Raw genomic sequence first — 57,671 nt, forward strand, 5'->3', positions numbered from 1 at the left:
TGTGTGTGTGTTAACAATAATTCCCGAATCTCCAAATTTTCAGGCATAAAATTTTCGGATAATTTTAGATTTCCGTTAGTAAATAAACAAGGGGAGTTCCCTGTTATGCGGTAATCGCAATCGCTATTCATAAATTATTTGCCATTTAGCTGTTAATACGAGTGCGAAAGTAGTTAAATTTTAGCACTAAACAAACAATTTTAATAGAAAATAGAAGTCAATATTTTAAAATACATTAATTATCCGGTCGATGTTACCTTTGGTACGCTTTTCAAGGGATCCTTCGCTCCGTTCGTGAGGACACGAGCGAAGAGAAAAAAATTATTTTTCCCGACGTACGATTTTTATACCGACATCGGTAATATGAGACGTAATATCATCCCGCATTCCCTGTTGTATCATAATCGTTTGTTTTCCGCTTCCGGGAAACCTGACTCCAGACTGCAACGGAACCTCTTGCTGATACGACGCCCCCCACCCCGAGCCGTACCACTTGCCGAAACGATCGGCCAAACGGCAATCGAGCGTATCGGTACGCATTATCGTATCCTGAGGATAAGTCACAAACAACCAAAGATTATTATATGCATAATCATTATTATAACGCAACAATACCGATATATCGTAAGTTGCCAGCGTATCGGTAATCTCGGGAGTAAACCGTAAAATGTTACGTTTGTCCCAACCTCTGTCGGGAATATGATTATAGGAACTAAAAACCAACCCGGTTTCGGTACAAGAAACCAGTAAAAGAACCATTATGAAAATTACGACTCCGTACTTATTCGGCATTTTTCCCCGGTGTCGTTCTATCCTGTTGCTTTTCATTCCCATTTTTCCCTTGCTGATTGGGTTTATTTTGCGAAGATGAACGATTACCGGACTTTCCCGGTCGGTTCCCGTTCTGCTTTTGCCCGTTATTATCTTTACGAGGCTTAGATTGTTGCCCGTTTTCTCCCGCATTTTCCAGTTTCCCATTGCTATTCGCAATGCCAGTAACCTGCGGTTTTTTCTTTCTCTTATTATTCGACTTTTTCTTGGCTTTATCGAATCGGGTAAGACTATCCTGCCCTACGACGTCTTCAAATTCTTTACGAACAGGTTCTTTCTCGATTTCTTCTTCGAGCCTATCGGGCTTTATTCCCTTTTTATTCATCGCCATTACGTCGAATACCCTGTCGGCATCGAGCGTTACCAAATTGGCAGCAATCTCTTTGCTGGTAGAATAGGTCATCTGGCGTTTAAATATATCTGTCTTAAAATGATAATAAGTACTATCTTTGGTTTCGAGAGGAACCTCTTTAGAAGGCAGTCTTTTCTGTCCTTCGACATAAGCATCTACCTCGTAGTTAAGGCAGCATTTCAATTTAGCGCATTGCCCGGCCAGTTTCTGAGGATTCAATGATATATCCTGATAGCGTGCCGCACTCGTAGCTACCGAAACAAAATTAGTCATCCAGCTCGAACAGCATAACTGCCGGCCACAAGGGCCTATACCTCCGATACGACCGGCCTCCTGCCGGGCACCGATCTGTTTCATTTCGATACGCACCCTGAATGCTTCGGCCAATACCTTAATCAACTGACGAAAATCGACGCGGTCATCCGCTATATAATAAAAAATAGCTTTATTTCCGTCACCCTGATACTCGACATCACCGATTTTCATATTCAATTTCAGATCTTCGGCGATCTTACGGGCACGTAACATCGTACTGTGTTCTTTCGCTTTGGCTTCTTCGTATTTCTCGAGATCGTTCGGTTTCGCTTTCCGATATACTCTTTTCAGATCGGGATTATCGGGTTTTATCCCGTTTTTTTTCATTTGCAATAACACCAGCCGTCCGGTAAGGGTAACCTCACCGATATCATGACCGGGATTGCCTTCTACCGCTACGATATCACCTTTCTCCAGTTTTATATGGGTAGAGTTTTTATAATATCCCTTCCGGGTATTTTTAAACTGCACTTCAACCATTTCGGTATCGTTATGCGATTCGGGCAAATCAGCCAACCAATCGTAACAATGCAATTTATTAGGCTGCTTTTTACAACAGCATGTTTTCTTCGGGATATTATTATTGTTGTCAGACGTATTGTCCATATAATCGATTCTCCGTATTAAAATTGACAACCACGAACCGCACACAACAAATCATCGGGTGGAGTTCGTGGTCGAAATGTATTTATAATCTGTTCCCAGGGATACTACTTCTCCGTTTTATTTGGCGAAGCTCACCGCACGGGTTTCACGAATCACCGTAATTTTTACCTGTCCAGGATAAGTCATCTCATCCTGTATACGTTTGGCGATTTCGGTCGAAAGATTTTCGGTTTCGGCATCACCGATCTTATCGGCACCCACGATCACTCTCAATTCCCGGCCGGCCTGTATAGCATACGTTTTAAGCACACCGGGATAAGAAAGGGCCAACTGCTCGAGATCGTTCAACCGTTTGATATACGCTTCTACAATTTCGCGGCGGGCACCCGGACGAGCTCCTGAAATCGCATCGCAAACCTGAACGATAGGCGCCAACAGGCTGGTCATTTCGGTTTCATCGTGATGAGCTCCGATCGCATTGCAAATATCGGGTTTTTCCTTATATTTCTCTGCCAGTTTCATACCCAATAAAGCATGTGGCAATTCCGGTTCTTCATCGGGGACTTTTCCTATATCGTGTAAAAGCCCGGCCCGTTTCGCTTTTTTCGGATTCAATCCTAACTCACTCGCCATTATAGCGCATAAATTAGCCGTTTCCCGAGAGTGCTGCAAAAGATTCTGCCCGTAAGAAGAACGGTATTTCATTTTACCCACTAATCTTATAAGTTCGGGATGTAACCCGTGAATACCTAAATCTATCGCCGTACGCTTTCCGGTTTCGATAATCTCTTCTTCAATTTGTTTACGCACCTTAGTCACCACCTCTTCGATACGCGCCGGATGTATACGGCCATCGGTTACCAACTGATGTAATGCCAAACGCGCGATTTCACGACGTACCGGATCGAATGCCGATAATACGATGGCTTCGGGTGTATCATCTACAATAATCTCTACCCCGGTAGCGGCTTCGAGAGCACGTATATTACGGCCTTCACGTCCGATAATACGTCCTTTTATTTCATCCGAATCGATGTGGAACACTGTAACCGAATTCTCGATCGCTGTTTCGGTAGCGACCCGTTGAATACTCTGTATCACAATGCGCTTAGCTTCTTTGTTTGCAGTAAGCTTGGCATCGTCCATAATATCGTTTATATATGAAGCAGCTTGTGTTTTAGCTTCTTCTTTCAACGATTCGATGAGTTTTTCTTTAGCTTCCTCAGCCGAAAGGCCTGAAAGATGTTCAAGTTTTTCAACTTCGGTTTTATGCAATTTTTCAAGTTCCTGTTTTTTCTTATCCACAACTTCTATCTGAGCATCGAGATTTGCCCTTACAGCATCGGCTTCCGCTTTTTTACGCTGTAACTCTTGCTGTTGCTGATTTAACTGCAGCTCACGTTGTTTCGCTTTTGCCTCTGCCGACTGCAATTTAGCATTGCGTGCATTAGCCTGTTTTTCTAAATCAGCCTTGAGGTGTAGAAATTTCTCCTTCACCTCAAGCATTTTATTCTTCTTAATTACTTCGGCTTCTTTGCCGGCTTCTTCAATAATCGAGTTCACTCTTGCCTTCAGCAGGGTTTTATATATAAGGAGTACAATTCCCCCACCCAGCAACAAACAACCGATCCCAACTCCGATCAATAGTATGTAATCCATTTGTTCTTATTTAATAATTATAAAAAAGCACTACAAACAAGGTTATAATAACCCTTGTTGCAGTGCAGGAATCTGTTTCTCAAAAATATTTATGTTCTAAAATCTACTCTTCCTTCAAATAGCGTTCCAATTCCTCATCCAGTTCCCGAATCGTTTGGGACAACACATCCACATCGCGGGATTCTTTTATTTTCAGATAGGCATACGACAATTCCAATGCTGTCATACAAAGAAAATCCTGTAAGGTCTTCTTTTTATCAGCGCCCAAGCGCTCCGAGTAATTTGCCAGCTTTACATCTATCAGTTTCGCAGCCTTACGAATCAGCTCCTCATCACTCCGATTTATAATCAGCGGATAAGAACTCCCGGCTATTTTCAAATTAATTGTAAACTTATCGTTCATAGCATCTATTCATTTAATAAAGAGATGCATTTATCGATTTCCCGCACTATTTTGTTAAACCTGTTACGAGCCTCTTTTACATCGGGTGCGCCCAATGCGATGCCTTTTGCCGTTTTCAGATTCAGATATTTGATATTTATTTCTTCCTTATCTTTGTGAAGAGCGGCTTTTTCCTCCTCCAATTGCGCGATACGATCCTCCAGCGCTCTCATTTTCTCCTTCAGAACATTATTCCGCCTTATGAGTTCTTTTATCTTAGCGCTTAATGCTCCCAGCAGCAATTTCGGATTGTCAGCCATTTTATATCAAATTCTACACAAATATAGAGATTATGATCGAATATTAAAAGATATCGGTCAATATTTTAACGACTCTTTCAAAAAAAGATAGAAATACAACCGGCCGAACTTGTAACCGGCCGGTTGTATTTCTATCTTTTCAGAATAAGAGCGCTCGAATACGGAACTTCTACACTTCCTCCCTTTACGGTTCCCATACCTGCCTCATTTATAACACCGTCTTTAACGACTACCGTCCAATTGCCTTCGGGGATATTCACTTTACGAGATATACTGTCGCCATTGAATATAACCAGTATTTCACGCCAGGAATCTCCGTTAGCATGTTCTCCCAGCATATAGGCTATGACACCGGGTGACGTATCGAGAAAATGCAAATGCGAACGTATTCCCTCGCTTGTAGGAATTCGAAAAGCGGGATGGTTTTTTCGCAATGCGATAAGGCCCTGGTAATAATTAAACAAATCACGGTAACGGGTTTTGTTCTCCCAATCGATCGCATTAACAGAATCGGGTGACTGATAAGAATTATGTACCCCTTTTTTAGTCCGGAATATTTCCTCTCCATTAAATATAAACGGGACTCCCTGCGAAGTAAATACAATCGTCTGTGCAAGCTTATCGAGTCTGATAAGGTCTTGTTCGGCCATCTCGGGATTAGAAGCTTTTAATTTATCGACCAAACAAAGATCGTCATGACTCGACACATAATTGATCGATTGCGCAGGGGTAAGAGCATACGGCGCATCCGAATAATTTACATTGTGGTAATTTATCTCCGGATGATTTGTAGCTCCCACGATCCCGAATTTTACACTTTCTTCAAGCCCTTTTACCCCCGATACAAATCCCTGCGAAGCCCCATCGCTGTAATGTCCTTTTACTGCATCACGCAAATCATCGTTAAATACTGCGATACCGGGCATCTTCGGAGCATTGGCTTTTAGTGCCCTTTTCTCCGCAGGATATGGAGAATCGGCAGCAGCCCATCCTTCCCCGTACACAAAAATAGTAGGATCTATTTTATTCAGTTCTTTCCTGACTTGGTTCATCGTCTCGATATCGTGTATACCCATCAGGTCGAAGCGGAAACCGTCGACATGGTATTCGTTCACCCAATACTTTACCGATTCTACGATATACCGTCGCATCATTTCGCGTTCCGAAGCCGTTTCATTCCCACAAGCCGACGCATCGGAATATCCCCCCTCGGCATTATGACGATAATAATAACCCGGCGCCGTCAGATTGAAGTTAGAATTTTCAGTTGTATATGTATGGTTATAAACGACATCCATAATAACCCGAATTCCGTTATCATGAAGCGCCTTTATCATTTGCTTCATTTCTTTGATACGGGTTTCGGGGGTAAAAGGATCAGTTGAATACGAACCTTCAGGAACATTATAATTTTTCGGATCGTATCCCCAGTTATATTTATTCTCCGATAGACGAGTCTCATCGATCGAACCGAAATCATAGGAAGGCAATAAATGCACATGCGTTACCCCTAATTCTTTCAAATGATCGATACCGGTTTTCTGCCCCGACGGCGAACGCGTTCCCGTTTCAGTAAGCGATAAAAATTTACCGCGATTGTTTATCCCCGATGTCGAATCGACAGAAAAATCACGATAATGCATTTCGTACAGGATAATATCATTAAAGTTTTTCAACGGTGGACGAACATCGTTTTCCCAACCTTCAGGATTAGTCTTGTTCATATCTACGATAGCCGCCCGATCTCCGTTTACCCCAACAGCCTTAGCCCATATGCCGGGGGTCTCTGGTAGCCATTTACCATCGTGATGAATCCGAAAAGTATAGAATTTTCCATACAATTTCCCATTTTGAGAAGCCCTCCACGGTTCTACGGGCGATTTCCTCGACATAGCCAGCACCTGCACGGGTTTTCCGCCTTGCCCCTGATCATAAATCAACAACTCAGCCGCATCGGCAGAAGGAGCCCATAGGGCAAACCGGGTTTCATCTTCCATTATCGTCACACCCAAATCAGCTCCTTTATAAGCAGGATAATCATCATACGGAGTCGAACCGACCACCGTGCTTTTTTTTCGGCATCCCGAAAAAGATATAATAAATCCCAAAATCGACAAAAAAGACAATAAAATGTATCGTTTCATAAATCTCCTTTACAATAAATAAAAAATTAATTCATTCACATTTTTATACATAAACTACACATATACAGACAAATATAGAAAATATAAATTCACGTAGATTAATACAGTCCTTGTATATAACAAAATTTGAACGGTTTTAGTTACTATTTCGATTTTTGAAGAAATAAGATACATAAAACTTAAAAATTACGTATTCACATCTTTTTGCTTTGTATATTTGCAAATAAACGAAAGGACACAACTTCGACAATGAAAATTTTATGGATCGACCTGAACAGCTCTTATGCCCATGCGTCTCTTGCTTTACCCGCTTTACATGCGCAAGTAAAAAAACGCAACGACATAGAATGGCATATCATATCAGCCACAATTAACGATACCCCCGGAACCGTCACGGCAGAAGCCTCCCGATGCAGTCCCGATATCATTGCGTCAACAGCATGGATATTTAACCGTGAAATGTTATTACACATCATATCACGACTGAAAGTTCTTTTTCCGGAAAGCACTGTAATACTGGGTGGACCAGAATTTTTGGGAGATAACAGTCTCTTCCTGCGTTTTTCACCTTACGTCGATTGTGTTTTCAGAGGAGAAGGAGAAGAAGAATTCCCCCATTGGTTAAATTACTGGAACGACCGCTCGAATTGGAATTCAATAAAAGGTTTATGTTATATAAACGATAACGGAGAATATATCGATAACGGAATTGCTCGCGTAAATGAGTTCGAAAAATTGATTGTACCTGAAAAAAGTCCTTTTTTCAACTGGAATAAACCCTTCGTTCAGTTGGAAACCACCCGAGGCTGTTTCAATACTTGCACCTTTTGCGTAAGCGGCAGCGAAAAACCGGTACGCACCCTGGAGATATCCACATTACGCGAACGGATCGAAAACATCAGCCACCACGGTATACGCGACATCAGAATTCTCGACAGAACATTTAATTACAACACAACCAGGGCACAAGCTCTATTATCACTTTTTACAGAATTTGCAGGAAAAATGAGATTCCATCTCGAAATACATCCCGGTTTGTTGAACGATGGTTTAAAACAACAATTGGAAACTTTGCCCGATAATCTGTTACATCTCGAAGCGGGCATACAAAGTCTTCGCCAAGAAGTTCTCGATGCATGCCACAGAAAAGGTGACGTACAAAAATCTCTCGAAGGGTTGCGCTTTCTATGCAGCCTAACCAATATGGAAACCCATGCTGACCTTATCGCCGGATTACCGTTTTATCACATATATCAAATCTTCGAAGATATACATACGCTCGCACATTATAATGCCGGAGAAATTCAACTCGAACTATTGAAATTACTGCCGGGAACCGAAATGAGACGAAAAGCTGCCGAACTGGGAATATACTACTCACCTCTTCCTCCCTACGAAGTTCTTAAAACAAACGATATCACACCCGAAGAATTACAACAGGCTCGACGGTTATCCCGATTACTCGACGGTTACTATAACGGATCTCCTTGGAGAGAAATAACCAGACAGCTTATATTATCCGAGTCTGGCTTTCTGAAAGAATTTCTCGATTTTCTTACCGATACTGAAGTAATAGAAAAACCATTGAGCACCGAAAAACGAGGAATGCTGCTGTATGATTTTTGCAAAATAAAACTACCCCAACGTTTACACGAGATCTCCATTGCATGGATTTCGAACGGAATGTCGATAAAAAAAGAACCCGCATTCGGTATCAGAACCAAAGGAATTCGAGCTCCCCAAAAATGGATCATAAAAAAAGGGAGCTACCATACTTCGATGAAACTATACTTATTGCCCGGGAAAGATACAGATACTTGGTTCGGATATCTACCGGACAAAAAAATAGCTGTTCCCGACATGATAGCGTTAAGCATTTCGAAATAAAAAGTGTCTGATTTTTTCTCAAAAAAACAGAAAAATTGCATTTGAAACCATCCGGTGTCGCAAGGATTCATTACATTTGTTCAGAATATTAAGTATAAGTGAATGGACGAATTTGTAGATTTCTTACACTCTCAGTTGCATTTATTACCTTCTCAAATCGAGTTATTAAAAGAAAAAATAAAAACTCATTATTTTAAGAAGGGTGATCTGCTCGAAGGGCCTGCCGAACTCGATGATAGAATGTACTACATAAAAAAAGGAGGAGCCAGAAGCTTTTACCTTAAAGACGGAAAAGATATTACTTTTTCCTTTGCATTCGAAAACGACTTGCTCGTTTCCATGCGTTCGAACACAACCAAAAAAGAATTTCCCGAACTGGTAGAATTTCTCGACGAAACCGAAGCCTATTCGATATTGATAAAACCATTTTCAAAAATCCAAAAATTCAAAAGCCTCGCTGCAGCCGACTTCTCACAGGCTCTTTTATTAAAATATAATTGCTTTCTCGAAGAACGTATTATCAATCTACAATGTAAATCTGCCCGAGAACGATATGACTGGGTAGTTGGCAGATTCCCCGAATTATTACAAAAAGCAAACTTGGGTCAAATCGCATCTTTTATCGGTGTAACCCAAGAAACTCTCAGCCGTATACGATCGGAAAAGAAAAAACATAACCCCGCCGGTTAATATAATCGAATTGTTAAATTTATAATTATCAACGTTAAATACCCAAGAGTACTTTAACTATATTTATAAATAGAGGTATTAGTTTTTGATAAAAATCAAATGCAAATATTTACATTCAGAATACTTTTGCAGTCAATTCAATAGGTATATCAATAAGATAGAGTAAATTAAACTCAGAAAAATCATAAACAGGTACATAACAAAATGAAAAAATCTATGGTTATTCAATCTCAACGAGTAATTTTATGCGCGTTGTGTGTGTTTCTCTTCGCATGTGGGAAAAAGAGCCAAATGGGACCCACCGGCACTCCTGAATATGCTGTAACTACTATTCAGTACACACCGACAGAACTGAACAGTTCATATCCTGCCACCATCAGAGGTATGCAAGACGTGGAAATAAGGCCACAAGTTACCGGATTTATTACAAAATTATATGTAGATGAAGGGGCGACCGTACATAAAGGGCAACCTTTATTCCTTATCGATCCCGTACAATACGAAGCGGCCGTAAACGTTGCTGAAGCTGCGGTAAAAGTAGCAGATGCTTCAGTTTCCACTGCTCAACTGACGGCAGACAACAAAAAAGAACTTCAAAAGAAAAACATTATCAGCGAATACGATTTGCAAACGGCTATGAATCAGCTTGCCACGGCAAAAGCCAATCTGGCTCAAGCTCAAGCTCAACTGGTAAATGCAAAGAAAAATCTCTCGTTCACTACTGTCGTCAGCCCGTCCGACGGAATAATCGGCAATATTCCCTATCGTGTAGGAAGCTTAGTAAGCCCGTCGATACAACAACCGATGACAACCGTTTCTGATATTTCGAAAATGTATGTTTATTTTTCGATGAACGAAAAACAGATTCTCGACTTTACACGTGAAGGAGCTACTCAAGGGGTATTAGCCAAAATGCCCGAAGTGCAATTGAAACTTGCCGACGGCACAATTTATCCGGAAAAAGGCAAAATCGAAACTCTGAGCGGGGTAATCGATCCTTCTACGGGCGCCGCCAGTATCCGTGCGACATTCCCCAATGTACAACGCATTTTACGCAGTGGAGGTGCGGGAGTAGTCATGATCCCCGAAAAGAATGATACGGCTATCGTAATTCCTCAAAAAGCGACTTACGAAATACAAGATAAAAAATTTGTTTTTACCGTTAACGACAGTTCTGTAGTAAAATCTACCGAAATTTCTATCCTCCCGATTAATAACGGTCAGGATTACGTCGTAACTTCAGGCCTTAAAGTCGGCGATCGTGTAGTTGTAGAGGGTGTAGGTACTTCTATTAAAGACGGTATGACTATTAAACCCATTACCCCTGCCGAAGCCGAAGCCCGTCTCAAAGGAGCTATTCAGCAGGCTGCTGCTATGGGCGCTGCAAAAAAATAACAGGATTATATAAAAGCTGCAATCATCCGTTAATAAAGCGGACTCGGGGACAAAGCGACCGGTAAGTTACCGGAATGCATTTCCCTTTGCAACCATAGTATCAAAAATTAAAATATGCACGCATGAAATTAGATAGATTTATAAAACGCCCGGTGCTCTCTACCGTAATATCGATTTTTATCGTTATTCTCGGTATATTGGGATTAGTATCGTTGCCAGTAACCCAATACCCTGACATCGCTCCTCCTACGGTAAAAGTGAGTACCACCTATACCGGTGCCGACGCCCAGACGGTGCTGAACAGTGTGATCGCCCCTTTGGAAGAACAGATCAACGGGGTAGAGAATATGATGTACATGACATCTACCGCCACAAATACAGGTGATGCTGAGATCGATATTTACTTTAAACAGGGAACCGATCCCGATATGGCTGCCGTTAACGTACAGAACCGCGTGGCGAAAGCACAAGGCTTGTTGCCTTCGGAAGTTACCAAAGTCGGTGTGATCACCAGTAAAAGACAAACGAGTATGTTAATGGGTATCACTGTATATAGTTCGGACGACAAATACGATGAAACCTTCCTGCAAAACTATGTAAAGATCAACCTTATTCCTCAGATTCAACGTGTTCCCGGTGTGGGCGACGCCATGGTAATGGGCGCCGATTATTCTATGCGTATCTGGCTGAAACCGGATATCATGGCCCAATACAAACTGATGCCTACCGATATTACGGCAGCTTTGGCCGAACAGAATATAGAGGCTGCTCCCGGACAGTTCGGTGAAAGCGGTAATCAATCGTTCCAGTATATCATGAAATACAAAGGACGCTTGGAAACCACCGAAGAATTTGAAGATATCGTTATAAAAGCGACTGAAAACGGAGAGGTTCTCCGGTTGAAAGACGTTGCCCGTATCGAATTAGGCGGACTTACTTACGGATTCGGAACCCGCTCTAACGGGCATCCCGGTGTTACGGCCATGATTTTCCAGACTGCTGGATCGAACGCGACAGAAATCATCAACAACATCAGCGAAATATTGGAAACAGCCTCGAAAGATTTTCCTCCGGGCGTTAAATACGATGTTTTATTAAATGCCAACGACTTCTTGTTTGCTTCTATACATGAAGTATTGAAGACCCTGATCGAAGCGTTTATTCTGGTATTCCTCGTCGTATTTATTTTCCTGCAGGATTTCCGTTCTACGCTTATACCGGCAATCGCCATACCGGTGGCACTTATAGGAACATTTTTCGTACTGTATCTTATCGGATTCAGTGTAAACCTGCTTACTCTTTGCGCCATCGTATTAGCCATCGCGATAGTCGTCGACGATGCGATAGTCGTCGTCGAGGCGGTGCATGCCAAGCTCGACCAAGGCTATAAGTCACCGGTAAAAGCATCTATCGACGCCATGAACGAAATATCGGGCGCTATCGTATCTATCACACTCGTTATGATGGCCGTATTTATTCCTGTAAGTTTCATGACCGGAACCTCGGGTACATTCTACCGCCAGTTCGGGATTACGATGGCCGTAGCCATCGGTTTGTCGGCCGTAAACGCATTAACCTTGAGCCCCGCGCTTTGCGCCTTGTTCCTGAAACCCCATGAAAAACATGACGAAGAAAAAGGGAAACCCCGAAAACTCAGCTATATAAAACGATTCCATGCCGCTTTTAATGCCGCATATGACGTTACGCTGAAAAAATATAAGGGAGGCGTAGATTTCTTTATTAAACATAAAATCACGTCATTCGTACTGGTTGTCATAAGTGTTATCGCTCTTATCGGCTTAATGAAGATAACCCCTACCGGTATGGTTCCCAATGAAGATACGGGTACATTCTTTGTGGTGGTGGATATGCCTCCTGCTACGTCACTTGAAAAAACGCAGGCGACCCTGGCTCGCATCGACAGCCTTATCGCTGCCGACCCTGCCGTAAAAAGCCGTACCGAAATCGCTGGATACAGCCTTATTGCCGGACAAGGCAGTTCTTACGGAACCTTTATCTGTAAACTGCAACCCTGGGACGAACGTGACAATTCCCAAAATGTAAACAACATCATAGGAAAATTATACGTACAAGCAAAAATGCTTATAAAAGACGCCCGCGTTTTGGTATTTTCTCCTCCTATGATCCCGGGTTACAGCGTAACCAACGGTTTTGAGCTCAACCTTCAGGATAAAACCGGTGGTAACCTCGAAGACTTTTATAACGTAGCACAGAACTTCCTTGCAAAATTGAACCAACGACCTGAAATCGCCGCGGCACAGACTTCGTTCAATCCGAACTATCCGCAATATATGGTCGATATCGATGCTGCCAAATGTAAACAGGCAGGCATCAGTCCGAGTACTTTACTCACAGCTTTACAAGGATATTACGGCGGTTTGTACGCTTCTAACTTCAACCGCTTCGGTAAATTATACCGTGTTATGATACAAGCCGACGCACAGTTCCGGGTCAACCCCGAAACCTTAAATCAGATCATGGTACGTAACGGTAGTGAAATGGCTCCTATTACACAATTCATTACCTTACGGAAAATTTACGGACCGGATAATATCAAACGATTCAACATGTTTACTTCTATGAGCGTAAACGGTACTCCTGCCGACGGATACAGTTCGGGACAAGCCATTCAAGCCATCGAAGAAGTAGCCAAAGAAACATTACCTACCGGTTACGGGTTCGAATATTCGGGTATGACTCGCGAAGAGCAAAGTACCAGCAGCAGTACTACGGCCATTATATTCGTACTTTGTCTCGTATTCGTTTACCTGTTACTAAGTGCACAATATGAAAGTTACATCCTGCCGTTAGTCGTTATTTTGTCTATTCCGTTCGGACTGATGGGAAGTTTCATCTTCGCGCAATTTATGGGAGTAGAGAATAACATATATATGCAAATTGCCTTGATTATGCTTATCGGTCTTTTGGCGAAAAACGCGATCCTTATTGCGGAATTCGCACTCGAGCGACGCCGTACCGGCATGAGCATCGTTTCGGCAGCAGTCATGGGTGCCTCTGCGCGTTTGCGTCCTATCTTGATGACCTCCTTAGCAATGGTAATAGGGTTGTTACCGCTTATGTTCGCCCATGGAGTCGGTGCAAACGGTAACAGTACGCTGGGAACAGGAGCCATCGGTGGTATGTTAATCGGTATGATCTGCCAGATCTTTATCGTACCGGCACTCTTCGTCGTGTTCGAAACCATACAGGAAAAATTCAAACCGATACAATGGGATGACCTCGACAATACAGAGCTTGAAGCCGATTTAGAACAATATATCGATAAATAATCGGGTTAAACCGATTCATTATTAAAGATAAATAAAATGAAGAAACAAATTTTATATACCCTATGTCTGGCTGTAATGATGAGCAGCTGCCACATATACAAAAAGTACAACCGTCCCGAGAATATAAATGTCTCGGGGCTGTACCGTGACACGCAATCGGTCAGCGATACCCTCGTATCGGATACCGCCAATATGGGAAATCTGCCTTGGGATCAGGTATTTACCGATCCTTATTTACAGGAACTTATCAATAAAGGCCTCGAAAATAATTCTGATCTTAAAACAGCCGCTTTACAAGTAAAAGAGGCCGAAGCAATGTTATTATCGGCGCGACTGGCTTATGCTCCTTCGCTTAACCTCGCTCCACAAGGGACTATAAGCAGTTTCGATAAAAGCCCGATAACAAAAACATACCAATTGCCGGTAGTTGCCAGCTGGGAGATCGACTTTTTCGGGAAACTGCTAAATTCAAAGAGAGCGGCTCAGAATACGCTGATGAAAAGCGAAACTTACCGCCAAGTCGTACAAACACAACTTATCGCGGCGATAGCCAATACTTATTATACTTTACTGATGCTCGACGAGCAGCTGACCATTACAGAAGAAACTTCAGAAAAATGGAAAGAAACAGTAGAGACCATGAAAGCCATGAAACCGGCCGGAATGGTAAACGAAGCGGCTATCTCTCAAAGCGAGGCTAACAGTTATATGATCGCCGCAACCATTCCCGATTTGAAAATGCAGATACGGGAAACCGAAAACGCCTTATCTCTTTTGTTGGGACAAATACCACAGACAATAAAACGCGGCAACATCGTCGAACAGAATTTCCCGGAAGAAATGGATGCTGGGGTACCCGTACAATTATTGGCTAACCGGCCGGATGTAAAAGCCGCTGAGTTAACTTTAGCCGGATGTTATTATAATACTAACGAAGCCCGATCGGCCTTTTATCCGTCGATAAATATATCCGGAAACGGCATGTGGACCAATACCGCTACCGGGCTGGGAGTATTTAATCCGGGAAAACTTATTCTGTCGGCTGTAGGTTCCCTCACACAACCCCTCTTTAACCGAGGAGCCAATATAGCCCGGCTTAGAGTAGCCAAGGCACAACAGGAAGAAGCCCTTATCGCCTTCCAGCAATCGATATTGAACGCCGGCAGTGAAGTAAGCAACGCCCTTACTCAATACAAGACGGCAGAAGATAAAAGCGTTCAGCGAAGCATGCAGATAAATTCTCTCGAAAAATCGGTAGAATATACAAAAGAATTATTAATTTTAGGAACGTCTTCATCGACTTACCTCGAAGTACTTACCGCACAGCAATCATTGCTTAGCGCGCAGCTCTCTCAGGTATCCGACAGCTTCCAGCGTATGCAGGCGATCGTAAATCTCTATCATGCGTTAGGCGGCGGACGATAATTGTAAAACCTTAATTTCAAATAATATGATTAGTCCATTAGCCTATGTAAATCCGGGAGCCAAACTGGGGAATAATGTTACCGTACATCCCTTTGCTTACATCGATGAAGACGTCGAAATCGGAGACAACTGTACCATAATGCCATATGCGAGTGTTCTTTCAGGAACACGTATGGGTACCGGTAATATCGTTTACCAATCTGCTATTGTAGGAGCTGCTCCCCAAGATTTTCACTTTAAGGGAGACAAAACATACGCAAAAATAGGTAACGACAACATTATCCGTGAAAAAGCGATTATCAACCGCGCTACAAATGAAGGGGATTCTACCGTTATAGGTAACGGCAATTTTATACTCGAAGGAGTACATGTCGCTCATGATACCGTTATCGGAAATAATTGCATCCTCGGTAACGGAACTAAAACGGCGGGAAACTGTAAAATCGACGATAAAGCGATTATGGGCAGCGGCGTTATTTTGCGTCACGGGTGCCATGTAGGAGGCTGGACTCTCGTTCGTGACGGATGTCGCGCCAGCAAAGATATCCCTCCGTACATCGTAGCTGCACATAATCCTATAACCTATTACGGGATAAACGCGATTATTTTATCAAAACGCGGAAACATTTCTGAAGAAGTACTCGATAACATTGCAAAAGCATACCGCCAGATCTATCAGTGCGGTACGAGTCTCGAAAATGCCTTAAGAAATATCAGGCAACTTATACCCGATTCTCCCGAGATCCGGTATATTCTCGACTTTATCGAACAATCTGATAAAGGCATTATCGGAGGCGTACAATAATAATACGAGTCATAACTATATTAATGAAAAAGGCGTGATTTAATAAATCACGCCTTTTTCATTAATAAGAATATTTTTTAATCTTTTACATCCTCTTTTATTTTTTCACCGATAATACGTGCCGCTATCGCAACATATTCCGCACAAGGACGTTTTTTATAATATTGCTCTGTGCGTTCTGAAGGAACAGGATTATCCTTTTTACAACCGATCCCCAACAACTCACGGCACACAATAGAGCCATTTATCTCTCTGAACCGTGCGGCCAACTCTTGTACGACAGTATAATTGCGAATTTTAGCCGTACGATCGGCAGGATCATTTGCGGGAAATTGCAATCCGGCAATAAGAAACGACCCAGTGACAGCACCACATACTTCTCTGAGCCGCCCCATGCCTCCTCCAAGAGGTGCCGACAATGTAGCTGCCAGTTTATGATCTATACCATACAAGTCATTATATGCTAAAAACACCGACTGAGCACAATTATAACCATTAAGAAACAACGAACGCGCGCGCTCCACCCGCTCTTCAATATCGAAATCTTTCATCTGCTTATATTATAATATTACCATTGTACAGGCTCTTTTCCATGAGCAATCAAATACTCATTGGCTTTACTGAAATGCTTATTACCAAAAAAACCTCTATGAGCCGATAATGGCGAAGGATGCGGCGATTGCAATACAAGATGCTTATTACGATCGATAAAATCGCCTTTCCGCTGTGCATACGATCCCCATAGAATAAATACAAGGTTTTCCCTTTCCTCAGCCAAACGGTGTATTACAGCGTCTGTAAACTGTTCCCAGCCTCTATTTTGATGCGAACCGGCTTGATGCGCTCTCACTGTAAGTGTCGCATTGAGCAAAAGAACTCCCTGATCGGCCCAACGGGTAAGATTTCCACTACGAGGAACCGGTATTCCCAAATCATCGTGTATCTCTTTAAAAATATTCTGTAAAGACGGGGGAAAAGGAATTCCATCATTCACCGAAAAGCAGAGACCATGCGCTTGGCGAGGTTCATGATAGGGATCTTGTCCCAAAATTACGACTTTTACCCTGTCGAAGGGACAGGCGTCGAAGGCATTGAACATTTGGCTTCCAGGGGGATATACCGTTGTCTTAGCATACTCGGATCGTACAAAATCTGTAAGCCGCACAAAATAGTCTTTATCGAACTCATTTTGCAACCGCTGTTTCCAACTCGATTCTATTCGCACTTCCATAAAATTATTTTTTAAGGTAAAACTATTTGCAAAGCTACAAATATTTCTTACTTTTGCCATCCGAATGGCCCCGTAGTTTAGTGAATAGAACGTCAGATTCCGGTTCTGAAGGTCGTGGGTTTGAGTCCCGCCGGGGTCACTAGTAAGAGAGCTAAATATCATATTATTTTGATATTTAGCTCTCTTTTAATTTCTTTTGTCAAAATTTTTTCTCAATACGCAAAAAACAAACATTATAAACAAACGCTAAATCATCGTGTGACCTTTTTAATTATCCTACGTCAAAATTATAAAAGACGTCATTTCCGCATACTTTTAATCTTTTAATAATTATATTACTAAATTATACACCATGATAAAAATGCTATTTATACTCCTTATCGGAACCGCAACCGGCATTCGGGCACAAACAGGAAAAAGAGAACTTCCTGATTCTATCCGCTCGGTCAATTTGAAAGAAGTAGTTATACAAGGTCAAACTCAATATACCTTCCCTACGAAATCGATGATTATTCCTTCGGCTAAGCAGAAAAGCGCATCTCAGAATGCTGTCGACCTGCTTCGGCAAGTAAATATGCCGCAACTCAAAATAAATCCCGTTGACAACGCCATAACGACGCCTGTAGGCGCCGAAGTTACTCTATTTATCAACTATATTCCCGCCTCGGCAGAGGAAATGGAAGGCTTACGCACCGAGGACGTGAAACGCATCGAATACCTCGATTTTCCAACCGATCCGCGATTTATGAATAAAGAGCACGTGGTGAATATCGTGGTACAAACTTACGAATACGGCGGTTACACCAAAGCCACGGTAAATGAAAGTTTCCTTGTAGGGCTATCGAGCCAAGTATCTGCGTACTCTAAGTTCTCTTACAAAAAAATGACCTATGACCTTTACTTCAGCGCAAATAACGTGAATAACCATCACGAGGGAAATTCTACCCAAGGCACCTTTCGACTTCAAGATAACGAGGGGGTGCCTCTCACGATCATACGGGATGAAAAACTCGTGAGTGCTCATTATAAACAAAATTATTACCCTGTAACCTTCCGAGCGGCTTACAGCACCGATAAAATGCAAATTCTAAACACCGTGGGGTTTAAATTCACCGAAGAACCCGCCAATAACGCCTCGGGGTCTCTTACTTATACTCCCTCCCACGATACCGGTTATTCTTATAATAAAGATAATTCGTCGCGAAGCTACCTCGGATCCTGGCAAGGGAATTACTACTTTGTATTCCCCCGTAAATACTCCCTGAATATCGAACCTGAATTTAATTATACCCACAACAATTTTCACAGTAGCTTCTCCTCCTCTAACCCCGGTTCGAGCCCCATTTTGAATAAGGCGTCGGAAAACGCCTACGCCTTCAGCACAACCGGAACGGCTCAAAAGCAATTCGCCGACCATCATTCGGTAATTACAATGGTGCGTTTCGGCATTAATGTCAACAGAGTGCATTACCCCGGCCAGGCTTCTTCTACGGAAAATTTCCACCATGAATATGCCGGAGGATGCATCGGATATAATTTTACCAACGAAAAGATTAACGGTTTCATCTACGGCGGAGGCATTTGGGAGGGTAACGCAATAAATAATGTACGAATAAACAGGGTATTCCCTTTTACCTACCTACAAGCACGATACGCGCCTAATTCTAAAAATTCATTGAGTTGTTATTTTATGTATGATACCAATTCGCCGCGAGCGAGTGATAAAAACCCCAAAAAGCTGCAAGAAAACGAATTGATGTATTTTAGCGGAAATCCCCGCTTAAAAAACGCGCCGCATATGACCTTCAACCTGAGTTATACGTGGATGCCAACGAATGCCCTTTCTACGTTGCTTTACGCACAACATTTCGATATGTCCGATCGTTGGGTGACAGCCTATTTCCCCACTGAAAATAACCGAAAAATGTTACGTACCTATATTAACAGCGGAAACTTTTACCAAACACAGGTAGGGTTATCGCTGACATGTAAACTTTTTGATGATAATCTTCAACTCTCTGCCACACCCGCGCAAATGTTTTACCATAGCACCGGTTATTATAAATATACCCACAATCCCTTTATTTTCGATACCTCGGCCACTTATTATCTCAACAGTTTCTTTTTTCAGGCCTATTATGAAATGCAAAAGCGTTTTATATCCACGGATGATTCGGGAACTTTTCGCAAAGTACCCGACTTTTATCAATTAGTAGCCGGATGGCATAACTCCAACTGGAACGTTAAGCTGACTTTAGCCAATATGTTCCGTAACAATTGGAACGCCGGAAGTAATAAACTGAAGTCTCCTTCTTATGATCAACTGATAACCCTTTACGGACATAATTTTCACCAACGCATCAATCTCTCTGTCACCTATACCATTGGATACGGTAAGAAAATAAAACAGGGAAACGAAGTGGGCGCCCAAGAAGGCGTTGGATCGGCCATACTGAAATAAATATCGATCAAAAACAAAATTCACTTACATTCAAAGAATATAATATATCTATTCTCAATATAGCGATTATTTCACAAACAAGAACAACATAAAACAATTGCAATGCAATATTTCTTCCACCCGAAAACTTTACATATTTTTCTCCTTAAATTACGAATACGACTTTTCGCTGTATTTACCGGGATTCCCAGTTTTGTTGCAATTACTTTCATCTTTTCCCGTTTCATCATGAACCCGATCAATACCTTCTCCCCTTCGGAAAGTTTATTTATTACCCGATTTACTTCCTCGATATCGGGATAAGGTATGTTATCGGCACAGTCTTCCCTATCGGGAAACTCATCGGTATATATAAGAAACTGTTTACTTTCTTTTCTGAGATTATCTTTAAATTTATTATCCATAATACGGCAAGCCCAACCGAAAAAGTTTTTATCTTCCCGATACAACTTTCTATTCTTCCATATCTTAATATTGGCATCCGACAACAAATCCTCGGCTTTATGTTTGTTACCCGTACAAAAATAAGCATGTGTGAATAGACGCTCCTGAATTTTTATCAGTTTCCCTTCCAAATCCGAGTCTTTCATGTTTTTATGATATTTTGCCCTTAACTCCGTTTGTAGAAAAAAGTTTCAATTTGCACTTTAATATTTATTCTATTTTAACACTTTATTAAATCTATCTCTATTCTTACAGAATAATACCTCTTCCTCATCGCCATTTTAATACAAAGCCTCAAAATGCAGGGGAAAAAACGATAAGACATTTTTTATTTACCGAACCATTTACGCAGATAATACAATTTTGTTCTTACATAAAACGATCTGCTTTTAACGGTTCCTACCGGAATACTCATGAGTTGCGCCACCTCTTTATGTTTCACTTTCATCATCATAAAACCCAACATCTCACGATCACTTTCACTCAACATTCCGATTGCTTTCCTAATCGTTTCCATATCTACCTCATGACCGATATGGGCATCGAAGGAAATATCGGCCGTTTTGTCTAAAGGCTCGGTGGGTAAACGTTTTTCTTTTTCATACAAGTCATTATGAAGATTAAACATTACAGTACAGCACCATCCTGAGAAATTCTCATTTCTTATATAGCAATCCTCTTTCATCAGTATTTTCAGGTTTGTTTCCTGTCTGAGCTCTTTTGCTTTTTCGAGATTATGCGTAAGGAATAAGGCATAAGCCAATAAACGAGCTTGCAATTTGACAAGCTCGTCACGAAGATTGAAGTTTTCCATGTAATAAGATTAATGTGAGAAAACAGGTATTATCACAGTAAACTCCAGTATTCATGGAAAGTTTCAGTTAACAAACAACATTTTCAATTATTTTAACGTAAAATCCAGGGTGAGACGTTATAATTACTGGAATTCTGGGTAAGCACCTTTACTTCATATTTTATAAATAAATAAAATAAGTAAAGTTACCAAATAATAAAAAGTGCAAGTAAAATTTCATCTGAAATGGCGTATTTTTATTATTTTATATCTTTACTTCGCTCGTGAAGGTAGAAAAAATTATATGGAAGATTATAATAAGGTATTATTTTTATTCATTCCAACAAAAAAGAGACAACAAAAAAGGGGTATATTTGTTATCCCTTAAAATCTCATAATAGTTCGGCCAATGTTGAAAAATAAAATTTTTTACCTTATATCGATCTTAAACATCCTTTTCGGCTGTACGGCCGGTCCCAATGTAAATACGATTCCTGTAAAGGATTTTCAGAAACTGATACAAGAGAAAAATGTGCAATTGATAGACGTACGTACTCCCGAAGAATATAGTGCAGGACATATTCAAGGAGCCAAAAATATAGATATAAAAAGTCCCGACTTTGAAGAACAGATAAAAAAACTCGATAAAAAGAAACCTGTTGCACTATATTGCCGCAGTGGACGACGTAGTCTCGATGCTGCCGGACGTATACAAAAATTAGGATTCAATGAAATATATAATCTCGAGAAAGGATTTGAAAACTGGGAAGAAAAAATCGATAAATAAAAACTTAATTCCTTCCGATTCCAAGAGAAATATAAAACGACGCGTTCTGCGAAAATTTTTGCAGAACGCGTCGTTTTATACAGATCGGAAATCAAGCTCCGAAATCATCATACATCAACATTTCACGAGGAACTCCCAAATCCCACAACATTTTTTTCACGGCATTAGCCATCGGGCCGGGACCGCACATGTAGTATTCGATATCCTCAGGAGCATCATGATCTTTAAGATAATTATCATATATTACTTGATGAATAAAGCCTGTATATCCCGTCCAGTTATCCTCAGGCTGAGGATCGGACAAAGCGATATGGAATGAAAAATTAGGGAATTCCCGTTCTATTGCCCTGAAGTCTTCTTCATAGAAGATCTCCCTACGCGAACGGGCGCCATACCAATACGAAATCTTTCGATCGGTTGTTTTTAATGTACGGAATAAATGCAATAAATGAGACCGTAAAGGAGCCATACCGGCACCGCCACCAATATAAAGCATTTCACGTTTGGTATCGAGAATATGGAATTCTCCGTAAGGACCCGATACCGTAACCTTATCACCCGGTTTGCGAGAGAAAATATACGAAGAACAAATACCCGGCTTTATACCGGCCGCCCATGTTCCGGTATTACGGTCGAAAGGAGGAGTGGCAATACGGATATTTAACATAACGACATTTCCTTCTGCCGGATAATTAGCCATAGAATAAGCACGGTATGTTTCTTCATCATTTTTACAAACCAGTCCCCAAAGTTTGAATTTATCCCATTCATCACGGAATTTCTCTTCGACCTCCATATCGGAAAACTTAATATCATACTTAGGAACATCAATCTGTATATAGCTTCCGGGTTTAAAGTTAAGAACCTCTCCTTCAGGTAATCGAACAACAAATTCTTTGATAAAAGAAGCTACATTATGATTAGAAACCACTTCACATTCCCACTTCTTAATACCGAGTACCTCTTGTGGTATCTGTACCTTAAGGTCGTTTTTTACTTTTACCTGGCAAGCCAAACGATAATGGTCGTGTATTTGTTTTCGGGTAAAAAACCCAGTTTCAGTAGGGAGTATTTCGCCACCGCCTTCAAGTACCTGACAACGGCACATACCACAACTACCCTGACCGCCACAAGCTGAAGGAAGAAAAATTTTATTATTGCCTAAAGCCGAAAGTAATGTCGTTCCGGCACCGGTAACAACTTCTTTCTCCCCATCGTTAATATCGATTGTAAGTTCTCCCGAAGGAGTAAGTTTATTTTTTGCAAATAACAAAATGCCGACCAAAAGCAGAATGAGGATAAGAAAAATTACCACTGCCACTAAAATCGTCATATTGCCAACCATAAGTAATATCATCGTATCTTTTGTTTAATTATGAATTTCCGATTATAATTTGATCCCCAAAAAGCTCATAAAGGCAATACCCATAAGACCTGTTGCTATAAACGTAATACCGATGCCTTTTAACGGTGCCGGCACATTTGAATACGCCAATTTTTCGCGTATGGCTGCAATTCCCAAAATAGCAAGAAGCCAACCGATTCCCGAACCGAGTCCATAAACCGTTGCAGCCCCTACCGTAGGGAAAGCTCTTTGCTGCATAAACAGAGAACCACCCAATATGGCACAGTTAACGGCAATCAGCGGCAGAAAAATTCCAAGCGACGCATACAGCGACGGCGCATACTTCTCTACCACCATTTCTACCAATTGTACCATCGATGCAATTACAGCGATAAACATAATCAGACTCAGAAAACTCAGATCCACCGTTTTATATTCTTCTCCCAGCCATTGCAATGCTCCAGGCTTGAGAATATAATTTTCGAGCAGATAATCAACCGGAAGAGTAATCGTAAGAACAAACGTAACGGCGATCCCGAGTCCCATCGCAGTCTTTACATTTTTAGATACGGCAAGATAAGAACACATACCTAAAAAGTAGGCGAATATCATATTGTCTATAAAAATAGACTTAATAAACAGATTCAGATTTTCCATTTTCTACTATTGTTTAGGTGAGTGATTATTTTTCTTGCAAGTCTTTATTGCGGGAACGATGTACCCATATGATACAAGCAACTGTAATAAGAGCCATAGGAGGTAATATCATGAGTCCGTTATTTTCGTACCCCCAATCATAAAATGCCTTAGGGATCACTTTATATCCGAACAAAGTTCCCGATCCGAGCAGTTCGCGAAAAAAAGCGACGATAATCAGAATAAGACCGTAACCGATACCATTGCCTACACCATCGAGAAACGACTCCCAGGGCTTATTTCCGAGAGCAAAGGCTTCGAGACGTCCCATGAGAATACAGTTTGTAATAATAAGTCCGACAAATACCGACAACTGTTTACTTACATCATAAGCATATGCTTTGAGTACCTGATCGACAATAATCACCAACGCAGCTACCACTACCAGTTGTACTATGATACGTATGCTGTTGGGTATTGTATTGCGCAATAAAGAAATAATCACATTGGCGAATGCCAACACAGCTGTAACCGAAATCGCCATAACAAAAGCAGGTTCCAGTTTTGCCGTAACAGCCAAAGCCGAACAGATTCCCAATATTTGAACAATCACCGGGTTATTCTTAGAAAGCGGCCCCAGTAATATTTGTTTATTTTTCTTCGATAACATATTTTTTTTCTCCGCTTATTTTAATGACTTTAAAAAATTCTGATAGGGAATAATGCAATTTTGCATCATCGTCTGTACACCTTTACTCGTTATAGTACCTCCCGAAATAGCGTCGACATATTCCGCGCCATCTATCGGTTTCTGACCTTTTTTCTCTACAGCCACCGATTTAAAAGTACCGTCTACAAAGAAATGCTTACCTGCGTATTGGTCCGAAAATTCCGGTTTCTCAATCTCAGCCCCCAATCCGGGAGTCTCTCCCTGATGAGCAAAATAGGCTCCATAAATAGTATTACCGTCGGTATCTACCGAAACATATCCCCAAATCGGCCCCCATAAACCAGCTCCGTACATCGGCAGGATATATTTTTCGGAACCATCTTCAAGACGGCAAACAAATACGGGTAATTCCCGCTTGTCGTCAGCGATTTTGCTCTGAACAGCGACATCAACAGTAAAAGCATCTTTCCCTTCGAGTTTATTACCGGCTTCATCGATAACATAACTATCGACAATATATTTTTTATATAACTCCTGAGCATTTTCTGCATTGGCAGAAATTTTTACCGAACTCAGTATCTGAGTCATTTTATCGATCTCTACATTTTTTTGCTGTTTGGGCTTCAGTTGTAAAGCCGTAAAAGCTAATACTGCGGCAACAACAATTACCATTACCGAAGCATAAACGATGGTATATATATTATTCTGTTTGTTCATGATCATCAATGTTTATGCGTTAATCTTAGCTCGTTTCAAACGTTTTTTCATATTAGCTTCCACCACGAAATAATCGATCAGCGGAGCAAATACATTCATCAGCAATACAGCCAGCATAGCGCCTTCGGGATATCCGTTGTTATATATACGTATAATAATCGCTACTACACCGATAAGAAAACCATAAATATATTTCCCTAATGTCGTACGCGCGCCCGTTACCGGATCGGTTGCCATAAACACGGCAGCAAATGCAAACCCACCCAGACATACCTGGTCAAATGGAGTCAATTGCGAAGCCGGATATATAGGTGAACTGAAAACATTAGCTATCCATCCCATAAATAAACCGCCAGCAAAAACCGACAACATGATACGCCAGCTTGCAATACGAGTTACAAGTAGTATAATTGCACCAATAAGAATTGCCAAAGTCGAAGTCTCACCGATAGACCCCGGTATAAATCCTAAAAATGAGTCGAGAGTAGAAATCGGATGACCGAGAATGTCGGTAAGTTGCACAGGCATACCGGCAGGAGTAGTCGCAACTTGTCCCAGCGGCGTTGCTCCCGAGAACCCTTCCACAACCTTGCCGGCACCCAATCCGAATGTATCTGAAACACGTACAAAAACCCCGTCACCCGACATTTTTGAAGGATAAGCAAAAAACAAAAAAGCACGAGTAATCAGTGCGACATTAAATACATTCATACCCGTTCCACCGAATACTTCTTTCGCAAATATTACAGCAAAAGCAGTAGCAACGGCAATCATCCACAAAGGAGTATCTACCGGCACGATCATCGGTATAAGAATTCCCGAAACAAGGAATCCTTCTTGTATCTCATGCCCCCGCATCTGAGCGACAGTAAATTCGATTCCTAAACCGACCGCATATGATACGACAATCTGAGGCAGAACAGCAAGAAAACCGAAAAGAAAGGTCATCCAAAAACCAGCGTCTTGGCCAATCGCCAAATAATGCTGATAACCTACATTATACATCCCGAACAATAAGGCCGGGAGTAATGCGACGATCACGACCGACATCGTACGTTTCGTATCGATGCTATCGTGAATATGTGTACCCGATTTCGAGGTGGTATTAGGCACAAACAAGAATGTTTCGAATCCTTCGAATACCGATTGAAACTTCTCGAATCTGCCGCCCGGTTCGAAATTGGGTTTTATTTTATCGATATAATTTCTTAACGCTTTCAATGTATATAATTTTTTAGGGTTAAAATCTTAATTCATTTCGTTCATCAGTTGATCGAGACCGTTACGAATGATTTTCTGTATTTCAAGTTTAGAAGTATCCACAAATTCACACAGAGCAAAATCTTCAGGTGCGACTTCATATATTCCCAGATTTTCCATTTTTTCAACATCAAATGCCAAAGTCGATTTTATCAGAAACTCAGGTAAAATATCCATCGGGAATACCTTGTCGTACTCACCCGACATAATAATCGCTCTTTCACCGCCATGTAAACGGGCATCTATCGTATATTCCTTTTTACGTCCCAGCAACCAGGTCGGATAACTGTGATTCACACTGTATTTTCCGAGGCCGACCGTTGCCCAGCCTAAAAACTCGTTACAGTCGTCCCCTTCGGGAATAACCGTAATCTGACTATGCGGAGCCCTCAAATAATCATCGGGACTAACTTTTGTACCTGTAAGTACATTACCGCTAATATAGCGCTGATGATAATCGGCCTTTTTTACCCTTCCCTTAGTAATAGAATCGATTCGCGCGCCCAAACAGGTTTCGACGTAACAAGGTTTTGTTATTTCAGAACCGGTCACAGCGATCATACGAGAGAAATCGACTTTTCCGGTATTTATAAGACGACCGATAAAAAGGACATCGAAAGCACTCATAGTCCAAACTACCTCACCTTTGTTCACCGGCGAAATGTGCTGAATTTGTACACCTACATTTCCGGCAGGATGCGGGCCATCGAAAGCGACAATTTCCACCCCCTTTACCGCTACAGGATCCGAAGCTTTTACTCCCAAATATACTTTACCCTCAGTAAGTTTGCTCAAGGCATCGAGACCGCTTTGAAAGTTCTCCAACTCATTTTTCACCACAAAGGCAAAATCGGGAGCTAACGGAGCGGAATCCCAAGCCGTAACAAAAATATCGCGAGGAGTTTTTCCGGGATCGGCAATAACATCATAAGGGCGTTGTTTTATAAACGGAAACAACCCGGCATTCAATAATAGTTCGGAAAGTTGTTCCGGCGTAACTACAGAAAGATCTGTTTTACCGAAATCGACACCCGCCTGTTTTCCATCAGCTTTCACCGTTATGTCAAGAACCTTACGTCTTTCCCCTCTATTTACGGCAATAACCTCGCCACTTACCGGAGAGACAAATTTAATTTCGGGACGATTTTTATCATACATAAGCGGTGTTCCGGCTTCTACATGATCCCCGGGCTTAACGGTCACTTTAGGCACGACACCATGAAAGTCGTCGGGAATGAGAGCGAAATATTCGCTTGCGGGGACTTTCTCCACCACATATTCGGGCTTACCTTTCAGATTTATGTCCAACCCTTTTTTTAATTTCACCACATTTGCCATGTTATTTAATAGATTTTTTAGGATTCGGGTGCAAAGATAGTATTTTTTATCTCTTCTAAATACATCACACAAGGTAAATGAAGAATTTTTTCTTTAATTAGCTTCTTAATAGTCAATTATAAAGAGTCGAAAACTGAAGCAAATTATTACCATTAAACATTTTTAAACAATCAAAACGATCGGGCATCCCAAAACGACCTCCCTTATCTGTTAAGAAAGTCCTATTTCGAACTTATTCGATAAAATTCTTTCCTATACTGTTTAAAAATTACAATTTCGCAGATAAAAACTGCTCGCATAAAGCATAAGTAATACCATCGACAATACCAATTGTAGGTACCCAAATACCTCCTGTTTTCATATGATTCGCAATTTGCAGGAATAATTCGGCTGCCGGAACGATAACATCGGCTCGGTCGGGTTTAAGATCGAACTTCTCCATACGTTCTTTTACCGAAAGAGGCGACAACCTGTCGAGAACTTCTCGTAAAGCTGCGGTAGTAAGTAAATTCCCCTTAGGCGTCCCCGAAAGTTTAAATATCTTATTAATATTTCCTCCCGATCCGATAATCGAAATATCGGGATACATCTGCCCGAGTAATCGAAGGTCATCATAAAGACGCAACAACTCTTCTTTATCAACTTTATTATTAAGAATACGTACCGTACCTATATTATACGAATGGGAATTCCGCAATCTCCTGTCGCTGATCAGGCTTACTTCGGTACTTCCGCCGCCTACATCCACATAAATATAGTTGCCGGGACGATCCAACACATCGACAATATGGCTGTCATACACGATACGAGCTTCTTCAAGGCCAGTAACAATCTCGATTTCCACTCCGGTTTTTTCGGTAATGTATTTCGCTACCTCCGGCCCATTTGCGGCATCACGCATCGCAGATGTAGCACATGCCCTGTATGAAATAACATTATATACTTGCATAAGTTGCCTGAAGGCTTTAACCAGCCTCAACAATTTTCCCGTTTTATCATTCGATATACGTCCGAGAGTAAAAGTATCTTGTCCGAGCCGTAAAGGTACACGTACCAGAAATACTTTGGTGAGAGAATCTATTGTTTCTCCCTCATTTATACCTTTTATCATAAGGCGCACGGCATTGGATCCGATATCGATCGCCGCAAAATTGAATTTACTCATGCATAGCAAAATTTTCAAGTTGCTAAGATAAAGAGAAAACGGTAATTTTTTGTCGCCTTTCTTTCATTTTTAACAACAATGTAATATCCTTTTACCGCATCAGATCGATGCGGATAGAAACTCCGAAACTACTATCCGAAGTGGGATAAGAAGTAGAAGATACCAACGGTGTATTTATCTGTTTATCGTAAAAAGCCCGTAAAGTAATCAACTTACTCAATGCATAATCGGCTGAAAATTTAAGTACTAAACTTTGCGTACCGCTGGTTGCCTGAGTAAAGTTCTGCTCGATACGACGTATCAATGCCTGATTTTTACGGAATGAAAATTCTCCGCGCAACGTAAGGTCGTTGCTGAATGTCTGGTCTTTATCATTTTTCATTTTCAAAAAGGCATTAAAATTCGTGATCTTATATCCGGCTCTTATCGATATATCCCGGGTCATCGATTCTACAATCTGGCCGGCGGCAGAATTTAAGCTCAATGTACGCGAATCTTTGTATTCGGCACCAAGCGTCACATTATTCTTCATGGTTACATCAACGCCCAATAACGGTGCGAAACTTTCTACAATACTCACAGACGAGATATCGAAAGGAGAAGACGGAATGGGATTACCCGAAAGTTCGTCTTTTACAAAACCCATTTCTTCGTTCAGCCCGACCCAATTCAAATATGAGGTATAAGAACCTACCGTATAAGTACAACGATAAGCATGGCTCAATGTAATAGCCTTGAAATATTTACTCATAGATTTCATCTTGCCAAGCCCGTCGTATGTAATACGCCAGTTAGGAAGTAAACTGCGTAAAGAGGGAAATGCCGTAAGACCTACCTTTTTGGCATCACGACCCGAATATGCAGCTATAAACGCAGGAATCATCACGTCGGGAGAATTTTTATTTACTCCGCCGTTCTGATCCGGATTATATACATTGCCTCCCAAATTAGTTTCTCCAGCGATAAATCCGGCTTTCGGATAACGAGACCCGGCATAGCGATTTTCGAGCCGGGCCGCTATAATTTCACGATTACGAAGAAATTGATCGAATGCTTTCGACTGATAACCGTTAGACGCCTTTGCTCCTCTAAGTGATGTACGTATAGCGACATGCGTCATTGTAAAGTTACCACCTCTTATTACCGGCATACCGTCGTACATAAACTGTATCTGGTTATTTTTATTAGAAGTACGGTTGGCATTTAATGTTATTTTCAAGCCTTTAATCGGTTCGAGCGTAGCATCGATTTGCAACTCGTCGGTACGATTTATAATAGCGGGACTTACCAGCGAATCGTTCTGAATGAGCCATCCTTTTTCTGAAATTTTACGAATATAGTTCTCATCGGTTATACCGAATGCGAAATCGAGACCGGGAGCCAATGCGCTATAAGAATTGGATTGCCCGAAAATATCACCCACATTCGGCCTGAAAGAAGGTACATTCATAGCATTGGCCCTACGATAACGCACCGATACGTTACGGGTCATCATCACAAACCGGGATGAATATTCGGCAGCCTTATACCAAAAACTTTCATCGATACGTTTTCCCGGAATGACCGAAACGGTAACCTGAGATCCGGCACTATCCTTATTCAATACCATAATACTATTAGCATCGATCACCTTATAACGTATTGGATACAATTTACCGTCCCGTGTTTTAGCCGAAACTTTCAATCGTTTATTATCGAGGTTATGACGCAGTGTAACCGTCGTATCGGACTTCAGAGTAATTCTCCTGTTAAATGATTTTGGCCGGGGTTTCGCAGGCGATGGCCGTCTGCTCCCACTAAACTTTTTATTTACATTTTTAAGAAATGTAGATTTATTATACAGCGATTCGAGATTCATGCGTCCATCGAAACTCAACTCCCCGCGATTAGCGATATTATTACCGAGTTCGGTCTCGGCATCAACATATACACCCCGGTCCCAAGTATAATTAGAATTGAATTTCGCACCGAGGTTCATCCAATCGAGAACCGGAATTTTATTTAACGGTAAATCAAAAGAAGCGGTAAAATTCTGGTTATAATTCCAGGGACGACCTAAATGCAAAATACTCTGCATAACCGTATCCTTCCAAGCCCGGTATTCATCCGGAAAAAGTTTTTTATTCACCACACCAGCCGGCTCATCGATACGGGCATTCGTCATGGTCGATAAACTTAAATTAAGTGACTTAGTCAGATTCCATTGCAACGAAAATTGCCGATCCCACAAGAAATTTTTATTTACTGATATAGGCATATCCAGGAAACCTTCATCGATACTCCGCAGCTGTTGTTCGTAATAATAACGCGAAATATTAGTCGTAAAAGAAATATTGGTCGGCAAATAATTTAATCCGAAATCTTTAAAAAGCTTTAGATGCTTCGAATTGCTTTTAATAAAAGCAAACGGTGTAAACGGTTTTACATAAGGAGTATAGGTATAACTAAAATTACCTCTGCGATCATACGTATTTTCAAATAATGTCGTCGGATTTTTTTTGCTCTGCTTATTCGAAGAATAGCTAAGCGAAAAATTAGCCGGATCGTAAGGCATAGGATTTTTACTCTGAATATCTACTTTAAATCCCGAAATACTAAAACTTTCTACTTTCGATCGATCTGTCGAGAATTCACTAATAGAATCCTTTTCGCTTTTGGATTGAGCATTATCCAAAGCATCTTTCAGCAAAATATCCTGATCGAGAGGATTATATTTCGGCGTCGTACGCTCCTCGGAAACCGAATAGAATAAGGGAGCCTTTATCTTAGCCTTTTCCGGCAAAAAACGGCCGACATCAACCATTGTCGCTACATTATACTGATAATAATTATCTAACCGACGCTCACTCAAACTTTGGTCGAGACCACCGAAACCCACTGTCTCAACATGACCGCCGACATTTACGGTAGCCAAATCGGAAATACTCAAATTCATATTCGCACGAGCAGCCCAACCTCCATCTTCATTAAAACCCGACATACGCAACTCATTAACCCAAACGACAATATCCTTTTCGGTTGCTGCATTGTTGCGTACTCCTATTAAAATAGTCGATATATCGGATAAACTGGGATTTCCCATAATCGTAACCTTATTTTTAGGTTTATCGGGATCATACTCGGAATATGGTTTCAAATTACTAACCGACGACATGCCTTTCCGTTTAGCCGCATTCCGTTTCAATTTAAGATCGGTCAGCAGTGTCAAAGGGAAGTCGAACATATTTTGTGAAGGCCATACGGTATTCTGATCCTGAGCATTATAAGTATTATAATAACCTTCAGGAGTAAGATCAAGCGGGATTTCATATTCATAATAATTATTACGTTGATCGGATCCGATGCGTAAAAATACCGACATCTCGCCGTTCTTTAAACTCGTTTTATCATCGATGAGTTTTTCGGCATGAGTAAACATCTGCAAACGCTTATAATTACGCATATCAATACCCGTATTTTTATAAACAGCCCGGGCGGCTTTAGAAGGGAGACTGGTAATTTTTAACGACATCGCCTGCTCGTTGAGTTGAGTGATTTGTGACTGTCCCGGATCGATGACACGAGTTATGCCCGGAGGCAAGACATAGTTTACAGGAGTTTGACCGGCATTTTCCTCTATATTTACAACCGATACCTCCAAGTCCCCTTCGGCCGGAAGATTGGTATTTCCACCATTGTCATTTTTTAGACTCAGAGTATAAGAACGCCATTCTCCACGTACTAGCTCCATAGTCGCAAAACGCAAATGTGTAGGTTTTTTGAAACCGGTCATAAACATTCGGGCAAAACGAATCGTACGAAAATCTTGTATAGAACCGAATTTTTCACGGGGCTCGTGTGTTTTGTCATCCGAATCGTCTTTCAAAGGTATTTTAAACTGATACCAGGTAACTTCTTCATTTTTGCCGTTTCTCAAATGTACGGTTGTGGTACGCTTATCGGTAATATAATTATATCCCACCTTTAAGTCTTCGGGGCGTATTCTTACTTTATATTGGTAATATCGTTCATATTCGTTCAATGTATTGTCCTGATTGATATCTTCCACATCAGGTACACTTTTAGACGACTGATAATATTTATCAGCGGCATCATCGGGCGATGTCGAGTTTCCTTCGAGACCGTTATAATGTTTGTAACGTTCGAGAATATTCATTTGCGCATTGTCATAATCCACTCCCCTGAAAAAATGATAGTTATCACCCGCAGGATCGTTAATTGGAGAGAACTGGTCTTGCTCCATTCTTGAGATTGTTTCCTGAGAAAGTTTCGGTCGTAATTGCTTCAAAAAATTAGCATACGAATAATACGAGAATTCTTCATCGTTAGATAAACCATCGAGCCCAACATCCTGCTTTTCCCGGGCTCCCTTGCTATTATCAAAAGCATATACCATCGATTGACGTTTAGAAACACGTCCCCATACTGTCGATGACAACTGCGTCGTATCCCCATCTATCGGCAATCCGTTTTCAAACGACTTCATACCGTCTTTAAGAATATCTTCCGAAATTTCCCCGAAGTTAAAATATAAATATCCTCCCTCATTATAATCCTGATCATTGTACAAAAACGGATCGAGCATCCAAAATTGGAGATACTCGATATTCGCGGCTTCAAAATCGGGCGTATCCATTTTACGCATGATTCCCCCCCATCGGTTTTCCGGATCGAGGAAATTTCCATCGGGTCCCACCTGATTCACATCCATATTGTAGGGTCCTCTCTCTTGCGGATAATACGAAAGATTAAGTACTTGCAACGTATTACTTTCGCCATAACCTAACTCTTTGTTAGGAAAAATTTCACTAACGTCGACTTCTCGGATATAATGATTAGAAAGCTGATCGAGATCATTTTTAATATGCGCCGGTACCAAAGATGAGTTTCTTTGAGTAAACAAACGATCGATATAATACCATGATATAAGAGACCGGTTTTTACCGTATTCGTAATTATTAGACAATTTAGATTCCGGGAACATCGAAGGGGTAGATGCAATCACCCAAGAATAAGGAGTACGTATATCGAGTCCAAGCTGAGAAGCTTCGAAATCATCGATATAAGATTGCGCTTTATTTTTAGCTTTACCGGGAATAAGTTGTGCGAATTCGGCATTTATCGCCAGGCGCGAAGGCGCCGTAGCATTTACCGTGGGTATTTTATTAACCAATGAAGTAAGCCACTGAAATTCGGTTGTATAAGAGGTATTCAGTCCCCACAAAGTATTATTAAGTACTTCGTTCCCCAAATTTACTTTTTCGGTTAACGATTTTTCTCCCAGATGCATTATCGTCCCTCCTAATGTAAAATTCTTCGAGAATTTATAACTAAGGTCGAGTCCTACCATTGTTTTACGCTGCATATTCATAAAAGTCTGGCTTTCGAGAGAAACGCTGATCGGCGTACCGGAATCGATATAACTCTGATTCAGGATAGTGACCACTCCCATCGAATAATCGACCGAATAATCTACATTTTCGGTAAGTGTCATACCGCCGGCCGTTACCCTAACCGATCCACGAGGAACATTCATGGCATTTAAACGTATCTCGGCACCCGACGAAGAACGAAATTCACCTTTCATGACAAATTTGTTCTTATCGGCAAACTGCCGGGCTGCCGTGAGCGTAGAATCATATAATTCCTGATATATATATTTATCGACATCGGGATAATTCCCTATTTTTTTCTTCAGGTGAGAACCGAACGGTTCTACAACCGGGAAAATCACGCGCCCCATAGAAGGAATAATCGTATACCCGTCGACAAAGTCGAAAAAACCGTTAGGATTAACTTCATTATTATTATCGAGGCGGTCGAGATTCATCACTTTCAGCAATGTCTGGTTCTTGATATCTCCCACCGGCAAATAAGTAAGACTCACCCCGGCTGTATCGCTTTTATAATATATGTCGAGACGGAATTTTTCTTTCTGTATCTGCATCGCATTTAACGAATACACATTTTTCATCATCAACTTCCAGATCGGCAAATTAGTCGTTATCGTCGTACCCTTGAGCATCTTCAAGAAAAGACATTCGTCGGTATTGGTGATATTCCCCGAAAACTCTCCCACTTGATAATGCTGGCCGTTTTTCGTGTATTCAAATGCGACGGCCAGTACCTCATCCGAGTTAAGTCTGCTTTTCAACGATATATAACCTAACTGCGAATTCAGCACATATTCCGAACTTTCGAGTTTTCTGGCGTTTTCAATCTTTACATAATCCTGGCCTCCTACTACTTGCGGAGGAAGATTTTCTTCAAGAGCCTGAGTGACGAGATTTATGTTACGCGCCCCCTCGATACTCTTTATGACGGAATATAAACGATTCGAGTTATTAGAAGGGATTTTGGATCCTCCATTACCCCATCCCGGATAAGCCAGTTTGTCAGATTCGGCTAAGTCCATAAAAGCAACGATATTACGTGACTGGTCGAAATTACTTTGCTTATTCGTAACCCATACTTCTATACGGTTAATCGTTATTCCAGAAGAAATGTATGGTAATTTAGAAATAAAATTATCGTAATTATCCCTGAAATACTGGGCCAGAAAAAAATGGCGGTTTTCATCATACTGATCGGCGCTAAACTCAAAATCGGTCATCTGTCCGCCCCCACTCGAATTTACCGTCTTCGATTCCGATTCCTGCTGGGATACCAAAGCCGTTGCCGTAAGTTTACCGAATTGCAAAGTGGCTTTTACTCCGAATAACGCAGCACTTCCCCTGATCAAAGACGACCCGGTAGTCATACTCACGTTACCGGCCTCTATATTCTTAATAATTTCGTCTTCCTTTCCCTCGTATTGTAACTTTAGTTTTTGCTGATCGAAATCGAAAGTAGCATCCGTATTATAATTCATCCCGAAGTTTAACTTATCTCCTACCTTCGCCGTCACATTGGCTTGTATCTTTTCGTCGAAGTCGAAATATGTTTTTTTACGAGCACGTATCGCCAGAGCCGGATTATCGATCTTATTGGTCTTTATGCTCATCGTAATTTCAGCAGATCCCTGAGTTTTTATCTGAACACCTCCCGGGCCGAAAACTTTATCCAAAGGCCCGATATTAAATTTCATATCGAGAAAATTAAATCCCTCTTTTCTCTTCGCGAAACTTTCGGCATTTTTCTGCTGATAATATGCTTGCATCGATTTCTGCAACGAATAATCCTTATACTCATCTGCCGAAAGCATAAAGGGGGTCATAATATCGTAATCACCCACCTTACTATGTATCACATAACTATTCGTTTGTGGATCGTATTCCACCACAGTCTGCACATTCTCAGGAGTTTTAAGATCGGCAGGAGACTTTTTAAGCAAATCATCATACGTTTCGGGAGAAGTTTTCGTCACAGGAAAACGCGACTTGACCGTCTTTACAGAATCGGAATCAGAATCGGCAATTATTTGTCGGGCGACTTGCTCTGCCATATATTCTGAAAAATCAGAGACAGAGAAAGTACGTTCATAAGCAGCAAAAGCGGAGTAAAATCCTACCCCGCCGATAAAGAGAAAAATATATATCAGTACGTTTAACCTCTTACTCATTGTTTTGCATAGCCCCCATTGTCAGGCGGCCTGCATTACATCATTTTCAGAGCCGCCTTAATCACCTCTTCGACTCTCATTCGGGGTGATTCTTTCAATAACTTTTGTACTGCCTTCAACGATTGTGATTGAGCAAAACCCAACATAACCAATGCGGCCACTGCTTCTTCTTGAATCTCGTTAGTTTGGGAAGTACCTATATTTAACGTAGCACTACCGGGTTTTATTTTATCTTTGAGGTCAACAATTATTCTTTGAGCTGTTTTTGCCCCTATTCCTTTCACCCCTTTCAACAGATTCACATTCTCTGACGCGATAACCTGTTCCAATTCTACAGGAGATAATGAAGAGAGAATCATACGAGCCGTATTAGGTCCCACACCGGAAACAGAAATCAGAAGCAAAAATAACTCACGTTCTTTTCGATCGAGAAAACCATAAAGAATCCACGCATCTTCCCGTATCGCCTCATATATATAAAGTCGTACGATTTCTTTAGTCGATAGAGCCGAGTATGTATTCAGTGTAATGTTAGCCAAATAACCGATTCCATTACAATCGATTACGACCGATGCAGGTGTAAGATCGGTTATTTTACCGGTAAGATATTCTATCATTTTATTGTTTTTTCTTATCAAAGATAAGAATTAAAATTGAGACTTAGTGCAGAATGCAGTGATAAGGCCGATGAACAGCTTAATGAAAACAAACATGATCTATTTGATACAAGAACTATTCCATTTTTTTAATATTCGCAAACCCAACGATATATTTTAGTAATTTAATGTATATAGTTTGGTTAATTAACCGCTATCTTTATTCCCCGATAAATGGGCAGACAAAAATAATAATATCATCAAGTATCAATCCCAAACCGTCAGCAAAGACCTTGAAGGAATAACAACGGATGGAGCAAACTCAATCAAGAGGACCTCTATAACAAAATATGATGAAAATGACTTTGAAATAGAAAATACACAAATTGAAAACAAAGATACCACAATATATACCTACACGTATTCCAGATATGACGACCACGGCAACTGGACAGAAAAGAAAATACAAATAAATGGCCACTTCAAATATATAGTCAAAAGGAGTATAAAATATGCGGAATAACAGTACTCTCGGAAAGTAAAATTTACGCTACATTCCCAACTCCAGATGAAACATCGCAGAATTTATTTGTATTCTTTACAGCATTCTATATATTACTCCAAAACTTCTTTACTATAAGATGTTATTTTAAGCCATTTGTAGAAAAGCTAAAAACACAACCCAAAAATAAGTCAATTGTATTAATATCAAAAGCATAGACATTCCTACCGAGTTTAAAGAGATTCTTTTGTACCTGTTGAACCATGTTAATAAGCAAAGGATTCGAAGATACAGTAGCCTCTATTTTGATTAGATTCGGATAAATTGTTTCTGGCTACATTTTTGCCAATACCTAAATGGCTCATTTTTCCTTAACGGGTTCCGAATCTGGCGAGTGATTGCAGAGGTGGTAAATACGCATAAATCTGTTTACTCAACTATGATATTTACTTTTTTTACTTTTCAATTTTCTGATGTACATCAATGAGCAATAAGTTTTCGTATGTACTTGAGTCGCACGGATGCAGTTGTCCATCTTCTTCCAACACTTTGTATGAACGGGGGAGGCCCTCGATATCATATTCCACACTACCCATAAGTCTTCCTTTGCGATATATCTCTACCTTATATATACGATCTGTGCCGGGATAATACATCACCGTTTTCCCATTCGCCTGATTATCCTTATATTGAGCAGTACTTGACAAACGGCCATCCGTGAATAGAGAAATGAATGCCAGAATCCCGTCTTCATATTCCATTCTGTAATGTATGTCATTGGTGTAAGAATCATTAAGTGTTATCTTTCCATCACTGTCATATAGCGTCCTGTTTTGCAGACGTTCTTTTCCATCGAGGTAAACAACAAAGTATAAAGCCGAATCGGACGGTTGATCCGCTTTGTAGACCTCTTCCATTCTGCCTGTCAGTATGCTGTCGGTATATATCCATGTTGTGCACCGTCCGTTTTTCATCCCATACTTATAGTTCCAGATAGAGAGTGTGTCCCCTTTTTGGGTCCATGCAGTGGCGGTTCCTTCTCTTTTACCATAAGCAGCCTCCCCCGAGAAAGATTGTTGTCCGTTCTCGAACCATTCGGAATGCTCACCATGGGCGATTCCTTTACGCCATCCGATTCTGCGGTGTAGATTGCCATTGATGTAATAGTCTGTTTGTATCCCGTCAATATATCCCTTAACGTCATATCCAACAGTGCGCCACAGTGCACCATCGGAATAAAAGTAGCTCACCATTCCTGCTTTGACAATGCCTTTACAGAAATTCCCTAAGGCATAATAATCACCACATTCCACCTTGTAGAATCCATTGATAAGTACGGATTTAGTTTTCTTATTATTGTACCTCCACCATACTTGCCGCCCATTTTCGTCGGTCTCGATGTATGCTTTGTGAGCTATTTTTTGTGCCGGCAGCGCCACAGCGATGCTTCCCAGTATCAATAAAAAAATGATTCTTTTCATCGACAGACTATATTGGTTTGACTATCTTTTTTAATTTCTTTGACGGTTTGCCCTTTTTTCAGGATTATGATTTTTGGAAAGTTACTCCTATAGTCGAGAAAGCTCATTTCGGGGTTATGAGTCAGGTCTATCTCCTTTATCATCGTCTTGTTGCAGAATAGCATGGTGAGTTTCGGATTTTGCGACAGAGAAAGTTTCCGGATCGGATTTTTACTACAACTCAACCGGGTCAGCCGAGGATTATCTTTTACATTGATTTTTTTTATTTTGTTTCCTCCACAATATAAATGGTCGAGCTTCGGATTTCGACGTACGTCCAGCGAGGATAACAGATTGTTTTCACAATATATACATTCCAGCTTAGGATTCTTGCTAACATCCAGTGACTCAATGTAGTTTTCAGAACAAACCATATAATACAACTCGCTGTTCTTTCTGACGTCTAATTCGATTAATTTATTATCGGAACAATCTAAATTTTCCAGTTGGGAATTCTCCTCTACATTCAGTTGAGTGAGGTCATTACCATAACCTTGTATTCTCTTCAGAGCGGGACATTTTGTAATGTCCAGTTCCGTTAACCGATTTTTGCTGAAAAACAGCAGCTCCAGATCAGGGCATGACCCGATAAGTAGCTCCTTCAGTCTATTTTCATGGCACTCCAGAGTCACTAACGACTGATTATTAAGCACATCCAATATCGATAGATAATTATTCTGGCAGTCAAGTGTTTCCAAATCCTTACATCGACTTACATCGAGGTCCGATATCTCATTATTACGAATAATGAGAGTGCGTAAACGAATACAATTTCTCACGTCTATCGAACGTAAACGGCAGTCGGGCACACTCAGTAATTCTATTTCACTGCACCCTTTGACATTTAATTTCATCAGTGGATTGTCAAACGCCACAACAGTCACTATCCGGTTATTTCTGCTCAAGTCGAGACTGCTTAAGTTGTTTTTGGTACAATACAATGTCAATAGATTGGGGAACTGCTCAATCCCACTTAACGAGCTGATACCTTGATTATTACAATTTATACAGGTAATCCTTTCGGCTTCCTGACGATTTATCTCTCCATCCTTGTTCGCATCGAAATATTTAACAAGATATGCTTTGAACAACGTGTCAGGTATCAAAAGAATCTCTTTGTCTTGAGCTGTCAAAGACATAGAAAGTGTAAATAAAGTGAATGCAATGATAAGTGTTCTCAAATTATTTTTATTAAGTAATTGTATTCTTTATTGAGGGGTAAAGATAATTGATTAGACTATGTAAACAAATTTATTTTGAAAAATATTAATTAAATAAAACAGGTATAATTTACTTTTAAGATTCGAATTTTCCCGGTCAGTTCTGTTCAACAAGGGCGGCGGCTTCGGATTTGATAGTGTTAGTGAGTTGCCACAAACTCTATTAACACCATTTTAAGTCCAGGTACACCACTGACATTGAGAATCCCTTGCGTAATAAACCCGGAAACCGTATACCTCGCGGCTTATGTAGCCAAAGAACTGCTTAGCACCGGTGCTAACTCGATTCCCAATATTCTGAGTAAGAAAAACGAGAATAAAAGTACTATTATAGAAACTATTTTATATAAAAATAATATATAATTATAAATAGATAAATAAAAAAACATATCTTTACAGATAATAAAAATACTCTTTACTGAATAATAGCTTTTAAATATGTTCAGAAAATTAATATCTCATATCTACTATATAATATTTATAACAACACTCTTCAGTTGCGAAAATATTAATAGAAATAAAGTCAGTTTTACGGCTGGTTTTTCCAATATAGAAAGCAGTGTAAAAGGTTACCGATTTGACCGCGATTCTCTATTTTCCTCCCTGATAAATAAAATAGATTCGGTAAAAGAATTTATACCTGTTATTCATTTTTATGTGGATAGTATCGTACCACAGTATAGCCAATGGGAATATAATATGTTTTCCGACTATATTTTAACCCATCCGAATAAATATCTGACAAAAATGAAATTAGACAGTTTAACATTGGTTACACTGGCTGAGAGTGACGATGGGTACTTCCACTACTTTTTACTTGACCGTTGCGACTCCATTATTTACCATAAATTTTCAGATACCTACCACACCATTATTTTAAACCGCAGATACAAAGACTGGAACGATGACGGAGAAAATGAAATCGTAGAACACAGGCTGTATATCGGACAAAATTGGACAACTACATCAGAATTTGTATTCTCTCTTAAAAACGACAAATTAAACCTCATATTTTGCATCGAACTCTCCGAAGAAAATTGTGTATCTTCAGACCCTCAGGGATACGGTCGATTAATTACACGCCAATACCGAAAAAAAGGAAACGGTTTATACTACATTACTCAACTCGAAAGAAGATGCAATTGCAGCACACCGGAAACAAAACCCGACAAAGTTTTATCAGTTACACACTACACGATTTCGACAAACGACTTAATAAAACGATACGGAAACAACACAAACTGAAAATATATATCGAATTTACCACTCGAACGATTTTTAACACAGATAAGGTCATCAGAAAAAAAAAAGAAAACCGGTCTTGTTACTTTTTCTTTCAATAATCCACTAACTATTAATAAACCGGGAGAACAATCTCTGATTGCCCTCCCGAATTCATATATTTTTATAATTTATTTATTTCTCGGATCCCACGAAGGATGAGCCGGATCTTCTGCTTTCATCGCTTCATCGAAACAAATTCCAAGAGCTTTTGCGACTCCCCGACCATATGTTTCATCAGCATACGAACAATTACGCACATGACGTTGCTTTACAAATAATTCGGCATCTCCCATCGCACGGGCTGTATTTTCAAACAATACCTGTTGCTGGTCTTTCGTCATTAAACGGAATAACAACCCGGGTTGCGTAAAATAATCATTATCGTATTCTCGTTCGTCATAGTTATATACATCTCCGGTAGATTTCAATGGAGGTTCCTTCTTAGAAGGGTCATCCTGCCATTCTCCGTAACTATTGGGTTCATAACCTTTAGCAGCACCATAATTACCATCGGTCCTCATCATACCGTCCCGATGATAAGCATGGAAAGGACAACGAGGCTTGTTTACCGGAATTTCATTGTGGTTTACACCAAGCCGGTACCGCTGTGCGTCACCATAAGAAAACAAACGTCCCTGTAACATTTTATCCGGAGAAAAACCGATACCTTCTACAATATTCATCGGGTTAAAAGCAGATTGTTCTACTTCGGCATAATAATTTTCAGGGTTTCGATTCAATTCAAGGATACCGACATCATGTAATGGAAAATCTTTATGATACCAAACTTTAGTAAGGTCGAACGGATTAATCGCATAAGATCGAGCCTGTTCTTCTGTCATTAGTTGAATCTGCATTTTCCAACGTGGAAAATCTCCTCGTTCTATCGCTTCGAAAAGATCTCTCTGATTCGATTCTCTATCTTTTGCTATAATTTCCTCTGCCTCAGCATCTGTCAGGTTTTTAATTCCTTGTAAAGATTTCAAATGAAACTTAACCCAAATACGTTCGTTGTCTTTATTGTAAAAACTGTAAGTATGGCTACCGAAACCATGCATATAACGATAAGAAGCCGGAATTCCCCGATCGCTCATCGTAATAGTCACCTGATGTAAAGTTTCAGGAAGCAAAGTCCAGAAATCCCAGTTATTATTAGCGCTTCTCATATTTGTACGCGGATCGCGTTTAACGGCATGGTTCAGATCAGGGAATTTCAAAGGATCACGCAGAAAGAAAACGGGGGTATTATTTCCTACCAAATCCCAATTCCCTTCATCGGTATAAAATTTCATGGCAAAACCTCTTATATCTCGTTCAGCATCGGCAGCACCCCGTTCTCCGGCTACCGTCGAAAAACGAACGAAACAATCGGTCTTTTTACCTATTTCGGAAAAAATCGAAGCTCGGGTATATTGAGTAATATCATTAGTAACCGTGAAGGTACCATATGCACCAGAACCTTTTGCATGCATACGCCTTTCGGGAATCACTTCTCGATCGAAATGCGCCAGCTTTTCGAGGAACCAAGGATCCTGCAATGTTACCGGCCCTCTCAAACCCGCAGTTTGAATATTTTGGTTATCCGCTATCGGACGACCGTTTGTCGATGTCAATTTTTTCTTTTCCATTCTCTTTATTTTTTGTTGATATATATACAGAAATTCTATCAATCGCTTCATTCTCCGGTATTTTCAAGAGGACATGTTCTCTGATTATTTCCGATAACCATTCATCCTCTATATCAATAATTTCTTCACCGGATGTAAAAATATGATGATGTTCTTTAACAGTAATATCATAAATGACTTTACCATTGTTACCCACAAATTTCGACAGTAAACCTGCCTGACAAAACGAATCCATAATCCGATATATCGTCGATATAGTTATATCAGGATTTTGACTCCTTACTATTCCGATTATCTCATCAATAGATCCATGACATATTTTCTGCATCACCTCATAAACGACTCTTCGTTGGGGGGTAACTTTCAACCCTACAGATTTTAATTTGTTACTAATTTTCATCTTGCATCAATCTATACCGCAAATTAAATAATAATTTTTCGCATTTGCAATTTTTTATCAATAAAACTGTATATTAATTATCATAAAGAAGATTATAAAACCTATTCCTTATCAAATAATTTTCATAAATCTATATTAAGATAAAAAGCCGGCCTTTTAAAAAGGCCGGCTTTTTATCTTAAATAGAATATCACGATTTATTTCTCGATTTTCGTTGTTTCATCAACCGCAGTATATTTCTCCATAGCGAGCTTAAACAATTTATCTCCCGTAACAGAATCGACATTTGAAGAAGGGCCAGTAACACATCCTCCCTCACAAGCCATAACCTCAATAAACTGAAAAGGAGATTTTCCTTTAGCATACGCCCTCAAAAGTGCAATATTTTTTTTATTGAGATTGGCAATCTGCGCCCCTTTCAAGTCGGGAATCAGATTTTGAGCTTTTACGGCACCCAATACACCTCCAGTTCTACCGAAACCTTTTCCGTCTTTCTCTGCATTACAGAAATAAGCTCCATTTCCTACCGTCGCTACATCAATTCCTAAACCATGAAAAACGGCATCTATTTCTTCAAAAGTCATCACATAATCGACAGCCTCATCCCGACGTGCTTCGGCACGTTTCGCAACACATGGTCCGACAAATACAACAAGAGCATCGGGATATTTTTCTTTCGCCATACGGGCTGTATAATACATTGGGGATCCGGTATGAGAAACATAAGGTTTCATATCTTTTACATGCTTTTCGACTAATTCGATATAAGAAGGGCAGCAGGATGTCGTCATGAAAGACTGCCCCTCGGCCAGTTTTTCTTTTAGCTCGACAGCTTCGTTACGCGTAGTCACCATAGCGCCATCTGCAACTTCCATCACATCATAAAAGCCTATTTTCCCTATCGCATTGAATATTTCTTCCAAACTTTCTTTGTACTGACCCATAATCGAAGGTGCCACAATAGCAACAACCTTACTACCCGACCTTATCTGTGAAAGGACATCAAACACTTCTGAAATTTCGAAAATAGACCCGAAAGGACAAGCATTGATGCATTTACCACAATAAATGCATTTCGATTCATCGATGTGCTCAATACCATTTTCGTCTTTCGAGATTGCTTTTACCGGGCAAGCTTCCTCGCACGGAATAGGAATATATACAATTGCATGATAAGGACAAGCTTCTTTACAAATACCACAGCTGATACATTTATCATGGTCGATTCTGGCCTGCCCGTTACGATCGAATGAAATAGCGTGACGGCTACAATTCATATAACAGGCTCTTGCAACACAACCTTTACATAAATTCGTAACTTCGTAATTTACCTGAACGCAAGCCGAACAAGCCTCGTCGATTACACACAGAATATTATCTTTCTTATTTTTTCCACGCGTTAACGCTTCACGGGCATAATGAGATAAAGGAACCAGCTCATCGGTTTCATCCTGCATATCGAAACCCATTAGAGGAAACGATTTATACTTCCAAACAGCCCGTTCTTTATGTACACAGCACCGGCCTCTTACTTTTGCATTACGTGGGGTTAACTCGATGGGCAGTCTGTCGATTTGCTCCACCAATTGCCCGCGGTTCCATAAATCCACAAGTTTTGCCATCAGCACACGGCGAACAATCAAAACATTATTTGCAAATGCCATATTTAAAATTTAGGTATTTTGAGATGACCATTAAAGAATCGCACTTTCTATAACCGAAAAGCGGATGCAAAGATAAGAATAATTTATATTAATTCACAAATTTTTCACCTGATTAATTACTCCGATCGTATCAACGGGAAAAGGAACGCATCGAGCATTTTCCGTTTAACCGGGCATTAGGTTCGATAACTAAAGAAGAAACTTCTATATCGCCAGTCAGAAGCGAGGTAGCTTTAAGAACAAGAGTTTCTTCTGCCGTAATATTGCCAGTAACAGATCCCATAATTTCCGCATTCACTGCGGTTACATTTCCTGTAATTACACCTTTTTCTCCCAGGATAAGTTTCCCTCTACAATCGAGATCACCTTCCAGCGTTCCGTCGATACGAATATCCGAAGATGCTGAAATATTACCCTTTATAACAGTACCCGTGCTGATAGAATTATGCGTTAATCCGGATGTAGAAAGTTCTTTTGCCATATCCCAATATTCTTGTTTTGTACAAAAATAATATTTCCGATGCGTAAATCCATCTTTTTTATTATGAAACTTTGTTTATCGATATGAAAAAACGAAATTTGTAACTCAATATCGTCTAAAAATCATATGGAAAGCTATATCGAACTCGAAAATATAAAGTTTTACGCCTATCACGGCGTTTCGGAAACCGAACGTAAAGTAGGAAATAATTACGAAGTATATCTGAAAGTAAATTTATCTTTAGAAAAAGCTGCTATAACAGACAATCTCGAGGACACTGTTAATTACGCATTATTATACGATTGTATTAAAAAAGAAATGATGATTCCCTCGAATTTACTCGAACATGTCGCCGGGCGCATTATAACGGCAATATGTAAAAAACATCCCGTAATATGGGGAGGCAGCATAAAAATATCAAAAATAAAGCCCCCTATATCCGGAGATATAGAAAGGGCTTCGGTATCTTTCAGTTGGTAGTACGAATTATTTTAAATTCATTTTTTTTGCAATATCATCGGGAATGGCATTTTTATTAACCACAATATTCAGTGTTTTATACAATACAAAGGGTTCGGATGCATAAAAATAACCACCATAAATCTGATTTGGCCCCCATGAATTTTTAACCTTATAGTATTTATTTCCTTTTTGATCTACCGCAGTACCGACAATGTGCATACCATGATCATCAGTTGTCTGATAATTGTCGAAAGCTTCCTGACGCATTTCCTGAGTAATTTTCTTTTCAGCTCCCGGTTCTTCCAGCTTATACAACTGCGATTCTTTTTCGCTATCGGTCAGTTTTGTCCAGCGAGCTTTTTCACTATCGGTCATATCCGATAAATCGGCATCAGGAACGACAGCGAAACCTTTATTATATGCAAAACCTCTTTCACTGACATCTGACGCCCAATAAACCGTATATCCCTTATCGATTGAATTTGCAAATATACGTGCAAAATCATCTAAAGGTATATTATATGAAGGAGCCCAAGCCCAATTATCGGGAACTTCGATTGCAAAAGTTTCATAGAAAGGATGATGTGAAAACGAAGTAATCGACACATAGTCATCCATATTCAACCCCAATGAAGCAGCAAAAGTTTTCGGTGTATATTCCTTTCCCTGATAAGTAAATTTTTCGGGAAGCTTTCCGAGATATGCATCGAGAATACCATTAAAACCTTCTTTCCAGGCTGTTGTCAAGGTACGATTTTTATTGCTGACAACCGCTTTTACATAGGCCTCGAGCACCGCATCGAGTTCACCGTGACGGTGTACATCGGTACCGTAATTCAAACCAGTATATACTTCTTCGGGAACAATTCCGTATTCTTTAATAACATGCATCACATCATAGGTAGATCCCCCGGCGGCAAAATTAGTAGCACCATGCATACGTACGTATTTCTCTGCTTTTTCCATATAACTGTGTCGTACGATAAACATTTCAGAAAGATCTACCTCGGGTTTTCCCTGACGCAACAATTCACTTTCAAAAAAAGAAGTTCCTGAAAAACTCCAGCAAGTTCCCGAACTGCTCTGATTTTTAACAGGCGTTGTCGCCAATGTTTTCACTTCGGTAAATTTATACCCTTTTTCATCCTTTTTTTTAGTATCATTCTTTGCAAAACCTACCGTAAAAGCAAGGAGCAATAACGATACCGTTAATCCGTGTTTTAGCATAACGTATTATTTTTGTTTTTTGTAATGTTTTTTTGATTTTGTAAAGATACATAGGATTTATGAAACTCACTCCACATCTTCATTGTTTTTAGATAATTTACGCCATATGTACAATAATTTTATTATGTTTGTATGGTAAACTATAGCATAATCAGATGCGAACGACCCTTTTAATATTTATAGCGTTTATCGCTAATATAACATGTCTTCCGGTCTTTTCACAAAAGACCGTTTACCATACAAAAGCGATACATCCAGCCGTACATACCATACGTTTACGCGTTCCTGAAAAATCGTATTTTCCCCCGGTAATTAAATTGGGTAGCGATGAAAAGATCGAAATCTCTTTCGATATATTTGCTGACGAAACCGAATTTTTAAACTATAAACTCATTCACTGTAATGCCGACTGGACACAGTCTCAACTCACCGATATCGAATACATCGACGGTTTTAATGTGAATACAGTAGAAGAAGGCGAACTTTCGTTTAATACATACCGTAATTACGTACATTACAGCATAACGATTCCAAACGAACAATTCCAGTTTAAAGTATCGGGAAATTATGCTCTGGTCGTATTCCCTGAAAATTATCCGGACAACCCGATTTTATATGCCTGTTTTTCGGTTTATGAAAACAAAGTATCGGTGCCAGCCATGGTAACCACCCGTACCGACATCGATTACAACAAAGCGCATCAACAACTCGAATTTTCGATACAATATCCACACCATTATATACAAGATCCTCGAAATGATTTAAGAGTACATATTTCACAAAACAACCGAAGAGACACCGAGGCCGTGCTTACCCAACCACTTTATGTAAAAAATAACGAACTGGTTTTCGGGCACACACCCCAACTCATTTTCGAAGCCGGAAACGAATATCGTCGGTTCGAAATGGTAAATACGAGATATCCAGGTCTTAATGTGGAAAACATACGTTATTACGACCCTTATTATCATGTAAGCCTATTTCCTGATAAACCAAGATATACGAATAATTATACATTCGACCAGACACAATACGGACACTTTACCATACGGCAAAGTGATGCAGATGATAACGATACGGAATCGGATTATTTTGTCGTTCATTTCTCTCTCGATTATGACAATCCGTTAATGAACGGCGATATTTACATCGACGGGGAATTTACAAACGGGCAATATAACGAATGGAATCGAATGATTTACAATCAGGAAACCCGCCGATACGAAAAGGATATGTATCTGAAGCAAGGTTCTTATAATTATCAATACTTGTTTCTACCGAAAGGAGCTTCAAAAGCGACTCCGGGAGTCATAGAAGGAAACTTCTTCGAAACCGGCAACGAATATCTTATAAAGGTTTACCAAAGGGGACGACAAGAAAGATACGACAGGCTGGTAGGGATCGGCCGTATTTTCTCGGGTAAATAAAAATACGATATTTTTCAGGTATTTATATATAAAAAAGGCAATACGGTATTTTAGTACGATTGCCCTTTTTCATAAATATTCTTAGTTTACATTAATCATCTATCTTTTGTGATGAAAAATTTCCGTTTTTATCGAATTTTACTTCGGTTTTGGGATTTGTCATCACTTTTACCTCATAACCATTGCGCTTACGTTCTACCTTTTTTACCCCTTGCCCGTTGAAATTAGTATTAATATAATTTACAGCTTTAGAAGGCAAGAGGTTAAGCATCATCATCGTAAACGGACCATTATTACTTTCTATCTCTAACCAGTTTCCAGCTCTGTCGAACTCTATTTCAACCCCATTAGATAATCGGACATCATATTGAGTCCAACCTTTCTCTTTTTCACATTTTACAGCATTTACCCCCGGGAAGGTCTTTTCAATAAAAGTACGAGCTGCTGTGGGCAGTTTATCGTACGGAATGCGATCGTTATCTGTCACAGCAGCCGAGGCTATGCATAACGACCCGAATAACAAAGCAAAGGCCAATACAACTTTTTTCATTCTACTAAATATTTAATGTTATATCTTTACAAACAAACGGCGAGCCAAGATGTTTATTAAAATATCCAAACACTTAAACTCTCTTATGACAGAGTAGATCGTGAGATTTTTTTTATATTTGTTTTCAGTAATGAATTCCGAATGGGGAAGGTTTTAAAATATATATTGTGGTTGATCTTCAGCTTATTTTTACTGGTGCTTTTGCTACCGGTACTTTTTTATATTCCTTTTATACAAAACTGGGCTAAAGACACTGCGACACAATATGTTACCGAAAAATATGAAATCGAAATCTCTATCGAAAGGCTACGCCTCTCATTTCCATTCGACCTCGTTATCGATAACAGCCGTATTGTCTTAAACCCAGGCGATACGCTTTTCTCGGCACGTTCTTTAAGGTTAGATGTCACACTTTCTCCGTTATTGCATAAAGAAATTAAGATAAACAAACTTCTTTTTAGCGACGTAAAATTTTCATTTGCCGATACTACCTCCAATATGGAAATCGACGGCGATGTAGAACGGCTCATTCTCTCGGTGAATTCCGCAGATTTAAAAACAGAAAGAGCAAGAATACCTCGCCTTATACTTACCGACGGATGGGTAAATCTGAAATTGGGAGAAAGCCCTCCAGACACTACTCAAAAAAAATCGGGAAATGCAGCATGGGCCATCGATGTAAAAAAACTCTCATTGAACAATATCGATTTCGGAATGCAGATGTATCCCCAAAATATGCATCTTACCGTACATCTCGGCAAAGCGATGTTACAGGACGGATCGGTAGATTTGGGACATCAGACGGTAGACGTAAACTCTATCACTATTGACCAAGGCATATACAGTTATCTTACCGATACCGTTTCCGTCACAAAAACAGAAGCAGAACAGCCTACCGATTCTATTGAAAATTCGGAACCATGGGTAGTAAAAGTATCACAGATAAAACTGACCGATAATCAGGCTACTTACGGACTTATCTCTTATGCCCCACAGCCGGGTTTCGATCTGAATTATATATCGGCTACAAATATTAATATAACCGTAGATTCTCTTTATAATCGAGGAGCGGAAGTTAAAGCCGATCTCAGGCATCTATCACTTACCGAACGTTCTGGGTTATCGATAGTACAAAGCTACGGTAGTTTCTCTATGGACTCGACGGCCTTATCGCTACGTAATTTTATTTTACAAACCGCCAATTCTTCCATCAGCGCCAACGCTCATATGGGCATGCCTGGCACGACAGGAATACAAGCCCGAACACCTCTCTCAGCGCATCTGAAAACCGATTTCGGACCCGAAGATTTATACCTCTTATATCCTGACATGCGGAAACAACTGGGGCTGCTTCCTATCGAAAAAATTCATTGTGAAATAGATGCAGATGGAGATTTCGGATCTCTGAATATACCGTCAATATCCGCTTCGATACCGGGTCGATGCCAGATTTCGGCAAATGGTAAATTACAAACAATCTACGATATGAAAAAAATATCGGGTGATGTACATTTCAACGGAGATTTTATCCATATGGGATTCATAACAGATTTATTGCCAGATACCTTATTACAAAAACGCATCAATATACCCGATAACATGCACCTTTACGGTTCGGCTAAAATATCCGGGAGCAAATATTATCCCGACATACGGTTTACGTCGGGAGGTGGAAGTATTTCTTTAAACGGTCTGTTCGATCCTCAAACCGAATCCTATGACATAAAACTCATTTCCGACTCATTATCGGTAGCTCAATTTCTCCCATATGATTCTATCGGAGTCGTATCTTTACGAATTGCTGCCGCAGGAAAAGGATTCAATTTCTTCTCGACACATACCCATAGCGACATTTCATTAAAAGCAGAACGCATCGATTATAAAAAATATACCTACAATGGCATTTCCATATCCGCAGCTTTACTCGATCAAAAAATAACCGGAGAAGTAGTAAGTACCGACAGTGCCGCACAGATTAATCTCGGATTAAAAGGCTTTCTCTCGAAAGAGCGCTACGAGGGAAGTATAAATGGATCAATAAAACAGATAAACTTTCAAAAAATGGGATTTTCTCCCACACCTCTCGCCCTATCATTCGATTTGGAAGCCAAAGGTGCTGCAACCGAAAAAGGAGCCTATGAAATAGATACACGCATCGGACAAATGATGCTTACTTTAGGGGATCAGACAAATAAGCTTAACAGTCTGATCGTTACCGGATCTATGGACAACGATCATATAAAAGCCAGCATTACGGGCGACGACTTGCAAGCAGATTTTTCAACGACTGTAGGAATAGACACACTTACTTCCCAGTTTGCCGCAATAGAACGAGAACTCGAGGAGCAGCAAAAAACATCAAAATATAATATCTATAAACTCGAGCAAATGCTTCCTCCTTTCTCGATTTCAGCCTCGGCGAAAACGAATAAATTTATAAAAAGTCTGCTAAAATCTTCAGGAATAGGATTTAAAGAAGGTAAAATCGCCATTTCCGACTCTGAAAAAGATCCATTTATGTTCAATGCCGCAATCGACCGATTCGAAACGGGAGGAATCAGAGTCGATACGATACGTTTAACCATGGACCAGCACAAAGAACATATCGATTATAACCTGCATATCGGAAACGCTCCCGGAAATCTCGATCAGGCCGCACAGGTGGGTATGTCGGGATATATCGAAACCAACCATGTCCTCATCCAGTGCCATCAACGAAACCGGGCCGGGCAAGAAGGCTTCGATTTCGGCATGAACGCTTGGCTGCGCGACAGCCTCGTACACGTATCGATACTACCCGACCCTATACTCGGATTCGAACCTTGGACAGTAAATAACAATAACTTTTTTAATTACTATTTCGATAATCGCCTGTCGGCCGATCTCGAAATGAAAGCAGTTAACAAAAGCGTGGTTCTGCGTTCAGCAGACGAAATTACAGGTAAACAAGGTTCTCTGAATGTACTCATCAACGGTCTCGATATAGCTTCGATACTCAGTATTTCACCTTTTGCTCCTCCTATCGGTGGAATACTTTCGACTGATCTTGTCCTGTTCCTCCCCGAAAAACAGGTAGAAGCCTCAGGAAACCTTTCGATTGAAAACCTCAGTTATGCCAAACAACGTGTCGGAGACATCCTTTTCGACATAAATTATCAGCTCGATAACAGCGGAAAACAGATTGCGCGTGCAGATATGTCTATTGATAAACAAAAAGTCCTGAATATCGACGGTAGTTACGATGGAAAATCAGATAATCCGATTGATCTTACCGTGAGTATACCAGGATTCCCTCTGGCATCTGCCAATGCCTTCTTACAAGATATGGTTACCCTTTCGGGTAACCTGAACGGTGAAATGAAAATTTCAGGAACCGGCAATACCCCCATTGTGGATGGATACCTGCAATTTGCATCAACCGGAATAGCAATACCCATGATAGGCACGTCATTTACTCTATCTACAGAAAAGATAATTATAAAAGAAAACGATCTCTTATTTAATAAATTTGCGATTATCGGCCCGAATAAGAAACCGTTACAAATTAACGGGCACGTCGATATGCACGACTTCTCGAGAATGATGACCGACCTGAGCATTACAGCCAACGAATTCCAGATGGTTAATGTTTCCCGTAACCGTAAATCGATGGTATATGGTAAAGCATTCGCCGATCTTAATATTACTGTAAAAGGCCCGATCGAAGGACTAAGCTTACGTGGTGACGTCGGTTTACTAAACGGTACCGATGTTACTTACGTTATGCAGGATTCTCCACTCGACATAAAACAGGAAAACCAAAATATGGTCACGTTCGTTTCTTTTAACGATACGACCGAGGTAGAAGAAGCAGATACAATGCCCGTAAAACGGATCAGCGGTATGGATATTCTCGTTAATGTAAATATCGCCAATTCGGTAAAAGTAGCAGTAAACCTGTCGGCCGACGGGCAAAATCGCATCAATCTGCAAGGTGGAGGTAATCTTACCTATTCGATGAATACATTAGGGGATAGCCGTTTTACCGGAAGATATGAACTTACAGGGGGTACCGTAAGATACAATCCGCCTATCATCTCGGAAAAAATATTCAATATCCAACAAGGTAGCTATGTAAGCTGGACCGGGAATATTGCCGATCCGGCAATGAATATAACGGCCATAGAGCCATTAAGAATAAGTGTTTCGGAAGATGGCAAGAATACCCGGACCGTAAACTTCAATGTCAGTATAAATATACGTAATACGCTCGAAAATTTAGCGATCACCTTTGATGTATCGGCTCCGGAAGACCTGACTATACAAAACGAATTGCAATCGATGACAGCCGAACAACGAGCAACACAGGCGATGAACCTGATGATATACAATACTTATACCGGGCCGGGCAGTGAAACCAAAGGAAGCCTGATAAGTGGCAATCCGCTAAACTCCTTCATTCAAAAAGAACTTAACCAATGGGCACAAAACAATCTGAAAAATGTCGATGTAAGTTTCGGAATCGATACTTATGACGACCAAACTGCCGGTGCTAACGGAACACGTACCGACTATTCTTATCAAGTATCGAAAACTCTGTTCAACGACCGTTTTAAAGTCGTTATCGGCGGTAGTTTCAGTCCCGATGACGATGCAAATCAAAATTTAAAAGAAAACCTCATCGACGACGTTTCTCTCGAGTATATGCTCGATAAACGAGAAAATATGCTCATAAAAATTTTCAGGCATACCGGTTACGAGAGTATTCTCGAAGGAGAAATAACAGAAACCGGAGTCGGTTTTGTCGTACGAAAGAAATTATTCAGACTGAGCGAGTTATTCCGTATCAGCCGCAAACCGAAGCAAAATACAAAATGAAAACCAGGATATTCACCGGTATAATGCTGCTGTTGCTTATTCTTATGGCAGCTTGCTCTACCACCAGCCGGCTGGGAGAAGAGGAGATTTTGTACACCGGTGTAAAAAAAATAGAAATTACAGGAGTCGACAGTCTTGAAGTACCGGGAAATGTAAAATCGGCAATAAAAGCTCCACTTTTGGTAAAACCCAACAACTCATTTTTAGGCGCATACTGGAGGACTCCCTTCCCGATCGGATTATGGGTATATAACCATATGAAACCAAAAAAAGACAAAGGATTTAAACATTGGTTTTATGAAAAATTTGCAAAAGAACCGATTTTAATATCAGGAGTGAAACCCGAAGTACGAGTAAAAGTCGTCGATGATATTTTGGCTAACTACGGTTATTTCGGGGCTCATTGTCAATATGAGCTGGTATATTCTAAAAAAAACCGTAAAATGGCAAAGATACGTTATTGGGTAGAGGTCCCTACCCCGTCGTTCTACGATAGTATAGAATTTCCGACTCCTGTAACACCGCTTACCGAACTTATCGACAGTCTATCGAAAAAATCTCTGATCAGAAAAGGAGCTCAATACAACCTCGATACGCTTTCGGCAGAACGTACACGCATAACCACAGTTGCCCGTAATAAAGGATATTATTATTTCAGACCCGAATATATCGAATACTTAGCCGATACGACTCAAAAACCCAAAACAGTGAGTCTACGTATGGTACTTGGGAAAGGAATACCAGCACCGGCTCTAAATGCATACAAAGTAGGAAACGTAGATGTCTCTCTGTCGAGTGCGACAGGAAAAGGTCAGATCGATTCGCTTTTCTACAAAGACCTGACTGTCGTTTACCAGAAACCGATGCATTTACGCAAATTCGTTCTACCCGCCAATATTACGCTAAAGCCCGGAAACATTTATTCGGTAGAACAACAAAACCTGACACAAACCAACTTAAGTAAACTGAATATTTTCAGGTATGTAAATCTCGACGTTACGCCTCTTGATTCACTCAAAGGAAAAGATTCTCTCGACGTTTCTATCGACGCAGCTTTCGACGTTCCTCTCGAGTCGGAATTCGAAGTCGACGTATCTTCCAAATCGAACAGTTTTATAGGACCGCAGATTACATTCGGCGTCAGTAAAAAAAATCTTTTCGGAGCCGGAGAAATATTGGCGGTAAAGCTTAACGGTTCTTATGAATGGCAAACCGGGAAAAAACCGGCAGGCGCCAAATCATCCTTACTGAATTCATACGAGTTCGGGTTAAATGGGACCCTATCCTTTCCCCGTGTACTGATTCCTTACAAAATGCAACGCAAAAAGAACCGGCGTTATCCGGCTCGTACTTATTTCCAGTTAGGAGCCGACCTGATGAACCGCCCTCATTTTTTCCGCATGATTCAGTTCAACCTATCGATGAATTACGATTTCCAGAGTTCACCATACAGTTTCCATACGGTAACCCCGGTTAAACTGATTTACAATAAACTACTAAATACGACTTCTTCCTTTGACAATACACTGAATGAGAATCCTGCTATCGCATTAAGTTTCAGAAATCAGTTTATCCCGACTGTCGGATATACCTATACCTTTGACCGTTCTTTTGGACGCAACGGAAACAATCGCATATTTTGGCAAACATCGGCTACATCAGCCGGAAATATTTTAGCCGGAATTATGGATCTGGCTGGGAAAAAAGGAGAAAAAGAATTATTCGGAAATCAATTTTCCCAATTTATAAAAGGATCGACTGAATTTAAATATTATCGCCGGCTTTGGGGCGATAATTGGTTGGCTACCCGTTTCCTTATAGGAGCAGGGCATGCATACGGCAATTCTAAAGTAATGCCATATAGCGAACAATTTTATATCGGTGGAGCCAATAGTATCCGAGCATTTACAATTCGTTCGTTAGGACCGGGAAGTTACCGTCCGCCGGTAAACGATCCGAATGGATATTTCGACCAAACCGGTAATTTTAAACTCGAAGCCAATGCCGAGTTCCGTTTTAAAATCATCGGAGGTCTGCATGGAGCCGTTTTTCTCGATGCAGGTAACATCTGGTTATTGCAAAAAGACCCGAAACGTCCGGGCGGAGAATTACAAATGAAAACATTCGCAAAAGATATTGCCCTCGGTACGGGATTCGGACTACGCTATGACATCAGTTACCTCGTTTTACGTGCCGATTTAGGAATCGGGATACACTCTCCTTATCCCAATCCTGAAAAATCAGGATACTATAATATGTCGAATTTTAAAAACAGTCTCGGATTCCATTTAGCCATCGGATATCCGTTCTGATAATGCTCGTATATAATTATTTATTTTAAAAAAATTAAGGATGTCTTTTCGAGACACCCTTAAAAATTCATTCTGTAAAAAATCAGAACTTATTTCTTTGCTTCGTCAATAGATGCTTTACGGAACTCTTTCATCAATTTTTCAATCTCGAGAGAAGCTTTACGAGCACGTACGCCTGCCGCCTTATTTCCATTTTCAAGTTGCAAACCTGCATCTTTTTTGAAGTCACCAATCAATGACTGGATTTTATCTACTAACTCTTTCATAATAAATTTTTATTTCGATTCGAGGCAAATATAAAAATAAATCATGATTTTTTACTCACAAATATATTTTTTGACTCTTTTTTTGATTAAAAAAATCTGTTTACAATAACCTGAAAGTGCAAAAAGTACATTTCACACCAACACAATACTTCTGCATTGAATAAGAAATTCTTATTATATTATTTTTTACACTTATTCGAGCAATTGTCAAGAAAAGTCATTATATTTGTAAACACATGAAAAATTATCGTTAACCTGAATAATTACCCTATACAACATACATCACAAATCTAATGCACATCATCGAAAATTATTTTGAAAAATAGAAAATCATAAAAGTATTTTCAACAAATCATCCATAATATCGGTTCGGCCTGTATATATTTAAACAGCTTATATTACATATACAATACGATATTTATATGCTTCTTATTTCATCGATAAAAATAAACTCTAAACTACAAAATATAAATATTTTACCAATACAATTACATAAACATTAAATCTAATATGTATGAAAACAACCTTACAAAGATATCGGAAATGGCTGTTAATCTGCCTTTTATGTACTCCGACTCATTCTTTCGGACAAGAAATATGGAATGGAACGGAATGGAACGATGTTTCGGTCACTCAAATCGGTAAAGAAGAGTCGTGCACAGTCGGTATTCCTTTTTCATCAGAGGACGATTTACAAACTAAAAGCATCGAAGAATCTCCTTATTTCATATCTCTAAACGGCGTA

Annotated in this window: 42 protein-coding genes and 1 tRNA gene (1 of these 43 running past the window's edge); 15 read left to right on the plus strand and 28 right to left on the minus strand. The window is 40.2% G+C overall.

What is annotated here, in order from left to right:
* Positions 1–321: 321 nt before the first annotated feature.
* From NMU02_RS11400 to pulA, 6 genes are all read right to left on the minus strand, one after another.
* A complete protein-coding gene (locus tag NMU02_RS11400) occupies positions 322–828 on the minus strand; it encodes a gliding motility lipoprotein GldH (protein WP_255028042.1) in 507 nt (168 codons plus the stop codon).
* The gene (locus tag NMU02_RS11405; RefSeq protein ID WP_255028043.1) at positions 782–2,104 is read right to left on the minus strand and encodes a PSP1 domain-containing protein; all 1,323 of its coding nucleotides are present in this window, start codon (positions 2,102–2,104) and stop codon (positions 782–784) included. The genes NMU02_RS11400 and NMU02_RS11405 overlap by 47 nt, the downstream gene beginning before the upstream one ends.
* Positions 2,105–2,221: 117 nt before the next feature.
* Positions 2,222–3,763: a ribonuclease Y gene (gene rny / locus NMU02_RS11410; protein ID WP_255028044.1), complete on the minus strand. Its 1,542-nt coding sequence runs from the start codon at positions 3,761–3,763 to the stop codon at positions 2,222–2,224.
* Between the two features lie 103 nt (positions 3,764–3,866).
* A complete protein-coding gene (locus NMU02_RS11415) occupies positions 3,867–4,166 on the minus strand; it encodes a cell division protein ZapA (RefSeq protein WP_255028046.1) in 300 nt (99 codons plus the stop codon).
* Positions 4,167–4,171: 5 nt separating this feature from the next.
* Positions 4,172–4,465, minus strand: coding sequence for a coiled-coil domain-containing protein (locus NMU02_RS11420; protein WP_255028047.1), 294 nt, complete (start codon positions 4,463–4,465; stop codon positions 4,172–4,174).
* Positions 4,466–4,596: 131 nt separating this feature from the next.
* Positions 4,597–6,609 carry a type I pullulanase gene (gene pulA, locus NMU02_RS11425; protein ID WP_255028048.1) on the minus strand — a complete coding sequence of 671 codons (2,013 nt, stop codon included), beginning with the start codon at positions 6,607–6,609 and terminating at the stop codon, positions 4,597–4,599.
* Between the two features lie 249 nt (positions 6,610–6,858).
* Between pulA and NMU02_RS11430 the strand changes: the two genes are divergently transcribed.
* The 6 genes from NMU02_RS11430 (at position 6,859) to lpxA (ending at position 16,122) form a co-directional block, all read left to right on the plus strand.
* Complete coding sequence (locus NMU02_RS11430; protein WP_255028049.1) at positions 6,859–8,496, plus strand: B12-binding domain-containing radical SAM protein; 1,638 nt, start codon at positions 6,859–6,861, stop codon at positions 8,494–8,496.
* A 102-nt stretch (positions 8,497–8,598) separates the two neighbouring features.
* A complete protein-coding gene (locus NMU02_RS11435; protein WP_255028050.1) occupies positions 8,599–9,186 on the plus strand; it encodes a Crp/Fnr family transcriptional regulator in 588 nt (195 codons plus the stop codon).
* 204 nt (positions 9,187–9,390) lie between these two features.
* Complete coding sequence (locus tag NMU02_RS11440; RefSeq protein WP_255028051.1) at positions 9,391–10,581, plus strand: efflux RND transporter periplasmic adaptor subunit; 1,191 nt, start codon at positions 9,391–9,393, stop codon at positions 10,579–10,581.
* 122 nt (positions 10,582–10,703) lie between these two features.
* On the plus strand, positions 10,704–13,892 hold the full coding sequence (locus NMU02_RS11445) for an efflux RND transporter permease subunit (protein ID WP_255028052.1): 3,189 nt from the start codon (positions 10,704–10,706) through the stop codon (positions 13,890–13,892).
* Between the two features lie 36 nt (positions 13,893–13,928).
* On the plus strand, positions 13,929–15,317 hold the full coding sequence (locus NMU02_RS11450; protein WP_255028053.1) for a TolC family protein: 1,389 nt from the start codon (positions 13,929–13,931) through the stop codon (positions 15,315–15,317).
* A gap of 25 nt (positions 15,318–15,342) precedes the next feature.
* Positions 15,343–16,122, plus strand: coding sequence for an acyl-ACP--UDP-N-acetylglucosamine O-acyltransferase (gene lpxA / locus NMU02_RS11455; RefSeq protein WP_255028054.1), 780 nt, complete (start codon positions 15,343–15,345; stop codon positions 16,120–16,122).
* A gap of 77 nt (positions 16,123–16,199) precedes the next feature.
* Here lpxA and NMU02_RS11460 read toward each other — a convergent pair whose 3' ends face one another.
* Together NMU02_RS11460 and ung are read right to left on the minus strand one after the other, a co-directional pair.
* Entirely contained in the window at positions 16,200–16,673 is a 474-nt protein-coding gene (locus NMU02_RS11460; RefSeq protein ID WP_255028055.1) for a C-GCAxxG-C-C family protein, read from the minus strand.
* A 17-nt stretch (positions 16,674–16,690) separates the two neighbouring features.
* On the minus strand, positions 16,691–17,353 hold the full coding sequence (gene ung / locus NMU02_RS11465) for a uracil-DNA glycosylase (protein WP_255028056.1): 663 nt from the start codon (positions 17,351–17,353) through the stop codon (positions 16,691–16,693).
* 66 nt (positions 17,354–17,419) lie between these two features.
* On the opposite strand from ung, the gene NMU02_RS11470 reads away from it, so the two are divergent.
* Together NMU02_RS11470 and NMU02_RS11475 are read left to right on the plus strand one after the other, a co-directional pair.
* Positions 17,420–17,492, plus strand: a tRNA-Arg gene (locus tag NMU02_RS11470).
* A gap of 222 nt (positions 17,493–17,714) precedes the next feature.
* Positions 17,715–19,814 carry a porin family protein gene (locus tag NMU02_RS11475; protein ID WP_255028057.1) on the plus strand — a complete coding sequence of 700 codons (2,100 nt, stop codon included), beginning with the start codon at positions 17,715–17,717 and terminating at the stop codon, positions 19,812–19,814.
* A gap of 71 nt (positions 19,815–19,885) precedes the next feature.
* On the opposite strand, the gene NMU02_RS11480 is transcribed toward NMU02_RS11475, so the two are convergent.
* Both NMU02_RS11480 and NMU02_RS11485 read right to left on the minus strand, forming a co-directional pair.
* Positions 19,886–20,404, minus strand: a complete 519-nt coding sequence (locus NMU02_RS11480; RefSeq protein ID WP_255028058.1) for an RNA polymerase sigma factor — start codon at positions 20,402–20,404, stop codon at positions 19,886–19,888.
* A gap of 182 nt (positions 20,405–20,586) precedes the next feature.
* On the minus strand, positions 20,587–21,072 hold the full coding sequence (locus NMU02_RS11485) for an RNA polymerase sigma factor (protein WP_255028059.1): 486 nt from the start codon (positions 21,070–21,072) through the stop codon (positions 20,587–20,589).
* 388 nt (positions 21,073–21,460) lie between these two features.
* Here NMU02_RS11485 and NMU02_RS11490 point away from each other — a divergent pair, with 388 nt between their 5' ends.
* Positions 21,461–21,838 carry a rhodanese-like domain-containing protein gene (locus NMU02_RS11490; protein ID WP_255028060.1) on the plus strand — a complete coding sequence of 126 codons (378 nt, stop codon included), beginning with the start codon at positions 21,461–21,463 and terminating at the stop codon, positions 21,836–21,838.
* 91 nt (positions 21,839–21,929) lie between these two features.
* Here the strand turns inward: NMU02_RS11490 and nqrF are convergent, their stop codons facing one another.
* The 11 genes from nqrF to NMU02_RS11545 form a co-directional block, all read right to left on the minus strand.
* Positions 21,930–23,195, minus strand: a complete 1,266-nt coding sequence (gene nqrF, locus NMU02_RS11495; RefSeq protein ID WP_255028061.1) for an NADH:ubiquinone reductase (Na(+)-transporting) subunit F — start codon at positions 23,193–23,195, stop codon at positions 21,930–21,932.
* A gap of 30 nt (positions 23,196–23,225) precedes the next feature.
* The gene (gene nqrE, locus NMU02_RS11500; protein WP_255028062.1) at positions 23,226–23,840 is read right to left on the minus strand and encodes an NADH:ubiquinone reductase (Na(+)-transporting) subunit E; all 615 of its coding nucleotides are present in this window, start codon (positions 23,838–23,840) and stop codon (positions 23,226–23,228) included.
* A gap of 25 nt (positions 23,841–23,865) precedes the next feature.
* Complete coding sequence (locus NMU02_RS11505; RefSeq protein ID WP_255028063.1) at positions 23,866–24,489, minus strand: NADH:ubiquinone reductase (Na(+)-transporting) subunit D; 624 nt, start codon at positions 24,487–24,489, stop codon at positions 23,866–23,868.
* A 15-nt stretch (positions 24,490–24,504) separates the two neighbouring features.
* On the minus strand, positions 24,505–25,206 hold the full coding sequence (nqrC, locus tag NMU02_RS11510) for an NADH:ubiquinone reductase (Na(+)-transporting) subunit C (protein WP_255028064.1): 702 nt from the start codon (positions 25,204–25,206) through the stop codon (positions 24,505–24,507).
* Positions 25,207–25,218: 12 nt separating this feature from the next.
* Positions 25,219–26,427, minus strand: coding sequence for an NADH:ubiquinone reductase (Na(+)-transporting) subunit B (locus NMU02_RS11515; protein ID WP_255028065.1), 1,209 nt, complete (start codon positions 26,425–26,427; stop codon positions 25,219–25,221).
* 27 nt (positions 26,428–26,454) lie between these two features.
* On the minus strand, positions 26,455–27,804 hold the full coding sequence (locus tag NMU02_RS11520) for a Na(+)-translocating NADH-quinone reductase subunit A (RefSeq protein ID WP_255028066.1): 1,350 nt from the start codon (positions 27,802–27,804) through the stop codon (positions 26,455–26,457).
* Between the two features lie 268 nt (positions 27,805–28,072).
* A complete protein-coding gene (locus tag NMU02_RS11525; protein WP_255028116.1) occupies positions 28,073–28,978 on the minus strand; it encodes a Ppx/GppA phosphatase family protein in 906 nt (301 codons plus the stop codon).
* An 82-nt stretch (positions 28,979–29,060) separates the two neighbouring features.
* Entirely contained in the window at positions 29,061–36,530 is a 7,470-nt protein-coding gene (gene sov / locus NMU02_RS11530) for a T9SS outer membrane translocon Sov/SprA (protein WP_255028067.1), read from the minus strand.
* 35 nt (positions 36,531–36,565) lie between these two features.
* The gene (gene ruvA / locus NMU02_RS11535; RefSeq protein ID WP_255028068.1) at positions 36,566–37,147 is read right to left on the minus strand and encodes a Holliday junction branch migration protein RuvA; all 582 of its coding nucleotides are present in this window, start codon (positions 37,145–37,147) and stop codon (positions 36,566–36,568) included.
* 936 nt (positions 37,148–38,083) lie between these two features.
* Complete coding sequence (locus NMU02_RS11540) at positions 38,084–39,109, minus strand: toxin-antitoxin system YwqK family antitoxin (RefSeq protein ID WP_255028069.1); 1,026 nt, start codon at positions 39,107–39,109, stop codon at positions 38,084–38,086.
* Positions 39,106–40,329, minus strand: coding sequence for a leucine-rich repeat domain-containing protein (locus tag NMU02_RS11545; protein WP_255028070.1), 1,224 nt, complete (start codon positions 40,327–40,329; stop codon positions 39,106–39,108). The genes NMU02_RS11540 and NMU02_RS11545 overlap by 4 nt, the downstream gene beginning before the upstream one ends.
* A 477-nt stretch (positions 40,330–40,806) precedes the next feature.
* Between NMU02_RS11545 and NMU02_RS11550 the strand changes: the two genes are divergently transcribed.
* A complete protein-coding gene (locus tag NMU02_RS11550; protein WP_255028071.1) occupies positions 40,807–41,613 on the plus strand; it encodes a hypothetical protein in 807 nt (268 codons plus the stop codon).
* A gap of 167 nt (positions 41,614–41,780) precedes the next feature.
* On the opposite strand, the gene NMU02_RS11555 is transcribed toward NMU02_RS11550, so the two are convergent.
* The 4 genes from NMU02_RS11555 to NMU02_RS11570 form a co-directional block, all read right to left on the minus strand.
* Entirely contained in the window at positions 41,781–43,280 is a 1,500-nt protein-coding gene (locus tag NMU02_RS11555; RefSeq protein ID WP_255028072.1) for a catalase, read from the minus strand.
* On the minus strand, positions 43,231–43,680 hold the full coding sequence (locus NMU02_RS11560; RefSeq protein ID WP_255028074.1) for a Fur family transcriptional regulator: 450 nt from the start codon (positions 43,678–43,680) through the stop codon (positions 43,231–43,233). The genes NMU02_RS11555 and NMU02_RS11560 overlap by 50 nt, the downstream gene beginning before the upstream one ends.
* 197 nt (positions 43,681–43,877) lie before the next feature.
* Positions 43,878–45,344 (minus strand): monomeric [FeFe] hydrogenase, encoded by a 1,467-nt coding sequence (locus NMU02_RS11565; protein ID WP_255028075.1) that lies wholly within the window; start codon positions 45,342–45,344, stop codon positions 43,878–43,880.
* Positions 45,345–45,474: 130 nt separating this feature from the next.
* Positions 45,475–45,825, minus strand: coding sequence for a bactofilin family protein (locus tag NMU02_RS11570; protein WP_255028076.1), 351 nt, complete (start codon positions 45,823–45,825; stop codon positions 45,475–45,477).
* A 126-nt stretch (positions 45,826–45,951) separates the two neighbouring features.
* Here NMU02_RS11570 and folB point away from each other — a divergent pair, with 126 nt between their 5' ends.
* Positions 45,952–46,305: a dihydroneopterin aldolase gene (folB, locus tag NMU02_RS11575; protein WP_255028078.1), complete on the plus strand. Its 354-nt coding sequence runs from the start codon at positions 45,952–45,954 to the stop codon at positions 46,303–46,305.
* A 6-nt stretch (positions 46,306–46,311) separates the two neighbouring features.
* Here the strand turns inward: folB and NMU02_RS11580 are convergent, their stop codons facing one another.
* The gene (locus tag NMU02_RS11580; RefSeq protein ID WP_255028079.1) at positions 46,312–47,514 is read right to left on the minus strand and encodes a C1 family peptidase; all 1,203 of its coding nucleotides are present in this window, start codon (positions 47,512–47,514) and stop codon (positions 46,312–46,314) included.
* Between the two features lie 155 nt (positions 47,515–47,669).
* Between NMU02_RS11580 and NMU02_RS11585 the strand changes: the two genes are divergently transcribed.
* Entirely contained in the window at positions 47,670–48,941 is a 1,272-nt protein-coding gene (locus NMU02_RS11585; protein ID WP_255028081.1) for a type IX secretion system plug protein, read from the plus strand.
* Positions 48,942–49,032: 91 nt separating this feature from the next.
* Here NMU02_RS11585 and NMU02_RS11590 read toward each other — a convergent pair whose 3' ends face one another.
* Positions 49,033–49,491, minus strand: coding sequence for a PepSY-like domain-containing protein (locus NMU02_RS11590; protein WP_255028082.1), 459 nt, complete (start codon positions 49,489–49,491; stop codon positions 49,033–49,035).
* 141 nt (positions 49,492–49,632) lie between these two features.
* On the opposite strand from NMU02_RS11590, the gene NMU02_RS11595 reads away from it, so the two are divergent.
* Both NMU02_RS11595 and tamL read left to right on the plus strand, forming a co-directional pair.
* A complete protein-coding gene (locus NMU02_RS11595; protein WP_255028083.1) occupies positions 49,633–54,348 on the plus strand; it encodes a translocation/assembly module TamB domain-containing protein in 4,716 nt (1,571 codons plus the stop codon).
* On the plus strand, positions 54,345–56,660 hold the full coding sequence (gene tamL / locus NMU02_RS11600; RefSeq protein ID WP_255028084.1) for a translocation and assembly module lipoprotein TamL: 2,316 nt from the start codon (positions 54,345–54,347) through the stop codon (positions 56,658–56,660). Before NMU02_RS11595 ends, tamL begins: the two co-directional genes overlap by 4 nt.
* 89 nt (positions 56,661–56,749) lie before the next feature.
* Here the strand turns inward: tamL and NMU02_RS11605 are convergent, their stop codons facing one another.
* Positions 56,750–56,926 carry a BF3379 family histone-like protein gene (locus NMU02_RS11605; protein ID WP_255028085.1) on the minus strand — a complete coding sequence of 59 codons (177 nt, stop codon included), beginning with the start codon at positions 56,924–56,926 and terminating at the stop codon, positions 56,750–56,752.
* A gap of 514 nt (positions 56,927–57,440) precedes the next feature.
* Between NMU02_RS11605 and NMU02_RS11610 the strand changes: the two genes are divergently transcribed.
* Positions 57,441–57,671, plus strand: the 5' end (the start) of a protein-coding gene (locus NMU02_RS11610; RefSeq protein ID WP_255028086.1) for a glycoside hydrolase family 2 TIM barrel-domain containing protein. It continues 4,305 nt past the right edge of the window; 231 of the gene's 4,536 nt are visible here — the first part of the coding sequence; the start codon lies at positions 57,441–57,443; the stop codon falls past the right edge of the window.

Source organism: Coprobacter tertius (assembly GCF_024330105.1).
Taxonomy (GTDB): domain Bacteria; phylum Bacteroidota; class Bacteroidia; order Bacteroidales; family Coprobacteraceae; genus Coprobacter; species Coprobacter tertius.

Bases quoted from the DNA above. Each gene is read 5' to 3' on its own strand.
- NMU02_RS11400 (WP_255028042.1), bottom strand. From the start codon at position 828: ATGAAAAGCAACAGGATAGAACGACACCGGGGAAAAATGCCGAATAAG.
- NMU02_RS11405 (WP_255028043.1), bottom strand. From the start codon at position 2,104: ATGGACAATACGTCTGACAACAATAATAATATCCCGAAGAAAACATGC.
- rny (WP_255028044.1), bottom strand. From the start codon at position 3,763: ATGGATTACATACTATTGATCGGAGTTGGGATCGGTTGTTTGTTGCTG.
- NMU02_RS11415 (WP_255028046.1), bottom strand. From the start codon at position 4,166: ATGAACGATAAGTTTACAATTAATTTGAAAATAGCCGGGAGTTCTTAT.
- NMU02_RS11420 (WP_255028047.1), bottom strand. From the start codon at position 4,465: ATGGCTGACAATCCGAAATTGCTGCTGGGAGCATTAAGCGCTAAGATA.
- pulA (WP_255028048.1), bottom strand. From the start codon at position 6,609: ATGAAACGATACATTTTATTGTCTTTTTTGTCGATTTTGGGATTTATT.
- NMU02_RS11430 (WP_255028049.1), top strand. From the start codon at position 6,859: ATGAAAATTTTATGGATCGACCTGAACAGCTCTTATGCCCATGCGTCT.
- NMU02_RS11435 (WP_255028050.1), top strand. From the start codon at position 8,599: ATGGACGAATTTGTAGATTTCTTACACTCTCAGTTGCATTTATTACCT.
- NMU02_RS11440 (WP_255028051.1), top strand. From the start codon at position 9,391: ATGAAAAAATCTATGGTTATTCAATCTCAACGAGTAATTTTATGCGCG.
- NMU02_RS11445 (WP_255028052.1), top strand. From the start codon at position 10,704: ATGAAATTAGATAGATTTATAAAACGCCCGGTGCTCTCTACCGTAATA.
- NMU02_RS11450 (WP_255028053.1), top strand. From the start codon at position 13,929: ATGAAGAAACAAATTTTATATACCCTATGTCTGGCTGTAATGATGAGC.
- lpxA (WP_255028054.1), top strand. From the start codon at position 15,343: ATGATTAGTCCATTAGCCTATGTAAATCCGGGAGCCAAACTGGGGAAT.
- NMU02_RS11460 (WP_255028055.1), bottom strand. From the start codon at position 16,673: ATGAAAGATTTCGATATTGAAGAGCGGGTGGAGCGCGCGCGTTCGTTG.
- ung (WP_255028056.1), bottom strand. From the start codon at position 17,353: ATGGAAGTGCGAATAGAATCGAGTTGGAAACAGCGGTTGCAAAATGAG.
- NMU02_RS11475 (WP_255028057.1), top strand. From the start codon at position 17,715: ATGCTATTTATACTCCTTATCGGAACCGCAACCGGCATTCGGGCACAA.
- NMU02_RS11480 (WP_255028058.1), bottom strand. From the start codon at position 20,404: ATGAAAGACTCGGATTTGGAAGGGAAACTGATAAAAATTCAGGAGCGT.
- NMU02_RS11485 (WP_255028059.1), bottom strand. From the start codon at position 21,072: ATGGAAAACTTCAATCTTCGTGACGAGCTTGTCAAATTGCAAGCTCGT.
- NMU02_RS11490 (WP_255028060.1), top strand. From the start codon at position 21,461: ATGTTGAAAAATAAAATTTTTTACCTTATATCGATCTTAAACATCCTT.
- nqrF (WP_255028061.1), bottom strand. From the start codon at position 23,195: ATGATATTACTTATGGTTGGCAATATGACGATTTTAGTGGCAGTGGTA.
- nqrE (WP_255028062.1), bottom strand. From the start codon at position 23,840: ATGGAAAATCTGAATCTGTTTATTAAGTCTATTTTTATAGACAATATG.
- NMU02_RS11505 (WP_255028063.1), bottom strand. From the start codon at position 24,489: ATGTTATCGAAGAAAAATAAACAAATATTACTGGGGCCGCTTTCTAAG.
- nqrC (WP_255028064.1), bottom strand. From the start codon at position 25,206: ATGAACAAACAGAATAATATATATACCATCGTTTATGCTTCGGTAATG.
- NMU02_RS11520 (WP_255028066.1), bottom strand. From the start codon at position 27,804: ATGGCAAATGTGGTGAAATTAAAAAAAGGGTTGGACATAAATCTGAAA.
- sov (WP_255028067.1), bottom strand. From the start codon at position 36,530: ATGAGTAAGAGGTTAAACGTACTGATATATATTTTTCTCTTTATCGGC.
- ruvA (WP_255028068.1), bottom strand. From the start codon at position 37,147: ATGATAGAATATCTTACCGGTAAAATAACCGATCTTACACCTGCATCG.
- NMU02_RS11540 (WP_255028069.1), bottom strand. From the start codon at position 39,109: ATGAAAAGAATCATTTTTTTATTGATACTGGGAAGCATCGCTGTGGCG.
- NMU02_RS11550 (WP_255028071.1), top strand. From the start codon at position 40,807: ATGTTCAGAAAATTAATATCTCATATCTACTATATAATATTTATAACA.
- NMU02_RS11555 (WP_255028072.1), bottom strand. From the start codon at position 43,280: ATGGAAAAGAAAAAATTGACATCGACAAACGGTCGTCCGATAGCGGAT.
- NMU02_RS11560 (WP_255028074.1), bottom strand. From the start codon at position 43,680: ATGAAAATTAGTAACAAATTAAAATCTGTAGGGTTGAAAGTTACCCCC.
- NMU02_RS11565 (WP_255028075.1), bottom strand. From the start codon at position 45,344: ATGGCATTTGCAAATAATGTTTTGATTGTTCGCCGTGTGCTGATGGCA.
- NMU02_RS11570 (WP_255028076.1), bottom strand. From the start codon at position 45,825: ATGGCAAAAGAACTTTCTACATCCGGATTAACGCATAATTCTATCAGC.
- folB (WP_255028078.1), top strand. From the start codon at position 45,952: ATGGAAAGCTATATCGAACTCGAAAATATAAAGTTTTACGCCTATCAC.
- NMU02_RS11580 (WP_255028079.1), bottom strand. From the start codon at position 47,514: ATGCTAAAACACGGATTAACGGTATCGTTATTGCTCCTTGCTTTTACG.
- NMU02_RS11585 (WP_255028081.1), top strand. From the start codon at position 47,670: ATGCGAACGACCCTTTTAATATTTATAGCGTTTATCGCTAATATAACA.
- NMU02_RS11590 (WP_255028082.1), bottom strand. From the start codon at position 49,491: ATGAAAAAAGTTGTATTGGCCTTTGCTTTGTTATTCGGGTCGTTATGC.
- NMU02_RS11595 (WP_255028083.1), top strand. From the start codon at position 49,633: ATGGGGAAGGTTTTAAAATATATATTGTGGTTGATCTTCAGCTTATTT.
- tamL (WP_255028084.1), top strand. From the start codon at position 54,345: ATGAAAACCAGGATATTCACCGGTATAATGCTGCTGTTGCTTATTCTT.
- NMU02_RS11605 (WP_255028085.1), bottom strand. From the start codon at position 56,926: ATGAAAGAGTTAGTAGATAAAATCCAGTCATTGATTGGTGACTTCAAA.